This window comes from Azotobacter chroococcum (assembly GCF_002220155.1).
GTDB lineage: Bacteria > Pseudomonadota > Gammaproteobacteria > Pseudomonadales > Pseudomonadaceae > Azotobacter > Azotobacter chroococcum.
Window position 1 is genome coordinate 2556916 of record NZ_CP011835.1, and the last position, 57076, is coordinate 2613991.

General features: G+C 63.5%; 53 protein-coding genes and 2 pseudogenes (2 of these 55 running past the window's edge). 42 read left to right on the forward strand and 13 right to left on the reverse strand.

Features of this window, described 5'->3' with window-relative positions; genetic code table 11:
* On the forward strand, positions 1-381 hold the end of the coding sequence (locus tag ACG10_RS11650) for a uracil-xanthine permease family protein (protein ID WP_089168337.1). The gene continues 978 nt to the left of window position 1, outside the view; 381 of the gene's 1359 nt are visible here — the last part of the coding sequence; its start codon lies beyond the left edge, outside the window; the stop codon is at positions 379-381.
* A 12-nt stretch (positions 382-393) separates the two neighbouring features.
* On the opposite strand, the gene ACG10_RS11655 is transcribed toward ACG10_RS11650, so the two are convergent.
* The 11 genes from ACG10_RS11655 to sdhC all read right to left on the reverse strand — a co-directional run bounded on the left by ACG10_RS11655 (position 394) and on the right by sdhC (position 13535).
* On the reverse strand, positions 394-1326 hold the full coding sequence (locus tag ACG10_RS11655) for a DMT family transporter (RefSeq protein WP_089168338.1): 933 nt from the start codon (positions 1324-1326) through the stop codon (positions 394-396).
* Between the two features lie 25 nt (positions 1327-1351).
* Entirely contained in the window at positions 1352-2083 is a 732-nt protein-coding gene (locus ACG10_RS11660) for a DUF599 domain-containing protein (RefSeq protein ID WP_089168339.1), read from the reverse strand.
* 121 nt (positions 2084-2204) lie between these two features.
* Positions 2205-3092 (reverse strand): succinate--CoA ligase subunit alpha, encoded by an 888-nt coding sequence (gene sucD / locus ACG10_RS11665; RefSeq protein ID WP_089168340.1) that lies wholly within the window; start codon positions 3090-3092, stop codon positions 2205-2207.
* The gene (gene sucC, locus ACG10_RS11670) at positions 3089-4258 is read right to left on the reverse strand and encodes an ADP-forming succinate--CoA ligase subunit beta (protein WP_089168341.1); all 1170 of its coding nucleotides are present in this window, start codon (positions 4256-4258) and stop codon (positions 3089-3091) included. The genes sucD and sucC overlap by 4 nt, the downstream gene beginning before the upstream one ends.
* Positions 4259-4434: 176 nt before the next feature.
* A complete protein-coding gene (gene lpdA / locus ACG10_RS11675) occupies positions 4435-5868 on the reverse strand; it encodes a dihydrolipoyl dehydrogenase (RefSeq protein ID WP_039803709.1) in 1434 nt (477 codons plus the stop codon).
* Between the two features lie 83 nt (positions 5869-5951).
* Positions 5952-7166 carry a dihydrolipoyllysine-residue succinyltransferase gene (gene sucB, locus ACG10_RS11680; RefSeq protein WP_089168342.1) on the reverse strand — a complete coding sequence of 405 codons (1215 nt, stop codon included), beginning with the start codon at positions 7164-7166 and terminating at the stop codon, positions 5952-5954.
* Positions 7167-7208: 42 nt separating this feature from the next.
* Positions 7209-10040: a 2-oxoglutarate dehydrogenase E1 component gene (locus tag ACG10_RS11685; protein ID WP_089168343.1), complete on the reverse strand. Its 2832-nt coding sequence runs from the start codon at positions 10038-10040 to the stop codon at positions 7209-7211.
* A gap of 242 nt (positions 10041-10282) precedes the next feature.
* Entirely contained in the window at positions 10283-11002 is a 720-nt protein-coding gene (locus ACG10_RS11690; protein ID WP_039803703.1) for a succinate dehydrogenase iron-sulfur subunit, read from the reverse strand.
* Positions 11003-11013: 11 nt separating this feature from the next.
* Positions 11014-12786 (reverse strand): succinate dehydrogenase flavoprotein subunit, encoded by a 1773-nt coding sequence (gene sdhA / locus ACG10_RS11695; RefSeq protein ID WP_039803701.1) that lies wholly within the window; start codon positions 12784-12786, stop codon positions 11014-11016.
* A 3-nt stretch (positions 12787-12789) separates the two neighbouring features.
* Positions 12790-13158, reverse strand: coding sequence for a succinate dehydrogenase, hydrophobic membrane anchor protein (gene sdhD / locus ACG10_RS11700; protein ID WP_039803699.1), 369 nt, complete (start codon positions 13156-13158; stop codon positions 12790-12792).
* Positions 13152-13535 (reverse strand): succinate dehydrogenase, cytochrome b556 subunit, encoded by a 384-nt coding sequence (sdhC, locus tag ACG10_RS11705; RefSeq protein WP_169531105.1) that lies wholly within the window; start codon positions 13533-13535, stop codon positions 13152-13154. Before sdhC ends, sdhD begins: the two co-directional genes overlap by 7 nt.
* A gap of 373 nt (positions 13536-13908) precedes the next feature.
* Here sdhC and gltA point away from each other — a divergent pair, with 373 nt between their 5' ends.
* On the forward strand, positions 13909-15189 hold the full coding sequence (gltA, locus tag ACG10_RS11710) for a citrate synthase (protein WP_089168344.1): 1281 nt from the start codon (positions 13909-13911) through the stop codon (positions 15187-15189).
* A gap of 102 nt (positions 15190-15291) precedes the next feature.
* On the opposite strand, the gene ACG10_RS11715 is transcribed toward gltA, so the two are convergent.
* The gene (locus tag ACG10_RS11715; protein WP_089168345.1) at positions 15292-15543 is read right to left on the reverse strand and encodes a YkgJ family cysteine cluster protein; all 252 of its coding nucleotides are present in this window, start codon (positions 15541-15543) and stop codon (positions 15292-15294) included.
* Between the two features lie 146 nt (positions 15544-15689).
* On the opposite strand from ACG10_RS11715, the pseudogene ACG10_RS23700 reads away from it, so the two are divergent.
* From ACG10_RS23700 to ACG10_RS24435, 4 genes and pseudogenes are all read left to right on the forward strand, one after another.
* Positions 15690-15794 (forward strand): annotated as a pseudogene (locus ACG10_RS23700) (DMT family protein); the annotation flags it as partial.
* A 148-nt stretch (positions 15795-15942) separates the two neighbouring features.
* On the forward strand, positions 15943-16500 hold the full coding sequence (locus ACG10_RS11720; RefSeq protein ID WP_089168346.1) for an exonuclease domain-containing protein: 558 nt from the start codon (positions 15943-15945) through the stop codon (positions 16498-16500).
* A gap of 62 nt (positions 16501-16562) precedes the next feature.
* Positions 16563-16844 carry a pyrimidine/purine nucleoside phosphorylase gene (gene ppnP, locus ACG10_RS11725; protein WP_089168347.1) on the forward strand — a complete coding sequence of 94 codons (282 nt, stop codon included), beginning with the start codon at positions 16563-16565 and terminating at the stop codon, positions 16842-16844.
* Positions 16845-17046: 202 nt separating this feature from the next.
* The gene (locus ACG10_RS24435; RefSeq protein ID WP_089168348.1) at positions 17047-17250 is read left to right on the forward strand and encodes a PA1571 family protein; all 204 of its coding nucleotides are present in this window, start codon (positions 17047-17049) and stop codon (positions 17248-17250) included.
* Positions 17251-17253: 3 nt separating this feature from the next.
* Here the strand turns inward: ACG10_RS24435 and pdxB are convergent, their stop codons facing one another.
* Entirely contained in the window at positions 17254-18396 is a 1143-nt protein-coding gene (gene pdxB / locus ACG10_RS11735) for a 4-phosphoerythronate dehydrogenase PdxB (protein ID WP_089168349.1), read from the reverse strand.
* A 124-nt stretch (positions 18397-18520) separates the two neighbouring features.
* On the opposite strand from pdxB, the gene ACG10_RS11740 reads away from it, so the two are divergent.
* The 36 genes and pseudogenes from ACG10_RS11740 to ACG10_RS11910 all read left to right on the forward strand — a co-directional run.
* Entirely contained in the window at positions 18521-19900 is a 1380-nt protein-coding gene (locus tag ACG10_RS11740) for an MATE family efflux transporter (RefSeq protein WP_089168350.1), read from the forward strand.
* Positions 19901-20436: 536 nt separating this feature from the next.
* On the forward strand, positions 20437-20646 hold the full coding sequence (locus ACG10_RS23705) for a hypothetical protein (protein WP_157731438.1): 210 nt from the start codon (positions 20437-20439) through the stop codon (positions 20644-20646).
* Positions 20647-20738: 92 nt separating this feature from the next.
* Positions 20739-21185, forward strand: a complete 447-nt coding sequence (locus ACG10_RS11745) for a low molecular weight protein-tyrosine-phosphatase (protein WP_089168351.1) — start codon at positions 20739-20741, stop codon at positions 21183-21185.
* Between the two features lie 32 nt (positions 21186-21217).
* Positions 21218-23434 carry a polysaccharide biosynthesis tyrosine autokinase gene (locus ACG10_RS11750; RefSeq protein WP_089168352.1) on the forward strand — a complete coding sequence of 739 codons (2217 nt, stop codon included), beginning with the start codon at positions 21218-21220 and terminating at the stop codon, positions 23432-23434.
* A gap of 67 nt (positions 23435-23501) precedes the next feature.
* The gene (tviB, locus tag ACG10_RS11755; protein WP_089168353.1) at positions 23502-24779 is read left to right on the forward strand and encodes a Vi polysaccharide biosynthesis UDP-N-acetylglucosamine C-6 dehydrogenase TviB; all 1278 of its coding nucleotides are present in this window, start codon (positions 23502-23504) and stop codon (positions 24777-24779) included.
* A complete protein-coding gene (locus tag ACG10_RS11760) occupies positions 24776-25879 on the forward strand; it encodes an NAD-dependent epimerase/dehydratase family protein (protein WP_089168354.1) in 1104 nt (367 codons plus the stop codon). The genes tviB and ACG10_RS11760 overlap by 4 nt, the downstream gene beginning before the upstream one ends.
* Before the next feature lie 54 nt (positions 25880-25933).
* Positions 25934-27745: an ABC transporter ATP-binding protein gene (locus ACG10_RS11765; protein WP_089168355.1), complete on the forward strand. Its 1812-nt coding sequence runs from the start codon at positions 25934-25936 to the stop codon at positions 27743-27745.
* Between the two features lie 94 nt (positions 27746-27839).
* The gene (locus ACG10_RS11770; protein ID WP_232487093.1) at positions 27840-28745 is read left to right on the forward strand and encodes a phosphoribosyltransferase family protein; all 906 of its coding nucleotides are present in this window, start codon (positions 27840-27842) and stop codon (positions 28743-28745) included.
* A 471-nt stretch (positions 28746-29216) separates the two neighbouring features.
* Positions 29217-30155: an ATP-grasp fold amidoligase family protein gene (locus ACG10_RS11775; protein ID WP_089168357.1), complete on the forward strand. Its 939-nt coding sequence runs from the start codon at positions 29217-29219 to the stop codon at positions 30153-30155.
* Positions 30156-30252: 97 nt separating this feature from the next.
* Entirely contained in the window at positions 30253-31233 is a 981-nt protein-coding gene (locus ACG10_RS11780) for a glycosyltransferase (RefSeq protein ID WP_089168358.1), read from the forward strand.
* Between the two features lie 92 nt (positions 31234-31325).
* Positions 31326-32648 carry a UDP-glucose dehydrogenase family protein gene (locus ACG10_RS11785; RefSeq protein WP_089168359.1) on the forward strand — a complete coding sequence of 441 codons (1323 nt, stop codon included), beginning with the start codon at positions 31326-31328 and terminating at the stop codon, positions 32646-32648.
* A gap of 34 nt (positions 32649-32682) precedes the next feature.
* Positions 32683-33594, forward strand: coding sequence for a glycosyltransferase family 2 protein (locus ACG10_RS11790; RefSeq protein WP_089168360.1), 912 nt, complete (start codon positions 32683-32685; stop codon positions 33592-33594).
* A 34-nt stretch (positions 33595-33628) separates the two neighbouring features.
* Positions 33629-34459, forward strand: coding sequence for a glycosyltransferase domain-containing protein (locus ACG10_RS11795; RefSeq protein ID WP_089168361.1), 831 nt, complete (start codon positions 33629-33631; stop codon positions 34457-34459).
* Between the two features lie 39 nt (positions 34460-34498).
* Positions 34499-35464 (forward strand): glycosyltransferase family 2 protein, encoded by a 966-nt coding sequence (locus ACG10_RS11800; protein ID WP_089168362.1) that lies wholly within the window; start codon positions 34499-34501, stop codon positions 35462-35464.
* A complete protein-coding gene (locus tag ACG10_RS11805; protein ID WP_089168363.1) occupies positions 35461-36603 on the forward strand; it encodes a glycosyltransferase in 1143 nt (380 codons plus the stop codon). Before ACG10_RS11800 ends, ACG10_RS11805 begins: the two co-directional genes overlap by 4 nt.
* On the forward strand, positions 36572-37702 hold the full coding sequence (locus tag ACG10_RS11810) for a glycosyltransferase (RefSeq protein WP_232487094.1): 1131 nt from the start codon (positions 36572-36574) through the stop codon (positions 37700-37702). The genes ACG10_RS11805 and ACG10_RS11810 overlap by 32 nt, the downstream gene beginning before the upstream one ends.
* Positions 37699-38952 carry a glycosyltransferase family 4 protein gene (locus tag ACG10_RS11815; protein WP_089168364.1) on the forward strand — a complete coding sequence of 418 codons (1254 nt, stop codon included), beginning with the start codon at positions 37699-37701 and terminating at the stop codon, positions 38950-38952. Before ACG10_RS11810 ends, ACG10_RS11815 begins: the two co-directional genes overlap by 4 nt.
* Positions 38949-40034, forward strand: a complete 1086-nt coding sequence (locus ACG10_RS11820; RefSeq protein ID WP_089168365.1) for a glycosyltransferase family 4 protein — start codon at positions 38949-38951, stop codon at positions 40032-40034. The genes ACG10_RS11815 and ACG10_RS11820 overlap by 4 nt, the downstream gene beginning before the upstream one ends.
* An 11-nt stretch (positions 40035-40045) precedes the next feature.
* A complete protein-coding gene (locus ACG10_RS11825; protein WP_089168366.1) occupies positions 40046-41266 on the forward strand; it encodes a hypothetical protein in 1221 nt (406 codons plus the stop codon).
* Positions 41263-42387: a glycosyltransferase family 4 protein gene (locus tag ACG10_RS11830; RefSeq protein WP_089168367.1), complete on the forward strand. Its 1125-nt coding sequence runs from the start codon at positions 41263-41265 to the stop codon at positions 42385-42387. The genes ACG10_RS11825 and ACG10_RS11830 overlap by 4 nt, the downstream gene beginning before the upstream one ends.
* A complete protein-coding gene (locus tag ACG10_RS11835) occupies positions 42387-42980 on the forward strand; it encodes a sugar transferase (RefSeq protein WP_089168368.1) in 594 nt (197 codons plus the stop codon). Before ACG10_RS11830 ends, ACG10_RS11835 begins: the two co-directional genes overlap by 1 nt.
* Positions 42980-43597 (forward strand): acetyltransferase, encoded by a 618-nt coding sequence (locus ACG10_RS11840; RefSeq protein WP_089168369.1) that lies wholly within the window; start codon positions 42980-42982, stop codon positions 43595-43597. Before ACG10_RS11835 ends, ACG10_RS11840 begins: the two co-directional genes overlap by 1 nt.
* A gap of 18 nt (positions 43598-43615) precedes the next feature.
* The gene (locus ACG10_RS11845) at positions 43616-44791 is read left to right on the forward strand and encodes a DegT/DnrJ/EryC1/StrS family aminotransferase (protein WP_089168370.1); all 1176 of its coding nucleotides are present in this window, start codon (positions 43616-43618) and stop codon (positions 44789-44791) included.
* A 43-nt stretch (positions 44792-44834) separates the two neighbouring features.
* On the forward strand, positions 44835-45815 hold the full coding sequence (locus ACG10_RS11850) for a glycosyltransferase (RefSeq protein WP_089168371.1): 981 nt from the start codon (positions 44835-44837) through the stop codon (positions 45813-45815).
* A gap of 17 nt (positions 45816-45832) precedes the next feature.
* Positions 45833-46951 (forward strand): FAD-dependent oxidoreductase, encoded by a 1119-nt coding sequence (locus ACG10_RS11855; protein WP_089168372.1) that lies wholly within the window; start codon positions 45833-45835, stop codon positions 46949-46951.
* Positions 46952-46993: 42 nt separating this feature from the next.
* Positions 46994-47788: an NAD-dependent epimerase/dehydratase family protein gene (locus tag ACG10_RS11860; RefSeq protein ID WP_089168373.1), complete on the forward strand. Its 795-nt coding sequence runs from the start codon at positions 46994-46996 to the stop codon at positions 47786-47788.
* Positions 47785-48621 carry a sugar phosphate isomerase/epimerase family protein gene (locus tag ACG10_RS11865; RefSeq protein WP_089168374.1) on the forward strand — a complete coding sequence of 279 codons (837 nt, stop codon included), beginning with the start codon at positions 47785-47787 and terminating at the stop codon, positions 48619-48621. Before ACG10_RS11860 ends, ACG10_RS11865 begins: the two co-directional genes overlap by 4 nt.
* Positions 48618-48974, forward strand: a complete 357-nt coding sequence (locus ACG10_RS11870) for an EamA family transporter (protein WP_089168375.1) — start codon at positions 48618-48620, stop codon at positions 48972-48974. Before ACG10_RS11865 ends, ACG10_RS11870 begins: the two co-directional genes overlap by 4 nt.
* Before the next feature lie 83 nt (positions 48975-49057).
* The gene (locus ACG10_RS11875; RefSeq protein WP_089168376.1) at positions 49058-49426 is read left to right on the forward strand and encodes a hypothetical protein; all 369 of its coding nucleotides are present in this window, start codon (positions 49058-49060) and stop codon (positions 49424-49426) included.
* Positions 49427-49481: 55 nt separating this feature from the next.
* Positions 49482-50306: a glycosyltransferase family 2 protein gene (locus ACG10_RS11880; protein ID WP_089168377.1), complete on the forward strand. Its 825-nt coding sequence runs from the start codon at positions 49482-49484 to the stop codon at positions 50304-50306.
* 65 nt (positions 50307-50371) lie between these two features.
* On the forward strand, positions 50372-52453 hold the full coding sequence (locus tag ACG10_RS11885) for a polysaccharide biosynthesis protein (protein ID WP_198318933.1): 2082 nt from the start codon (positions 50372-50374) through the stop codon (positions 52451-52453).
* A 108-nt stretch (positions 52454-52561) separates the two neighbouring features.
* On the forward strand, positions 52562-53398 hold the full coding sequence (locus tag ACG10_RS11890; RefSeq protein ID WP_089168378.1) for a glycosyltransferase family A protein: 837 nt from the start codon (positions 52562-52564) through the stop codon (positions 53396-53398).
* An 88-nt stretch (positions 53399-53486) separates the two neighbouring features.
* Positions 53487-54491, forward strand: coding sequence for a glycosyltransferase family 2 protein (locus ACG10_RS11895; RefSeq protein WP_089168379.1), 1005 nt, complete (start codon positions 53487-53489; stop codon positions 54489-54491).
* Between the two features lie 67 nt (positions 54492-54558).
* Positions 54559-54951 (forward strand): annotated as a pseudogene (locus tag ACG10_RS11900) (transposase); the annotation flags it as partial.
* 9 nt (positions 54952-54960) lie between these two features.
* Positions 54961-56031: a glycosyltransferase family 2 protein gene (locus ACG10_RS11905; RefSeq protein WP_408608442.1), complete on the forward strand. Its 1071-nt coding sequence runs from the start codon at positions 54961-54963 to the stop codon at positions 56029-56031.
* A 71-nt stretch (positions 56032-56102) separates the two neighbouring features.
* A protein-coding gene (locus ACG10_RS11910) for a glycosyltransferase family 2 protein (RefSeq protein WP_089168380.1) crosses the window boundary here: on the forward strand, positions 56103-57076 show its 5' portion. The gene runs 13 nt beyond the window's last position; 974 of the gene's 987 nt are visible here — the first part of the coding sequence; the start codon lies at positions 56103-56105; its stop codon lies off the right edge, out of view.

Sequence of the window (57076 nt, forward strand, 5' to 3'; positions counted from 1 at the left end):
GGTGTGGCCAGCCGCCATGTCGGCCTGTACATCGGCGCCATCCTCTTCACCCTCGGCCTGTTCCCGGTGCTCGGTGCGCTGCTGCAGCAGATTCCCAAGCCGGTGCTGGGCGGCGCCACCCTGATCATGTTCGGCAGCGTCGCCGCCGCCGGCATCCGCATCCTCGCCCGCAGCGCCCTGGACCGCCGCGACATCCTGATCGTCGCCGCCTCCCTCGGCGTCGGCCTGGGCATCGCCGCACAACCGCAACTGCTACTGCAGATGCCCGAGATTGTACGCAACCTGTTCGATTCGGCGATCACCACCGGTGGCCTGACGGCGATCCTCCTCGACCTGCTGCTGCCGCGCGAAGCAGCAGGCGAGGAAATCGCCCGGCCCTGAGCCTGGAACCGCTCAGGGGCGGGATTCGCCGGCTGGCAGCGTCGCCCCCCTGGCCGCGGCCGGGCGGCGCATGGTCAGCGCGATCCCCGCAAAGACCAGGGCGATGCCGGCGAGATGGTAGAGCTGCGGCCGCTCGCCCAGCAGCAGCGCCGAGAGGATGGTGCCGAACACCGGCATCAGGTGGATGAACAGCGAGCCCCGCGCCGGCCCGATGGCAGCGACACCCGCGTTGTAGCAGAGAAAGCCGAGGAAGGCCGCCACCACGCCCGCGTAGAGGATGCCGCCGATGGACTGCGCATTGACCACGATCGAGCGTCCCGCCGCGATCTCCCAGGCGTAGACCGGCGCCTGGGCCAGCAGGCCGACGGCAATGCATGCGCCAAGCAGCAGCATCGGATGCACACCTTGCGGCCGCCACTGCAGGCCCACGGTATAGAGCCCCCAGGACAGCACCGCCGCGAGCATCCACAGATCACCAATGTTCAGGCTGAGGGCCAGCAGGGTGTCGAGACTGCCCTGGGCCACCAGGATCATCACCCCAGCCAGCGAGACGGCCACGCCCAGAGCCTCCTGACGACTGAGGCGCTTGCCGAAGAAGAGGAAAGCCAGGGCGATGGTCGCCACGGGAATGAAGGAGTTGAGCAGGATGGCGCTGGTCGCCGTGGTGTACTGCAGGGCGATATAGGAGAAGGTGTTGTAGCCGCCGACGCCCAGCACGCCGAGCAGGAGTACCGCCGGCCACCCGGCGCGCAGGGCCGGCCACTGGCTGCGCAGGTGCGGCAGGGCGAGCGGCAGGACCAGCAGGAAGGCGGTGGTCCAGCGCCAGAACGCCAGCCCCACCGGTGGCAGGTCGGCGCGCAGCCCGCGGCCCATCACCAGGTTTCCCGACCAGAACAGCGACGCCAGGGTGAGCAGCAGATAGGGGTTGGCCAGCAGCCGTTTCATCGGGAGACCTGCTTGCAGGGGGGAATCACTTCTCTTCCTTCAGGGGCACCAGCGGTGGGGTCGGTGTGTAGACCATCACCTCCAGCACCTCGGAGTGGAACTCCCGGCGGTACAGCACGATGACCACGCCCGCCGTGACCAGCATGAACACCCAGGGGTTGATGAACCAGGCCAGCATGGCCAGGCCGAAATAGTAGGCGCGCAGACCGAAGTTGAACTGGTTGGCCGCCAGCGAGATGACCCGTGCGACACGCTCGGCGAAGGCCTTGCGCTCCTGCTCGGTGACATGCCGCTCGCCCACCATGGGCGCGGCGCCGACCAGCACCGCCGCGAAGTTGTACTGCCGCATGCACCAGGTGAAGGTGAAGAAGGCATAGACGAACACCACGCTCAGGCAGAGCAGCTTGATTTCGGAGAGCTCACGACTGGCCACCTGGACGAAGGGCAGCTCGGCCAGCAGGGAAACCGCGCGCTCGGACGAACCCAGCACGGTGAGAATGCCGGCGAGGATGATCAGCGTGCTGGAGGCGAAGAAGGAAGCGCTGCGCTCCAGGCTGCCGATCACGCTGGCATCGGCGATGCGGCTGTCACGCAGCAGCAGACGGCGCATCCAGTCCTCGCGATAGAGGTGCATGATGCTGGCCAGACAGGGGGTATCGCGCCCCTTCCAGGTCGCATAGCGGGTATATCCCCCCCAGCAGAGCGCGAACCAGATGACCGCGAACAGATGGGGTAGATAACTATCGGCGCTGAACATCAATGCTCCTTTTTATTATCGGAATGCCGCGACGCGAGAAGCCCGTCACTTTACCCGGACAACGAAAAAATGCCAGTCGGCGGAACCGACTGGCATTTTCCTGCAAGAAACGCCGATGGTTTCAGGAGTGCTGCATTTCCCAGCCGGTCAGCTCGGCCAGGGCCTTGCCGATATCCGCCAGGGAGCGCACGGTCTTCACGCCGGCATCCTGCAGGGCGGCGAACTTTTCGTCCGCGGTGCCCTTGCCGCCGGAGATGATCGCGCCGGCGTGCCCCATGCGCTTGCCGGACGGCGCGGTGACGCCGGCAATGTAGGAAACCACCGGCTTGGTGACGTTCGCCTTGATGTAGGCCGCCGCCTCCTCCTCGGCGCTGCCGCCGATCTCGCCGATCATCACGATGGCTTCGGTCTGCGGATCGTCTTGGAACAGGCGGAGGATGTCGATGAAGCTGGAGCCCGGGATCGGATCGCCGCCGATGCCCACGCAGGTAGACTGGCCGAAACCGGCGTCGGTGGTCTGCTTCACCGCCTCGTAGGTCAGGGTCCCCGAGCGGGACACGATGCCGACCTTGCCCGGCAGGTGGATGTTGCCCGGCTGGATGCCGATCTTGCACTCGCCGGGGGTGATCACACCCGGGCAGTTGGGGCCGATCAACCGCACGCCCAGCTCATCGCACTTGAGCTTGACCTGCAGCATGTCGAGGGTCGGCACGCCTTCGGTGATGCAGACGATCAGCGGGATGCCGGCGAAGGCCGCCTCGAGGATTGAGTCCTTGCAGAACGGCGCCGGCACGTAGATCACCGAGGCGTCGGCGCCAGTGGCCGCCACGGCTTCCCGAACCGTGTTGAATACCGGCAGACCGAGATGGGTGGTGCCGCCCTTGCCCGGGGTCACGCCGCCGACCATGCGGGTGCCGTAGGCCATGGCCTGCTCGCTGTGGAAGGTCCCCTGGCTGCCGGTGAAACCCTGGCAGATGACCTTGGTGTCCTTGTTGACCAGGATGCTCATGGATTGCCCTCCGCTGCCTTGACTACCTGCACTGCCGCATCGGTCAGGCTGCTGGCCGCAATGATGTTCAGACCGCTGTGCGCCAGTGTCTCGGCGCCCAGCTCGGCGTTGTTGCCCTCCAGGCGGACGACCACCGGCACCTTGACGCCGACCTCGCGGACCGCGCCGATGATGCCCTCGGCGATCATATCGCAGCGCACGATGCCGCCGAAGATGTTGACCAGTACGGCCTTCACGTTGGCGTCGGAGAGAATGATCTTGAACGCCTCGGTCACCCGCTCCTTGGTCGCGCCGCCGCCGACGTCGAGAAAGTTGGCCGGTTTGCCGCCATGGAGGTTGACGATGTCCATGGTGCCCATGGCCAGGCCGGCGCCGTTGACCATGCAGCCGATATTGCCCTCGAGGGCCACGTAGTTCAGCTCCCACTTCGCCGCATGCACCTCGCGGGGATCGTCCTGGGACGGGTCGTGCATCGCACGCAGCCTGGGCTGGCGGAACAAGGCGTTGCTGTCGAGATTGATCTTGGCATCCAGACAGAGGAGATTGCCGTCCTTCTGGATCACCAGCGGGTTCACCTCCACCAGAGCCAGGTCGTGCTCCTGGAACAGCTTGGCGAGGCCAATGAAGATGTGGGTGAACTGCTTGAGCTGGTCACCCTCGAGGCCCAGCTGGAAAGCCAGCTCACGGGCCTGGAACGGCTGGGCGCCGAGCAGGGGGTCGATGGTGGCCTTGAGGATCTTCTCGGGCGTGTCGTGGGCGACCTTTTCGATGTTCACCCCACCCTCGGTCGAGGCCATGAAGACGATGCGGCGGCTGGAGCGGTCGATCACTGCCCCCAGGTAAAGCTCCCGCTCTATCTCGGTGCACGCCTCGACCAGGATCTTGCCGACCGGTTGTCCGGCGGCATCGGTCTGATAGGTCACCAGTCGCTTGCCCAGCCAGCTGACGGCGAAGTCCCTCGCCTCCTCCCGGCTCTTGACCAGCCGGACGCCGCCGGCCTTGCCACGACCACCGGCATGCACCTGGGCCTTCACCACCCAGCTGCTGCCACCGATTTTGTCGCAGGCTTCTGCCGCTTGCTCGGGGGTCTCGGCGGCAAAGCCTCGGGATACGGGTAAACCATATTCGGCAAAAAGCTGCTTGCCCTGATATTCATGGAGATTCATGTCTGTTTACCGTTCTGGTTTTTATGGGCTGTCCTTGCACAGCAGGGTTCCTGCCCCATGCTGCCACGGTAATCATGACCATACCATACCAGCGAAAACAGCGCGGCAGACGCTCCGCTGCAGCTCGCAAGAGCTGCAGCGGATTGTCTGCCGCGTGGTGTTGCCTTGTTACGTGATTACTTCTTGCGGTTGGCAATGTGAATTGCATGTCCGCTGACCGCCAGGGCGGCCTCATGCAGCGCCTCGGACAGGGCCGGGTGCGAGAAGACCATCATGCCGAGGTCTTCGGCACTGCTGCCGAACTCCATGGCGATGGCACCCTGCTGGACCAGTTCGGCGGCGCTCGGGCCAATCACGTGAACGCCCAGCACGCGGTCGGTCTTGGCATCGGCGATGACCTTGACGAAGCCGGCGGTGTCGTTGGCAGCCATGGCGCGGCCGCTGGCAGCGAACGGGAAGACACCGACGTTCACAGCCACGCCCTCGGCCTTCAGGGCCTGCTCGGTCTTGCCCACGGTGGCGATTTCCGGGTGGGTATAGATCACCGCCGGAATCAGGTCGTAGTTCATCTGGGCCTTGTGGCCGGCGATGCGCTCGGCGACCATCACGCCCTCTTCCGAAGCCTTGTGGGCCAGCATCGCACCGCGCACCACGTCACCGATGGCGTAGACGCCCGGCACGCTGGTCGCGCAGTAGTCGTCGACATAGATGAAGCCACGCTCGTCCATGGTCACGCCGCTGTCGGCGGCCAGCAGATCGGTGGTCACCGGACGACGGCCGACCGCGACGATCAGCTTGTCGAAGGTCAGCGACTTCTCGCCTTCGGCATCGGTGAACTTGACGGTGACCTGCTTGCCCTTGACCTCGGTGCCGATGACGCGGGCGCCCAGCAGGATCTTCAGGCCCTGCTTGGTGAGAATCTTCTGGGCTTCCTTGGCAACCTGCTCGTCGACGGCCGGGAGGAACTTGTCCATGGCTTCCAGCACGGTCACTTCGGTACCCAGGCGGGCCCAGACCGAGCTCAGCTCCAGACCGATCACGCCTGCACCGATCACGCCGAGCTTGCCCGGAACGCTCTGGAAGTCCAGGGCGCCGGTGGAGTCGACGATCACGTCCTGGTCGACCGGAGCCGGCGGGATTTCCACCGGCTTGGAGCCGGAGGCGAGAATGACGTTCTCGGCATCGAGCACCTGGGTGCTGCCGTCGGCCGCGGTGACCTCGACCTTCTTGCCGGCCAGCAGCTTGCCATGACCTTCGAACAGGGTGACGCCGTTGGCCTTGATCAGCGAGGCGACACCACCGGTGAGGTTCTTCACGATCTGGTCTTTACGGGCGACCATGGTCGGCACGTCCATGGCGACTTCGCCGGTGCTGATGCCGTGGAGCTTGAAGCTCTCGTGTGCCTCGTGGAACTTGTAGGAGCTGTCCAGCAGGGCCTTGGAGGGAATGCAGCCCACGTTCAGGCAGGTGCCGCCCAGCGCAAGCTTGCCTTCCTTGCCCTTGTACTTCTCGATCACGGCAGTCTTGAGGCCGAGCTGGGCAGCCTTGATGGCCGCCACATAGCCGCCGGGGCCTGCACCAATCACAATCACGTCGAACTTCTGGCTCATAGCGAATCCTCTTCTTTAAAGCGGCGTAAAGCCGCCAGCACGAGCCTCCTCGGAGGCACGTGCGGGCAGCTTGCGGTCTTGGATCAGATATCCAGCAGCAGGCGAGCCGGGTCTTCCAGGAGATCCTTCATGGTCACCAGGAAGGTAACGGCTTCCTTGCCATCGATCAGACGGTGATCGTAGGACAGGGCGAGGTACATCATCGGCAGGATGACCACCTGGCCGTTGACGGCCATCGGGCGCTCCTGGATCTTGTGCATGCCGAGGATGGCGGTCTGCGGCGGGTTGACGATCGGGGTCGACAGCAGGGAGCCGAACACACCACCGTTGGAGATGGTGAAGGTACCGCCGGTCATTTCCTCGATGGTCAGCTTGCCGGCCTTGGCCTTCTTGCCGAACTCGTTGATGCCGCCCTCGATTTCCGCCAGGCTCATGAACTCGGCGTTGCGCAGGACCGGCACCACCAGGCCACGATCGCTGGACACGGCCACGCCGATATCCTGGTAGCCGTGGTAGACGATGTCGTTACCGTCGATGGAGGCATTGACGCCCGGCTGGCGCTTCAGGGCCTCGACAGCGGCCTTGACGAAGAAGGACATGAAGCCCAGGCGCACGCCATTGTGGGTCTTCTCGAACAGGTCCTTGTACTTGGCGCGCAGTTCCATGACCGGCTTCATGTTGACTTCGTTGAAGGTAGTCAGCATGGCCATGGAGGACTGGGCCTCGACCAGACGCTCGGCGACCTTGGCACGCAGGCGGGTCATCGGCACGCGCTTCTCGACGCGATCGCCGGCGGCGAACAGCGGAGCAGCGGCGGCGGCAGCCGGCTGGCCGGCGGGAGCGGACTTCTTGGCCTCCACGGCAGCGACCGCGTCTTCCTTGGTGACGCGACCACCCTTGCCGGTGCCGGTGATGCTGTCGGCAGCGAGGGCGTTTTCCTCGGCGATCTTGCGGGCAGCCGGGGACAGGATCGGCGCTTCGGCGGCGGCCGGAGCAGCAGTGGCAGCCGGAGCGGCAGCGGCCGGAGCCGGGACGGCAGCCGGAGCGGCAGTGGCAGCGCCGCCTTCGGTCAGCTTGCCGAGCAGTTCGCCGCTGAGCACGGTGTCGCCTTCGTTCTTGACGATCTCGGCAATCACGCCGTCCGCTTCAGCAAGCACTTCCATCACGACCTTGTCGGTCTCGATGTCGACGATCAGCTCGTCACGCTTGACAGCTTCGCCGGGCTTCTTGTGCCAGGTGGCGACGGTGCCGTCCGCGATCGATTCCGGGAAAGTCGGGGCTTTGATATCGATAGCCATTATCTAAAGTTCCTATTGATTCGTTGCTTCTGCGAGAAGGCGTTAAACAGTGAAAGCATCCTGCAGCAGTTTTTCCTGCTGCTCGGCATGCATCGACGCGTAACCGCAAGCCGGGGCGGCCGAGGCTTCGCGACCGGCATACTGAAGGAGCAGGTCCTTCTGATGCGCGCTGGCGACACGACGCATGTGATGCTGGCTGCAATACCAGGCACCTTGGTTCATCGGCTCTTCCTGACACCAGACCACGTGCTTGAGGTTGGTGTAGGGCGCCATGACCTCGGCCAGCTCCTCTTCCGGGAACGGATAGAGCTGCTCGATGCGGACGATGGCGATGTCCTCGCGACCCTCGGCACGACGCTTGTCCAGCAGGTCGTAGTAGACCTTGCCGCTGCACATGACCAGACGCTCGACCTTCTTCGGATCGAGGCTGTCGACCTCCGGCAGAACCGGATGGAAGGAACCGTGAGCCAGGTCTTCCAAGGTGGAGATCGCCGACTTGTGGCGCAGCAGCGACTTCGGCGTCAGGACCACCAGCGGCTTGCGCAGAGGGCGGATCACCTGGCGACGCAGCATGTGGTAGACCTGCGCCGGGGTGGTCGGCACGCAGACCTGGATGTTCTGCTCGGCGCACAGCTGCAGGTAGCGTTCCAGACGGGCGGAGGAGTGCTCCGGACCCTGGCCTTCGTAGCCGTGCGGCAGCAGCATGGTCAGACCGCACAGACGGCCCCACTTGGTCTCGCCGCTGCTGATGAACTGGTCGATCACCACCTGGGCACCGTTGGCGAAGTCGCCGAACTGGGCTTCCCAGATCACCAGCGCGTTCGGCGTGGTAGTGGCGTAGCCGTATTCGAAGGCCAGCACGGCCTCTTCCGAGAGGAAGGAGTCGTACAGATCGAACGTCGGCTGCCCTTCGTAAAGATTCTGCAGCGCGATGTAGCGGCTGGCATCCTTCTGGCTGTGCAGCGCAGCATGACGGTGCGAGAAGGTGCCGCGACCGACGTCCTGGCCGGTGATACGCACCGGATGGCCTTCCTTCAGCAGGGTGGCGTAGGCCAGGGTCTCGGCGCAGCCCCAGTTGATCGGCATGGCGCCGACGCCCATACGGTCGCGATCCTCGAGGATCTTGGCGACCTGGCGCTGGACCACGAAACCTTCCGGGATCTGCAGCAGTTTGGCGTTCAGCTCCTGCAGGGTCTTCAGGTCGAAGCTGGTGTCGTGGCGGGCAGTCCAGGCGTGGCCCAGGTACGGGGTCCAGTCGACGAACAGCTCGGTGTTCGGCTCCTTGACCAGGCTCTTGAGCACGTGCTGACCGTTGTCCAGCGCGGTACGGTACTCGTCACCCTTGGCCTGGACTTCTTCCTGGCTCAGGCTGCCTTCCTTGACCAGGGCGTCGGCGTACAGCTCGCGGGTGGTACGCTGCTTGGCGATCTGCTTGTACATCAACGGCTGGGTGCCGCTCGGCTCGTCGGCCTCGTTGTGGCCGCGACGGCGGTAGCAGACCAGGTCGATAACCACGTCGCGCTTGAACTGCATGCGGTAGTCGACGGCCAGTTGGGTCACGAACAGCACGGCCTCCGGATCGTCACCGTTGACGTGCAGAACCGGCGCCTGAATCATCTTCGCCGGATCGGTGCAGTACTCGGTGGAGCGGGTGTCGGCCGGGTTGCTGGTGGTGAAGCCAACCTGGTTGTTGACCACGATGTGGATGGTACCGCCCGTCTTGTAGCCGCGGATCTGCGACATCTGGAAGGTTTCCATCACCACGCCCTGGCCAGCGAAGGCCGAGTCACCATGGATGGAGATCGGTACCACCTGGCCGCCGGCGGTGTCGCCGCGACGGTCCTGACGGGCGCGTACGGAGCCCTCGACCACTGGGGAGACGATTTCCAGGTGCGACGGGTTGAACGCCATGGCCAGGTGCACTTCGCCACCCGGAGTCATCACGTTGGAAGAGAAGCCCTGGTGGTACTTCACGTCACCGGAGCCCAGCTCGACCAGCTTCTTGCCTTCGAACTCGTCGAACAGGTCGCGCGGGTTCTTGCCCAGCGCATTGACCAGCAGATTCAGACGGCCGCGGTGGGCCATGCCGATGACGACTTCCTTGGTGCCGTAGGAGCCGGAGCGCTGGATGATCTCGTCGACAACCGGAACCAGGCTCTCGCCGCCTTCCAGACCGAAACGCTTGGTGCCCGGGTACTTGGTGCCCAGGTACTTCTCCAGGCCTTCGGCAGCGGTCAGACGCTCGAGCAGGTGGCTCTTCACCTCGCGGGAGAACACCGGACGACCGCGCACGCTTTCCAGGCGCTGGGCGAACCAGTTGCGCTGCTCAGAATCGACGATATGCGTGAACTCTGCGCCGATAGTGCGGCAATATGTCTCCTGCAACGCCTGCAGAATTTCGCGTAGGGTCGCCTCTTCCTTGCCGATGTAGAGTTCACCGGTACGGAAGATGGTATCCAGATCGGCGTTGGTCAGCCCGTAATGGGTGATCGACAGGTCGGAAGGCGCAGTGCGCTCCCACAGACCGAGCGGGTCCAGTTGCGAGGCCTGATGGCCGCGCGTGCGATAGGCCTGGATCAGACGCAGGACTTCGACCTGCTTCTTCTCGTGTTCGGTGCTTACGCTGGAGGTTGCGACCGGCTGTGCGCGACGCTGATTTTTCGCCAGCAAGACAAACTGGTCACGGACCGGAGCGTGCGGAACGTCAGTGGAGATACCGGCGTCGGCGGGCAGTTTCTCGAAGTAGGTGCGCCACTCTTCGGGCACAGCATTGGGGTCGTGGAGGTAGAGCTCGTAGAGCTCTTCCACATAAGCAGCATTTCCACCGGAAAGGTGGGCACTGTTCCACATGCGCTGCATAACGCTATCTTGCATGCTTGGTCACCCTTGTGAGGGGACACCACCGGCGCGAGCCGCACATGGTCGATCCAAAGTCATGGAGCAGCGACTTTGGTAAAGCCACTACGGATCCCACAGATAGTCCGGACATTTGCCCGGATGCCCCTGCTAGTCAAATTCTTCATAGGAGCGCGGCTTCATGAGCTGCGGATCCAGCTTTGCCTGCGACGCCAGGATTGCTCCCGACGCCACAGGTATACGGTGTTGCCAAGAGCCGATCAGGTACCGCTACGCAGCAGCATGTCGCGCACGTGACCGATGGCCTTGGTCGGGTTCAGGCCTTTCGGGCAGACATACACGCAGTTCATGATGCCGCGGCAACGGAATACGCTGAACGGGTCATCCATGGCAGCCAGACGCTCCTGGGTCTTGGTGTCACGGCTGTCGGCCAGGAAGCGATAGGCCTGCAGCAGTGCAGCGGGACCGAGGAACTTGTCCGGGTTCCACCAGAAGGACGGACAGGAGGTCGAGCAGCAAGCGCACAGGATGCACTCGTAGAGACCGTCCAGCTTCTCGCGCTCTTCCGGGCTCTGCAGACGCTCGATGGCCGGGGCGGGAGTATTGTTCTGCAGGTAGGGCTGCACCTTCTCGTACTGCTTGTAGAAGATGCTCATGTCCACGACCAGGTCGCGGATGATCGGCAGGCCGGGCAGCGGGCGAATCACCAGCTTGCCGTCGGTCACCGTGCTGGACAGCGGGGTGATGCAGGCCAGGCCGTTCTTGCCGTTCATGTTCATGCCGTCGGAACCGCAGACGCCTTCACGGCAGGAGCGACGGTAGGAGAAGCTGCTGTCACCCTCTTTGATCAGGGCCAGGACATCGAGAACCATCAGGTCCTTGCCATCGATGTCGACGTTCAGATTCTGCATGTAGGGAGCAGAGTCCTGCTCCGGATTGTAGCGATAAACGCTAACTTGCAATGTCTTGGGCAGCGACATATCGATAACCCTTAATAGGTACGCACTTTGGGTTCAAACGCCGGAACGGTCTTCGGCGCGAAGTTGACGGCACGCTTGGCCACGCGCTTCTCACCCGGGAAATACAGGGTGTGGCACAGCCATTCCTTGTCGTCACGCTCCTCGAAGTCCTCACGGGCGTGGGCACCACGGGACTCCTTGCGGGTTTCCGCAGCGATCGCGGTGGCCTCGGCCACTTCGAGCAGGTTCTGCAGCTCGAGCGCCTCGATGCGGTCGGTGTTGAACGCCTGGCTCTTGTCGTTGATCTTGACCTGAGCGACGCGCTCGCGCAGTTCGGCCAGTTGGGCGATACCCTTCTGCATGTATTCGCCGGTACGGAACACGCCGAAGTAGTTCTGCATGCAGTTCTGCAGCTCTTTGCGCAGGGGAGCGACTTCTTCGCCGCTGCTGCGCTCGTTCACGCCGGACAGGCGCTTGAGCGACTCGTCGAGGTCGGACTCGGAAGCACCGCGGTATTCGATGCCTTCCTTGAGCGCCTTCTCCAGGTGCAGACCGGCGGCGCGGCCGAACACAACCAGGTCGAGCAGCGAGTTGCCGCCCAGGCGGTTGGCGCCGTGCACGGATACGCATGCCACTTCGCCCACGGCGAACAGGCCTTCGATGATCTTGTCGTTGCCGTTGGCGTCCTGGGTGATGGCCTGACCATGGATGTTGGTGGCCACGCCACCCATCATGTAGTGGCAGGTCGGCACGACCGGAACCGGAGCGGTCACCGGGTCGACATGGGCGAAAGTCTTGGACAGTTCGCAGATGCCGGGCAGACGGCTGTGCAGTACTTCCTCGCCGAGGTGGTCGAGTTTCAGCAGCACGTGGTCGCCATCCGGGCCACAGCCGTTGCCGGCGATGATTTCCTTGACCATGGAGCGCGCCACCACGTCGCGGCCGGCCAGGTCCTTGGCGTTCGGAGCATAACGCTCCATGAAGCGCTCGCCGTGCTTGTTGATCAGGTAGCCACCCTCGCCACGGCAACCCTCGGTCACCAGCACGCCGGCACCGGCGATGCCGGTCGGGTGGAACTGCCACATCTCGATGTCCTGAACCGGCACGCCGGCACGCAGGGCCATGCCCACGCCGTCACCGGTGTTGATCAGGGCGTTGGTGGTCGAGGCGTAGATGCGACCGGCACCGCCGGTGGCCAGAACCACGGCCTTGCAGCGAATGTAGACGGTTTCGCCGGTTTCGATGCAGATGGCGATGATGCCGACCACGGCGCCGTCCTGGTTCTTCACCAGATCGACTGCGTACCACTCGTTGAGGAAAGTGGTGTTGTTCTTCAGATTGCCCTGATACAGGGTGTGCAGCAGCGCGTGACCGGTACGGTCGGCAGCAGCGCAGGTACGGGCAGCCTGGCCGCCGTTGCCATAGTCCTTGGACTGGCCACCGAACGGACGCTGATAGATGCGGCCGGTTTCGGTACGGGAGAACGGCAGACCCATGTGCTCGAGTTCGAATACGGCTTCGGGGCCGACCGAGCACATGTATTCGATGGCGTCCTGGTCCCCGATGTAGTCGGAGCCCTTGACGGTGTCGTACATGTGCCAGCGCCAATCGTCGTTCGGGTCGGCCGAGGCGATTGCGCAGGTGATGCCGCCCTGGGCAGACACGGTGTGCGAACGGGTCGGAAATACCTTGGTGACTACTGCAGTCTTGTGACCGCCCTGAGCCAGTTGCAGGGCAGCACGCATGCCAGCACCACCACCGCCGACGATGATTGCGTCGAAGGAAAGCGTACGAATGTTAGCCATGAATCAGATACCCCAAAGAATCTGCACACCCCAGACGAAAAACGCGAACATGGCGATGCCACACGCGGCCTGGAAGAGGAAACGCACAACGGTCGCCAGCTTGCCCAGCGCCATCGGAGTCAGGTAGTCGGTCGAGATGGTCCACATGCCAACCCAGGCATGCACGCTCAACGCGACGAGGGCCAGCAGACTGAAGACCCGCATGCCGGTAGAGGAGTACAGGCCATGCCAGTCGGCGTAGGTCAGATCCGAACTGAAGAACAGGTAACCCAGCAGGAAGAGGGTGTATACCGCGAGAATGACCGCGGAGACACGCTGAGCCATCCAGTCGTAAAGACCCGAGCGCGAGAAATTCGTGACATTGGTTACCATATCCAAACTCCCGACAGCAGGATCAGCGCCACCGAAACGCCGATAACGATTTTCGAGCCCTTGGTGCCGCCTTCCAGCGTTTCACCGATGCCCATGTCCATGATCAGATGGCGCACGCCGGCCACCAGGTGGTACAGCAATGCAGACACCAGGCCCCATGCCACCAGCTTGACCAGCGGACTGGCCAGATACCCTTTCACCTGCTCGAAGCCTTCCTCCGACGACAGAGACTTGTCGAGCCAGGACAGCAGCACGACAATCCCCAGGAAGAGGACGACACCAGAGATACGGTGAAGAATGGACGTGTAAGCAGTGACAGGAAGTTTGATTGTCCTAAGGTCTAGGTTTACAGGTCGTTGGCTTTTCACGGCTTTCATTCACTGTGAGAGCCCTGGCGAGCAGGGCGAAGTTGTTGGGATGTGCACTGGTCAGGTACCCACCACCCAGAGAGCGGCAACCGCCAGAATACGCGGCTTCAAAGCCTCTGGCGGTCGGTTGCCGAGTATAGACAGTTAGGGTACTAATGACAACGCAAGCGCCCTCAACAAAGTAGTGATTGCGCGATCGCCACTAATCACGTAAATAGTTTCTTTTTGCGTGCAATCCGTTCTGAAACGAGCGCTCCACTACTACTTTGGTGCAGATTGCTTTCAGACTCGTCACCTCTATAGTGACGCTCTATAGATAGAGGCGGCTCCGCCTGGGACCCGCCGAAGATACCTAGCAGAAAGCTCAAAAAGGAGGCCACCCATGGCTGACAACAAAGCGCAGTTGCACATCGGGGACAAAACCGTTGAACTGCCCGTCCTAACCGGCACTGTCGGTCCCGATGTGATTGATGTACGGGGACTGACCTCAACGGGCCGTTTCACCTTCGATCCTGGCTTTATGTCTACCGCCTCCTGCGAATCGAAGATTACCTATATCGACGGTGACAATGGCATCCTGCTGCACCGCGGTTATCCGATCGAGCAACTCGCAGAAAAATCCGATTATCTGGAAACTTGTTATCTGCTGCTGAACGGCGAACTGCCGAACGCCGATCAGAAAGCGAAGTTCGTCAGCAATATCAAGAACCACACCATGGTTCATGAACAACTGAAGAACTTCTTCAACGGCTTCCGTCGTGATGCTCACCCGATGGCCGTCATGTGCGGTGTCGTCGGCGCCCTCTCCGCCTTCTATCACGACTCGCTCGACATCAACGATCCGCAGCATCGTGAAATCTCCGCCATTCGCCTGGTCGCCAAGATGCCGACCCTGGCTGCCATGGTCTACAAGTATTCCCTCGGCCAGCCGATGATGTATCCGCGTAACGATCTGGACTACGCGGAAAACTTCCTGCACATGATGTTCAACACTCCGTGTGAAGTGAAGCCGATCAGCCCGGTAGTCGCCAAGGCCATGGATCGCATCTTCGTCCTCCATGCGGACCACGAGCAGAACGCCTCCACCTCCACCGTGCGTCTGGCCGGCTCCTCGGGTGCCAACCCGTTCGCCTGTATCGCTGCCGGCATCGCGGCCCTGTGGGGTCCGGCACACGGCGGCGCCAACGAAGCCGTGCTGACCATGCTCGACGAGATCGGCGATGTTTCCAACATCGAGAAGTTCGTGGCCAAGGCCAAGGACAAGAACGATCCCTTCAAGCTGATGGGCTTCGGCCATCGCGTCTACAAGAACTTCGACCCGCGCGCCAAGGTCATGAAGCAGACCTGCGACGAAGTGCTGTCCGAACTGGGCATCAACGATCCCCAGCTGGAACTGGCCATGAAGCTGGAAGAAATTGCGCGCAACGATCCTTATTTCAAGGAGCGCAATCTCTACCCGAACGTCGACTTCTACTCCGGTATCATCCTCAAGGCCATCGGCATTCCGACCAGCATGTTCACCGTGATCTTTGCCCTGGCACGTACCGTCGGCTGGATCTCCCACTGGAAGGAAATGCTCTCCGGCCCGTACAAGATTGGCCGTCCGCGCCAGCTGTACACCGGCTACGAGAAGCGCGATTTCGTCCCGGTGGAAAAGCGCTAAGCGCTTTCCCCTGGCGGAAAAAAGGCTGCGTTTACGCAGCCTTTTTTATTTGTTGCCGAACTGTTGACCAGGCATCGAGCGCCAGCATCGCCCAGATCTGCATCAGCCCGTCTCCCCTTCCAGCCACTCGATCAACTGTAATGCCTCCTCACGGCTGCTGCCGCAGACAGCCGCATCCGCCCCGAAGGCAGAACACACCGCCGGCCGCTCGGGCTTGTCGAACAAGGCGCACAGATTGTCCACGGAAAGATGCAGGCAACGCTCGCCCGCCGGCTTGCCAAGCGGCATGCCCGGGAGCGGCGAACTGATGGAGGGGGCAATACAGCAGGCACCACAGCCCGCGCGACATTTCATGATCGAACCTCGCAATGCGATCAACGTCCTGGGAAGGTCGAGTATCCTACCGCCGGACCTGACGAATCGCTAAGCCCATCCCAGCAGATATCCTCTCCCGCTTCTTGACCATTCGCCCGCTCGCTCCTGTTCCGGAGTTCCGTCTCATGCCAGTCTGGCTGCAAACTGCGCTGCTGCTCAGTCTTTCGAACATCTTCATGACTTTTGCCTGGTACGGCCATCTGCGTACCCTGAACAGCAAGCCCTGGGTCAACCTTCGCAGCTGACCGACTCTGCAACCATGCGGCTCGTGGCCGGCGCCCCATCCGTTGGCCCGGTACGGGTTCGGGGAGAGGTTACACTGAACCACTACAGCCGCCAGCAAGGCAGGCGCCCCCGCACGGAGCTCAGGAGTTGCCCATGGACAAGTGGTTGGTGATCGATCTGGAAGCCACGACAGACGAGGGAGGCTGGCCGGTGAAAGACATGGAAATCGTCGAAATCGGTGCCAGTCTGGTGGACAGAGAGGGCCATGAACTGGATCACTTCAAGCGCTTCGTGCGCCCGTTGCGCCGCCCCTGCCTGACCGCCTTCTGCCGCGAACTCACGCACATCGCCCAGTCCGACATCGACACCGCCGCCCCGTTGTCCCTGGTCTGGGAGCAGTTCGAGCATTGGCTCGCCCCCCACCGCCCACGCCTGGCAGGCTGGACCAGCTGGGGCGACTACGACCGCCGGCAACTGGAGCAGGAATGGCGCCGCCATGGCCTGGCCAGCAGCCTGGCGACAGCGCCTCATATCAATCTGAAACAGCGTTTCGCCGATACTCGCCAGCTGAAGCGTGCGGTCGGCCTGAAGGCCGCCCTGCAGCTCGCCGGCATGAGCTTTCAGGGTCAGCAGCACCGGGCTCTGGAAGATGCCCGCAACACTGCCCGCCTGCTGCCACTGGCAGCCCTGCCCCACGCGCAAAGCGGATGACGCGGCAAAACGCCTTATGCATACTTGCGGGCCTTTTCTCACCCTTTCCTGAGGATTCAAGCATGTTCAAGGTCAACGAGTACTTCGACGGCACCGTCAAATCCATCGCTTTCAGCATGAGCCAAGGCCCGGCCACCATCGGCGTGATGGCAGCAGGCGAATACGAATTCGGCACCAGCCAGCTGGAGATCATGCACGTGATCGCCGGCGCCCTGACCGTCAAGCTGCCGGGCAGCGAGCAATGGGAAACCTTCCCGGCCGGCAGCCAGTTCACCGTCCCGGCCAACAGCAAGTTCCAGCTGAAGGTCGCCACGGATACGGCCTATCTCTGCGAATACCGCTGACCGAAACGGCCCCTGGAGCACCGGCCGGAACTCCAGGGGACGAACGAGCCGCAGCAGCAACTCACCCTGCCCCGGCACAGCCTCATGATCCTTTCCCCCGCGCCAGCCACTACGCGCAGCAGGCAGGCTCGCCGCCCCTCGCACCATGCCAGCCGGCTAAACTGCAGAGTGCAGCTCATCAACGGAGGGGAGACCGATCACCATGAGCCCGCACCAGCACAACCCCCAGCGTCACTCCACCCGACCGCGCCCCCGCCAGCCCAGCGGCGGCGCGCTCATCGACGAGCAGGGTCGGGAAATCCCCATCACCGAAGGCATGATCCAGAAGGCCTGCCGCCTTCTGGACAGGAACTGGGTAGCGGCTCCGCGCCAACCTCCGACAGCCTCCCGCGAGCCGGATGACTGACGCCTAGACCTGCAAGGCCCCCAGCGCCCGCACCAGTTGCCGCAACAGCGGGGCCTCACCGCTCAGCCGCACGCGCAACCCATCGATTTCCCGGCGCGGCGGATAGTGCTTGCGCAGGGCATCGAAGGCGCTGCTTCGGGCCAGTTCGTCGCCCCCCAGGCTGCGCCGGAAATCGGCGTCGTCGCGGCGTGGGTCGTACACGGCCCGGCAAAGCATCGCCAGCGCCCACGCCGGATCGGCGCCGCTATCCAGCCCCAGCTCGTAGAGCCAGGGCGGCGGCAGCAGCTCGTCCAGCTGCACACTCGGCGGCACGCCCAGATGTTCGCAGAAGGCCCGGTAGACCTGTGCCGTGCCGCGCAGCTTGCCGTCCAGGCTGTAACCGGCGATGTGCGGCGTGGCGATGTGGCAAAGCCCGGCCAGAGCGACATCCACCTGTGGCTCGCCTTCCCAGACATCCAGCACCGCCTGCAGATCGCTGCGGGCTGCGAGCACCTCGCGCAGCGCCCGGTTGTCGACCACCGCGCCGCGGCTGGCGTTGATCAGCCAGCTGCCCGGCCGCAGCTGCGCCAGCTGCTCGCGGCCAAGCAGGTGCCAGGTCGGATGCGCCCCCTCGCGGGTCAGCGGCGTGTGCAGGCTCAGCACATCGCACTCGCGCAGGACGGTGGGCAGATCGACGAAGTCGCCCTCCTCGACCGCCTGGCGCAGCGGGTCGCACACCAGCACGCGCCAGCCCAGCCCACGCAGCACCTCGACCAGCCGTCCGCCGACCTGGCCGGCACCGATCACCCCATAGCAGCGGGAGGCCAGATCGACGCCCTGCCGCTCGGCCAGACTGAACAGACTGCCCAGCACGTAATCGACCACGCCGCGGGCATTGCAACCCGGCGCACTGGCCCAGGCAATCCCGCGCTGGCGTAGATAATCGAGATCCAGATGGTCCGTGCCGATGGTGCAGGTGCCGACGAAACGCACCCCTCTGCCCTCCAGCAGGCCAGCATCGACCCGGGTGACCGAGCGCACCAGCAGCACCTCGGCATCCGCCAGCGCCGCGCGCTCGATGGCGCGCCCGGGCAACTGGCGGATCTCGCCGAAGGCGGAAAAGAAGGCATCAATCAGGGGAATGTTTTCGTCGGCGAGGATTCGCATGGCAGGCTCCTTTCAAGGAGGCTCATTCTAGGGCAAAGGGCGACTGGCCGCGGGGCATCGCGCATTTCCCGCAATCCCTTCAGCGCGTAGACTAGCCGCCCTCCCGCACCAGCGAATACCGGACATGCCACGCGAACCGCGCCTGCAGCGGCTGCGCCGCGAACTGCGCACCCTCGCCAGCCTCGCCCTGCCGATCATCGTCGCGCAGCTGGCGCACATCGCCATGGGCCTCGTCGACACCCTGATGGCCGGCCGGGTCGGGCCTGCCGACCTCGCCGCGGTCGCCCTCGGCAACTCGCTCTGGGTACCCACCTACCTGCTGACCACCGGCATCCTGTTGGCCACCACGCCCAAGGTCGCCCACCTTCACGGTGCCGGCCGGCAGCCGGAAACCGGCCCGCTGGTCCGCCAGGCGCTGTGGCTGGCCCTGGCCGTCGGCAGCGCTGCCGCCCTCCTGCTCTGGAACGCCGACCCCGTATTGCACCTGATGCAGGTCGAACCCACCCTGATCGGGCCGACCATGGGCTACCTGCGTGCAGTCGCCTGCGGTATCCCGGCCGTGGCGCTGTATCACGTGCTGCGCTGCTTCAGCGACGGCCTGGGCCATACCCGGCCGAGCATGCTGATCGGCATCGCCGGCCTGCTGCTGAACATCCCCGCCAACTACATCTTCATCCACGGCAAGTTCGGCCTGCCGGCCATGGGCGGGGTCGGCTGCGGCTGGGCAACTGCCCTGGTGATGATCTTCATGCTGCTGGCCATGCTCTTCTGGACCCGGCGGGCGCCGTGCTACCAGCCGAGCCGGCTGTTCGGCCGCTTCGACCGACCGCACTGGCCGGTCATCCGCCGCCTGCTGGGGATCGGGCTGCCGATCGGCGTGGCGGTGTTTGCCGAGGCGAGCATCTTCTCGGTGATCGCCCTGCTGATCGGCGGCCTGGGCGCCAAGGTGGTCGCCGGGCACCAGATCGCCCTGAACTTCTCCGGTCTGGTGTTCATGATCCCCTACTCCCTGGGCATGGCGGTCAGCGTCCGCGTCGGCCATGCCCTGGGCCGTGGCAGCCCCCGCGACGCCCGCTTCAGCGCCGGCGCCGGAATGGCCAGCGCGCTGGGCTTCGCCGCCCTGGCGGCCGGCGCCATGCTGCTGCTGCGCGAGCAGATCCCGCACATCTATAGCCGCGACCCGGCGGTGATCACCATCGCCGGCGGCCTGCTCCTCTATTCCGCGCTCTTCCAGTTCTCCGACGCCATCCAGGTGACCGCCGCCGGCGCCCTGCGCGGCTACCAGGACACCCGCGCGATCATGCTGATCACCCTGCTCGCCTACTGGGGCATCGGCCTGCCGATCGGCTATTGCCTCGGCCTGACCGACTGGCTCGGCGAACCCAGCGGCCCGCGCGGACTCTGGCAGGGCATGGTGATCGGCCTGAGTTGCGCCGCCCTCCTGCTCGGCGCCCGCCTGGCCCGCAGCGCACGACGGCACATCCATGCGTCCGGTGCGCCTTGAGCCTTTTCCGAAGAACTGCCTTCCCGTCCGGAAATTTCCCGTGAACCAGCCCCTCGCACCATCAGGCGCAGCTTCCGCCCATCCAATGAGCGGTCATCGATGTCGCTCGAACGGCGCCTCGCTTTCCGAGGAGTTCCCGGTAGCCGAACCTGGAACACAAGCGAAGCACTTATTGTTGTCGGTCAGACGAGAGTGAAGCCATTCCCACCGATGTAACCGTAGCCAACTTGATAGTTGCAGAAAAAGTTCATTCGAACTGACCAAACGACATCAAAATAATGCTGGAATTTCTGCCTTTCCCACCGACATCGACCACTTATCGGCCAGCAGCCAGCCAAGAAAGCCCTCCAAAAAACCTGAACTACACTTTGCAACTTCTGACTGGATATGCTGCTGTGGTTTAGCAAGACACTATTAAGCTGACACTAAACAACAAACAGGAATAACCATAGTAAAATTATAAATATAAAAGTAATCCACGAAGTACCCTGCTGTTGTTCGCACGGTGGATTAAGTGCCGAGCAAGAGTTCCGGCGATGACCATGATCGAAGTACCGAACGCAGGCCTGAACGAGGCGGTGCACCGCTGTCCGCACGTCCCGAAATGGCCATGTACTCGTCTTCAGGAGGCCGACGCCAAATCCTGGGGCGGTAGCGTACCCGAAGAGGACGAATCGATCGCAGCCATGCAAGAGCTTGCAACTCTTCTGCGCACCTGCTTCAGGAAGTTCCGAACGCCTCTTTGATGACAAGTCTGCTCCGAATATTCAGGGCAGCGGCATAACCTGTCCACGCTTAAATTTCATGCCCCAGCGCCACAACTTTGGAAGCCTATAAAGTGCTCGAACGGATACTGATCGTCTGCATCGGCAATATATGCCGAAGTCCCTGTGCCCAGGCATTGATGAGCGAGGCGCTTTCCCGCGACAAGCGGAACATGAAGATCGGCTCTGCCGGTCTGGCGGCGCAGGTCGGCCTGCCGATGGAGCCCACCACCCGCGCGGTACTCCTCGAACACCGGCATCGTCCTCCGCTACACAGGGCCTGCCAGCTGGAGCGCAGCATGCTGCACCAGGCCGATCTGGTGCTGGCCATGGAGCACCGCCATATCGACGGCATCTACCGGATCGCCCCCGAAGCGCGCGGCAAGACCTTCCTGCTCGGCAAGTGGCAGGGCGAGCTGGAAATCCAGGACCCGTTCCGCCGGGACCGCACAGCCTTCGAACAGGCCTACCGACAGATCCGCACGGCCGTCGAGGCATGGACCGTGCGCCTGGGTCACTGACAGCCGGAGCGCCTCCTCCAGGGAAACCCATCATGTACCCCACTTCCGCCCCCCATCAGCAGGAGCACGAGGATGCCGGCATCGACCTGCGCAAACTGCTCGGCGCCCTGCTCGACCACAAATGGCCGATCATCGGCGTGACCGCCCTGTTCTGCCTGGGCGGCGCTCTCTACGGCATGTCCGCCACGCCCATCTACCGCACCACGGCCCTGGTCCAGATCGAGAAGAAGAGCGGTACCGTCCCCGGACTGGAGATGGGCGGCGACGTCAACGCCCAGACCTCCAGCGCCAGAACGGAAATCGAACTGCTGCGCTCGCGCAGCGTGATCGGCCAGGCGGTCGACAACCTGCATCTCGATGTACGGGCCACTCCCCAGCGCTTTCCGCTGATCGGCGACTATCTCGCCCGCCGCCATCGTGGCCCGGGCCTGGCGGAGCCATTCCTCGGCCTGGAGGAATACGCCTGGGGTGGCGAGAAGATCGAAGTCCTCCGCTTCGACGTCGACCCGCAGTGGGCGGGCAAGCGCCTGGTACTGACGGCAGCAGACAACGGCGCCTTCAACCTGCAGGACGGCGAGGGCAGACCACTGCTCCAGGGCCGGGTCGGCGAAGCCATCGACCAGCAGGGCATCCGCCTGCAGATCCATGAACTGCAGGCGCGGCCGGGCACCCGCTTCACCCTGAGCAAGGGGAGCCGGCTGAGCACCATCCGCACCTACCGGGGGGCGCTGCAGCTCACCGAAGTGGGTGGCGACACCGGTCTGATCACCGTGGCCATGAACCATCCCGACCCCCGGCATGCCAGCCGGGTAGTGGATGAAATCAGCCGCCTTTTCGTCCGCCAGAACATCGAGCGCATGTCCGCCGAGGTCGATGGCAGCCTGGAGTTTCTGCGCACCCAGCTGCCGGAGGTGCGCCGCGATCTGGAAAAGGCCGAAGACGCGCTGAACGACTACCGCAAGCGCCACGGCTCCGTCGACATCGGCATGGAAACTGGCAGCGTGCTCAACCAGGCCGTGAGCCTGGAAACCCGCATCTCCGAGCTGAGGATGCAGCAGGCCGAACTCGACCGCCGGTTCACCCCCGAGCATCCGGCCTACAAGACCCTGTTGATGCAGATCCAAGGCCTGACCCAGCGCAAGAACGAGATCGCCAGGCGGATGCAGGGCCTGCCGGAAACCCAGCAGGCACTCCTACGCCTGTCGCGGGATGTCCAGGTCGGTACCGCGATCTACACCCAGCTGCTGAACAGGGCCCAGGAAATCGACCTGGTCCGCGCCGCCACCGTCGGCAACGTGCGCATCGTCGACCAGGCGGTCACCGACGGCGGACCGGTCGCTCCCGACAAGACCTTCATCCTGGTGGTCGCCACGCTGGTCGGGGCGCTGCTGGCGATCGGCGTCGTGCTGCTGCGCAAGCTGCTCAACCCGGGTCTGGAGACCCCGGAGGCCATCGAGCAGCTGGGCCTGCCGGTATACGCGGCGGTGCCCTTCAGCGAACACCAGGCGCACTTCAAGTCCCGGCGCCGCCGGGCAGCCGGCAGTCCCGCCCAGGTCTCCCCGCTGCTCGCCCTCGGCCAGCCGCACGATCCGGCGGTGGAAGCCCTGCGCAGCCTGCGGACCAGCCTGCACTTCATCATGCTCGGCGCGCAGGACAACCGCCTGGCCATCTCCGGCCCAGGCCCGCAGGCGGGCAAGAGCTTCGTCTGCGCCAACCTGGCCGCCGTCGTCGCCCAGACCGGCAAGCGCGTGCTGCTGGTCGACGTGGACATGCGCAAGGGCCAGCTGCACAGACTGCTGGGCATGGAAGAGGCCGGCACGGGACTGTCCGACCTGCTGGACGGACGCTGCGACCTGGCCGACGCGATCCGCCCGACCCCGGTCGAAGGCCTGTTCCTGCTGTCGCGGGGACAGATTCCGCCGAATCCGTCCGAACTGCTGATGCATCCCAACTTCAGCGCCGTCCTCCAGCAGGCCAGCGCGAGCCACGATCTGGTCATCCTCGACACCCCGCCGCTGCTGGCCGTCACCGATGCCGCCATCGTCGGCCGGCAGGCGGCCACCACCCTGATCGTGGCCCGCTTCGGCGTGAGTTCCGCCCGCGAGATCGAGCTGACCGTCGGGCGCTTCGCGCAGAACGGCATCGAGATCAAGGGCGCCATCTTCAACGGAATGGAAAAGCGTGCCGCCACCTACGGCTACGGCCACGCCGCCTACTACCACTACGAGTACAAGCCGGACAACGCCTGAGCACAGCCCTCCGCTCGAGCCGCTTCCGGATCGAGCCCCCTCCCAGCCGACCGCCACGGGCACCGCCATGCACAACCTGGAAGACCTGAAACTCGCCATCATCGGCCTCGGCTACGTGGGCCTGCCGCTCGCGGTCGAATTCGGCAAGCGCCGGCCGGTCGTCGGCTTCGACATCGACAGCACGCGCATCGCCGCCCTCGAGGCCGGCCACGACCGCACACTGGAGGTCGACGACCACGAACTGCCGGAGGCTCGCCAGCTCCGCTACAGCGCCGACATCGCCAGCCTGGCCGAATGCAACTTCTACATCGTCACCGTGCCGACACCGATCGATGCGCACAAGAAGCCCGACCTGACGCCCCTGATCCGCGCCTCGGAAACCATCGGCCAGGTGCTGAAGCCGGGCGACATCGTCGTCTACGAGTCCACCGTCTACCCCGGCGCCACCGAGGAAGGCTGCGTGCCCGTGCTGGAGCGAGTCTCCGGCCTGGTGTTCAACCGCGACTTCTACGCCGGCTACAGCCCGGAACGGATCAACCCCGGCGACAAGGAACACCGCATCACCGGCATCCGCAAGATCACCTCCGGCTCCACCCCCGAGGTGGCCGAACTGGTCGACGCGCTGTACCGGGAGATCATCACCGCCGGCACCTACCGGGCCGGCAGCATCCGCATCGCCGAGGCGGCCAAGGTCATCGAGAACACCCAGCGCGATCTCAACATCGCCCTGATCAACGAACTGGCGGTGATCTTCAACCGCATGGGCATCGACACCGAGGCGGTGCTCCAGGCGGCCGGCACCAAATGGAACTTCCTGCCGTTCCGTCCCGGCCTGGTCGGCGGCCACTGCATCGGCGTCGACCCCTACTACCTGACCCACAAGGCCGAAGCCATCGGCTACCACCCGGAGATCATCCTCGCCGGCCGGCGCCTGAACGACGGCATGGGCAGCTACGTGGTGTCCCAGCTGATCAAGGCCATGCTCAAGCGGCGCATCCAGATCGACGGCGCACGCGCCCTGGTCATGGGCCTGACCTTCAAGGAAAACTGCCCCGACCTGCGCAACACCCGCGTCGTCGACATCATCCAGGAGCTGCGCCAGTACAACATCTCGGTCGACGTCTACGATCCCTGGGTCGATGCCGACGAGGCCCAGAAAGCCTACGACATCAGGCCGCTGAGCGCTCCGCCGGCCAATGCCTACGACGGCATCATCCTCGCCGTCGCCCACCACCAGTTCCGCAGCATGGGCGCGCCGAGCATCCGCCGCTTCGGCAAGCCCGACCACGTTCTCTACGACCTCAAGTACCTGCTCAAGCCCGACGAAGCGGACCTGCGCCTATGACACGCTACCAACGCCTGTTCCTCGAGCTGCCGCACGCCCCCAGTACCTGGCTGATCACCGGGGTGGCCGGCTTCATCGGCTCCAACCTGCTGGAAACCCTGCTCGGACTCGACCAGTGCGTGGTGGGCCTGGACAACTTCGCCACCGGCCACCCGCGCAACCTGGAAGAGGTCCGCCAGCGGATCGCCCCCGAGCGCTGGGCCAGGTTCCAGCTCATCCGCGGCGATATCCGCAACCTGCACGACTGCCGCCAGGCGCTGATCTTCGTGCCAGCCGCAACGGGAAGCCCGCCCCGCCCGGTCGAGCACGTCCTCCACCAGGCGGCCCTCGGCTCGGTGCCGCGTTCGCTGGAAGACCCCATCGCCACCAACGCCAGCAATGTCGACGGCTTCCTCAACATGCTGGTGGCCGCCCGCGACGCCGGGGTCAAGAGCTTCACCTACGCCGCCAGCAGCGCCACCTACGGCGACCACCCCGGCCTGCCCAAGGTCGAGGAGCAGATCGGCAGACCGCTCTCCCCCTACGCCGTGACCAAGTATGTCAACGAGCTGTATGCCGACACCTTCGCCCGCAACTACGGGTTGCCCTGCATCGGCCTGCGCTACTTCAACGTCTTCGGCAGGCACCAGGACCCGGAGGGTGCCTATGCCGCAGTGATTCCGAAATGGATTGCGGCGATGCTGCGCGACGAGGAGGTGTTCATCAACGGCGACGGCAGCACCAGCCGTGACTTCTGCTACGTCGACAACGCCGTGCAGGCCAACCTGCTCGCCGCCTGCGCCGGAGCCGAAGCGCACAACCAGGTCTACAACATCGCCGTCGGCGAACGCACCGACCTCGAACAGTTGTTCCGGAAGCTGAAGCAGAGCCTGGCGAAAAACGGCGTGCGCTACGCCAAGGCGCCGCGCTACCGCGACTTCCGCCCCGGCGACGTGCATCACTCCCTGGCGGACATCGGCAAGGCGCAGCGCCTGCTGGGCTACGCCCCGCAATACGACCTGCAGGCCGGCATCGCCCAGGCCATGCCCTGGTACATCGCCCAGAACCTCGCGCCGGCGCCCAGCTCGTCCTGGCCGCACACGCAACTGGCCGCACGATGACAGTGAATGCCCTCCACCAGTCAACCTCCTGACCATCGGAGCAAGCCCTTGCCCATGCACGATACCGCCCCTTCGCTGCGCCATATCCTCGAACGCCTCTACGCCCATCTGTCCAGGCGCCGACGCCTCCAGCTGCTCGGCCTGATCCTGCTCATGCTGGTCGGCATCCTGGCCGAACTGGCGACCTTCAGCGCCGTGCTGCCCTTCCTCGCGCTGCTGGCCGATCCGGAGAAGGCGCAGGACTATCCGTTGCTGCAGCAGCTGTTCAGCCTGGTCGGCTGGCGACACGAGAACATCCTGCTCCCCGCCAGCCTGCTGTTCGGCTCGATGGCGGTACTCGCCGCGCTGATCCGCATCACCCTGACCTGGGCCAGCAGCAAGACCACCCACGGCATCGGTTACGACCTGGGCGTCGAGGTCTACCGGCGCACCCTGCTGCAGCCCTACCGCTACCATGTGGCGCGCAATACCAGCCAGATCATCGCCGGCATGGGCAAGGTCCAGAGCGTGGTCGGCGGCCTGCTCATGCCGCTGATCAACGCCCTGATCGCCAGCCTCATGACGCTGGCGATCTTTACCGCCCTGATCCTGATCGACCCGGCAGTCGCCCTCGCCGCCGGCCTGCTGTTCGGCCTGCAGTACCTGCTGGTCAGCCTGGGTACCCGGCGCAAGCTGCGGAAAAACAGCCGGATCATCGCCCAGGCGCACAATGTTCGCCTGCAGGCCATACAGGAAGGTCTCGGCGGCATCCGCGACATCCTCATCGACGGCTCCCAGGCGCCCTATGTCAAGCGTTTTCGCAAGGTCGACGCCGACCTGCGCAAGGCGCAGGTGACCAATGCCTTTCTCGGTGGAGCGCCCCGCTACCTGATCGAAGCCATCGGCATGCTCTCCCTCGCCGTGCTGGCCTACGGGCTCAGCCAGCGCGAGGGCGGCCTGGCCGCCGCCCTGCCGGTACTGGGCGCCCTGGCGATCGGCGCGCAGCGCCTGCTGCCGCAGATGCAGCAGCTCTATCACTGCTGGGCGACCATCATGGGCAGCCGGGGCAATATCGAGGATGTAATGGATCTGCTCGCACAACCCATTCCCGCCGAGTACCTGAAACGGGAACCGCCACGGCCAATACCCTTCGAGCGGAGCATCGAGCTGCGGGACATCTGCTTCCGCTATTCCCCCGAAGGTCCCGAAGTGCTCCGGTACCTGAACCTGGAAATCGCCAAGGGCAGCCGCGTCGGCTTCGTCGGCAAGACCGGCAGCGGCAAGAGCACCACCCTGGACCTGCTCATGGGCCTGCTGGAACCCACCGGCGGCCAGATCCTCATCGACGGCGTCGCCCTGACCCCGGCCAACCGGCGCGACTGGCAGGCCCACATCGCCCATGTGCCGCAGAGTATCTACCTGTCCGACACCACGATCGCCGAGAACATCGCCTTCGGCGTCGAACGGCGCGACCTGGACTGGAACCGCCTGCGCGAGGCGGCCGGCAAGGCGCATATCGCCGACTTCATCGAAGGCCTGGCGGACCAATACGACACCCGGATCGGCGAACGCGGCGTGCGCCTGTCCGGCGGCCAGCGCCAGCGTATCGGCATCGCCCGCGCGCTCTACAAGAAGGCCGACGTGCTGATCTTCGACGAGGCCACCAGCGCCCTGGACAACCTCACCGAAAGCCATGTGATGGATGCAATCAACAATCTTGGAAGCGATCTGACCGTACTGATCATCGCTCACCGTACCTCGACGCTGAGCGGTTGCGACTTCATCTACGAACTTGCAAATGGCCGCCTGCTGCACACGGGAAACCATGACCAGACTGACTCTTTGCCGCCGGCCGATCGGCAGTTCCTGACATCACAAGGCTTTTGAGAGTTCCCCTGAATTCCCAAGAACCCCGTGCAAGGCCAGCATCCGTATGAACTTCATCTCTTACGCCGACCTCAGCGAAGACATCAGAAAGAACATGCACAAGCTGCACGACAGGGAAATCGACCTAGTAGTCGGTATTCCCAGAAGCGGCATGATCCCCGCCTACATGATTGCCCTGTACTTGAATGTGAACTGCCTTGACCTTGCCTCGCTCTGCAGGAATGAAAAACCTGTCAATGGCCGAACGAGAAAAACCAGCAATAACTTGGCTCATGCCTGGGATGCGAAGAAAATCCTGCTGGTGGACGACAGCATCATGTCAGGCATATCCATGCGATCAGCCGTCAAGCAATTGCCAGACGAACTCATGGAAAAACTTATTAAAATGGCCGTCTATTCCGCCTCGACAACTCCCAGAGAGGTGGACATTTATTTCGAGCACGTAGCCTGTCCGCGGGTTTTCGAGTGGAACATTTATCATCACGATGTATTAGCTGGCTCATGCAGTGATATCGATGGCACACTGTGCGTAAACCCAACAAAAAGCCAAAGTGAAGATGATGAAAAATACATGCACTTTCTGACAAATGCCAAGCCGCTAAACTTGCCATCGAGAAAAATTCATTCCCTCATCAGTAGCCGGCTGGAAAAGTATAGAAAGGAAACCGAGACCTGGCTAAAAGAGCATAACATCAAATACGAACACTTGATCATGCTGGACCTGCCAAGCAATAGACATCGTGAATCACATAAAATATACGCCAACCACAAAGCCGAACACTACAACAAATCAAAACTGGATTTTTTCTTTGAGAGCGAACCAGACCAGGCGCTCGCCATAGCAAAAGCAACAAGCAAGCCGGTATATTGCTCCGGTAACAATAGAGTTTATCAATCCAGCGCATTGGAATCCATTTACACAGTTCCTTCCTTCTGGGTCCTTCGAAACATATGCAAAAAACTGAAGCAATCACTGCCGGACCCCGCAAGAAGGCATTGAGCATTCTCTTGAGTTGCCGAATCGCTGAAATAAACTGCACAGATCCGCCCCAAGATAATACGCCCGACCGAAAGCCAGACATCAGGGCACAGAGACTCTTGGACAGAACGCTTTCCGAGCCACTTTCCATCAGCGCCTATACTTCTGGCTGCATGGAAGATACTGCAACTCCAGAAAGCCACACTATTTCTCCAAAAAATATTCCACAGGATGCATTATCCCGCTCCAATATTTCCAAGCGGCCAACATCACCTCAAGCTACTTACCCGGAATCCATGTCAGACCCACGACAAAAATCTCTCAGGCGTGACATACGCCAAAATGGCAATGCACCATTAATCACAACTACTACTTTAATTCAGTTCCCCTCGGAACTCTCACTGCTCTAGCCCCCCTGGAGGCGAATTGGCCAATCAACTGCCTGGCTAATCCCCGCTCAAGATCAACATACATAATACGCACGCTAGAAAAATGGCAAGCCTCAAAGCATCGATCAGGGAAGTGCTTCCTCTCAAGGTTCTCTTCTTTCACAGGAAAGCCCAGAAATACCTGGATCTGGTCCTCCCCGAGCCGATCTTCTATCAGCGACGCTATTTCATACTCCATGGAAAGTTTTGCAGTTTCAAAGAGCCCAGGCGCTTTTCCGAGAAAATCTTCCATAGGATGCGCTACCCCTGCCCTATATTTTCCAGTTTGGCCGACAAGGTTAGCGTCCGCGACTACATAGAAAAAACCGTGGGCAGCCAATATCTGGTCCCCAGCTATCTCGTCTGTGAACAGGTTACGGTAAAAACCCTCGAAACGCTGCCCGAGAGTTTCGTGATGAAAGCCAACCACAGCTCCGGGCAAATCAAGATTGTCACCGAAAAGCACAAGGAGGATCTGGAGGCACTGGCCCAGATGGCCAACGCCTGGCTGAAAAAGGACTTTTCCAGAGTGGCCCGAGAAAAACATTATTCCGGCATCCAACCGAAAATCATCTTTGAAAAGGCCTTGCTCTCCAATGGCAGGCCGCCAGACGATTACAAGTTTAACGTATTCAACAGCAAGCCCGGCAAACCACCATTTGTATTCATTCAAGTCATGAGAGGCCGATTTGAGAAAATAACGCAGAATCTGTTTCTCGAAGACTGGTCCGTTGCCCCTTTCAATCGCATTGAAAAGAAACCCAGCACAGACCCGCATCTCTTGGATCCGCCCAAAGAGCTACCGGAAATGCTCGACATCGCCAAAAGGCTGGCGGCCCCCTTCGGCTATCTGCGCGTGGATTTCTACCTATACGATGGAAAAATATACATCGGCGAACTGACCATCACCCCGGGTGGAGGCGGCTATAGACTCAGTCCACCCGAATGGGACCTGATATTGGGCGACCGATTCGGCTGGCCCGAGAAACCGCCTCCGGCCTGAGCGGCCGAGCGCCCTGCAAAGCCGCAGTCACCCGTCGAAAACCCGAAAAATCAAAGGCACGCGCACCTGATCCAGCAAAAACACAGAGCGACTCTTCGTGAAAATCTCAATTGCCATCGCTACCTACAATGGTGCCCGACACCTGCCGGGACAACTGGATAGCTTTATCCGACAGAAAAAACCACCTCACGAAGTTGTGATATGTGACGATGGATCCAGCGACTCGACCATGGCGATTCTTCACAAATTCCAAAAGAACGCCCCATTCGAGGTAAGAATCGAACAAAACCCGAACCGACTCGGCTACAGGAAAAACTTTGAGAAAGCCATTTCGCTTTGCACCGGCGACTTCATTTTCCTGAGCGACCAGGACGACTACTGGTTCGATACGAAAATCCTGGAGATGACCAATCTGTTTTCAGCTCGACCGGACATTTACGTCATTTACACCGACATGATCATCACTGACGAAAATCTCACTCCCTCTCGGCAGACACAGTTGGGCAATATCCTCGCCCTTGGCTGCAGAGCCGAAACCTATGTCTCTGGGTGTGCCACGGCCCTGCGCCGAGACTGGCTTTCCATCGTGCTTCCCATGCCTACGGAAGTCGCGGCCCATGACACCTGGATCCACAACCTGGCCTCGGCCCTTGACGTTCGGGCTCTTTGCCTGCCGCCGCAACAGTATTATCGCCGCCACGACAAGAATGTATCCCAGTGGCGTGCCAGCAAACCTGAACAAATGAATTCACTCGACTCCATCAGGATCTATGGGCTTGCCGACAAGACTGCGGCCTGGCGCCGGGAACTCAAAAGAACATGCTGGACCCGAAAGCGGCTGCAGGAAAGCACGGAAAACCTGAAAGCGCTGGGACTATTGTCACGACAAGCGGCAGCCATACAGAAGCTGGACCGAAGAATAAGCGCACTGGAATCCAGAATCCAGAACAACACCCAAAATCGGCTGAAACGCTTCCCCAGGATAATGAAGCTCTGGCTAAGCGGCGATTACAACAACTTCTCCGGATGGAAGAGCGTACTGAAAGACATTATCCGCCAACAATCGAATTACTCGTAATCAGCCCAACTCCGAAACACCCCGGGCAATGAACATGAACCGTAAGGAAGCACGGCACCGGTCTATTCAACGCATATAAGAGAAGGATAACCATGAAAGTCACCGTATTCGGAATCGGCTACGTCGGACTGGTGCAAAGCGCCGTTCTGGCGGAAGTGGGTCACGACGTGCTGTGCGTCGATATCGACGAGGAAAAGATCGAGCGCCTGAGCCAGGGCCATGTGCCCCTGTACGAGCCGGGTCTGGAAACGCTGGTCCGGGAAAACCATGCCGCCGGCCGCCTCAACTTCACCACCGATGCCGCCGAGGGTGTCAGGCGCGGAGAGGTACAGTTCATCGCCGTGGGCACGCCTGCCGACGAAGACGGCTCCGCCGACCTGCGCTACGTGCTGGCCGTGGCGGAAACCATCGCCGAACACATGGAGCGCCACCAGGTCATCGTCGACAAGTCCACCGTTCCGGTGGGCACCGCCGACCGGGTCGCCGCCCGCGTCGCCGAGATCCTCGCCCGCCGGGGGCGCGAGGAACTGACCTTCGAGGTGGTGTCCAACCCCGAATTCCTCAAAGAGGGCTCGGCCGTCGCCGACTGCATGCGGCCCGACCGCATCGTCATCGGCACCACCAGCCGCGATGCCGAGGAGGTGATGCGCGAGTTGTACGCACCCTTCAACCGCAACCATGAAAAGATCATCGTCATGGACCCGCACAGCGCCGAACTGACCAAGTACGCCGCCAACTGCATGCTGGCGACCAAGATCAGCTTCATGAACGAAATGGCCAGCCTGGCGGAGATGCTCGGTGCGGACATCGAACTGGTCCGCCGCGGCATCGGCTCCGACCCGCGCATCGGCTACGACTTCATCTACGCCGGCGCCGGCTATGGCGGCTCCTGCTTTCCCAAGGACGTGCAGGCGCTGATCCGCACCGCGGAGAACATCGACTTCGACGCCAAGTTGCTGAGGGCGGTGGCGCAGCGCAACAAGGAACAGAAGACCAGCCTGTACAAGAAGATCAGCCACCACTTCGAGGGCGACCTGCAGGGCCGGACCTTCGCCATCTGGGGGCTGAGCTTCAAACCCAGGACCGACGACATGCGCGAAGCCCCCAGCCGCACCCTGATGGAGGCGCTCTGGAACGCTGGCGCCCGGGTGCAGGCCTACGATCCGGAAGCCATGGAGGAGGCCCAGCGCCTGTATGGCAACCGCACCGAGCTGACCCTGTGCGGCACCAAGGAAGCCGCCCTGAAGGATGCCGACGCCCTGGTCATCGTCACCGACTGGCAGGCCTTCAAGGCCCCTGACTTCGAGTTCATCAGGCAGCAACTCAGACAGCCGCTGATCTTCGACGGGCGCAACCTGTTCGAACCGGGACGCCTGCAGAGAAAAGGCATCACCTACTACTCGATCGGCCGCTGAGTGGCGAAGACGTAATTCGTCAAGGTTACAAGGCATGCGCTCGAATCCCTTGGTCAGCATTTACATTCCGACTCACAACAGGGCCGAAAAACTCGAGCGCGCCTTGCGGTCGGTACTTAACCAGACCTATGAAAATTACGAAATATTGATATGCGATGATGGCTCCACGGATAAAACTTGCGGATGGATTTCGAAACTGGCCGAAGACGATCCCAAAATCCGTTATTTCAGAAATCCAGACCCCCGTGGTGCCTGCAGTGCACGCAACCTGGGAATATTCGCCGCCCGCGGTGAATTCATTACCGGACTGGATGACGACGATGAATTCCTCCCCGAGCGGCTTGAACGCCTGCTCCAGGTCTGGGACGACCAATACGCTTTTGTCTGCAGCAATTTCCTGAGCAAAAGGTCCGACCAGGAAGCCAAGCCGTACTACGCCTCGGAAGAGTGCCGACTCACGCTCCAGCAACTGCTCTTCAAGAACCTAGCCTCCAATCAGGTACTGACCAGGACGGTTCGGCTGCAAAACATCGGCGGCTTCAGGGAGGGCGTCAGACGCTTGCAGGACTGGGACACCTGGCTGCGGCTTTGCAGCAGATACGGGGGAAAATTCTATCGGGAGCGAACGCCTCTTTACATCATGCATCACGATCATGAAGTCGATGCACTGCGAGTATCCCGAAACATCACGCTGGATATAGCTCTCGAAGAGCTGTGCGAAAGAAACAAGGATATTTATGACGAGACATCCAGTTATCTCCTGACTTCCTATGCAAGGCTGATCAGAAAGGAGTTCTCCCTGAAAGACATGTGGAAGAACACACTGTACAAGAAAAACACCACGCCCATACGCGCCTACGTGCGACAGCACATGAGCAAGTGCCGAAACAGAGTGAGCCCCCTTCTGCACCAGACACTGAAAAGCCTGGGATTCAAGCCGGACTGAGAAAAACCTTATACCACTTCAAGAACCAATCGACATGGACCAGACCAGCACAGCCATACGCAAGAAAATAGCCATATATACGGCCATAACGGCAGGCTACGACCATCTCGAAGAGCCGACCTACAAGTCCACAGCAGAAAACATCGACTACCTGGCTTTCACCGACTGCGATATCCGCTCCCGATTCTGGAAGATAATTCCTCTCGATGACAAGTACTCGCACCTGGACAGCGTCAGGAAAGCAAGAAAGCTCAAGATAATCGGACATCCGGCCCTCGACGGTTACGACTACACCATATGGATAGATGGGAATATCGACATAATAGGCAACATCAATGAGCTGCTCAATCTGCTGGACGAGCATGACCTGGTTACCTTCAAGCACCCGACCAGGAACTGCATCTACGATGAGGCCATGGCCTGCCTGAGGCGCAAAAAGGACTCCATCGATGCCGTGAAGGAGCAAGTCGAATTCCTGAAAAGACAAGGCTACCCGGAAAACAATGGACTGATTGAAAGCAACGTCCTGCTCAGAAAAAAGACCGCAGCACTGGAACAGGCCATGAACGCCTGGTGGGAAATGGTGCTCAATCGAAGCCGGCGTGACCAGCTTTCCTTCAACTATATAGCACTCAAGCACAACCTCAACTTCACCGTCATGGGCGACGACAACGCACGCGGCAATAGCAAATACTTTTCCTTCCGGGAAAAACACCTCCGCCGCCCTCCGGCCGAACGCTATTCCTGCCACTACCGTTACTCGACGTATCGGGCGACATTCTACATGCGCAAAGCCTGCAGAAAGATAATCAGGCACCTGACCGGCCTGATCTACATCGGCCCCAATGGCGCACAATCGAAATAAGCGGATATCACAACCAATCACAGGACTTTCAAGCAAGCCATGAAAATTTCCATTGCCATGGCCACCTACAATGGATCGCGCTATCTGCCGGAACAGTTGGACAGTTTCCTCCGCCAGACCCGACAGCCCGATGAGCTGGTGGTATGCGACGACTGCTCCCAGGACGGGACCCTCGCCATCCTGACGGACTTCCAGAAGCGGGCTCCGTTTCCCGTGTTCATTTCTCGGAACGAAAAGAACCTGGGCTTCATAAAGAACTTCGAGCGGGCGCTCTCGCTGTGCATGGGAGAAATCATCTTCCTGAGCGATCAGGATGATGTCTGGCTGGAAAACAAGCTGGAAACCATAGAAAAGACCTTTCTTGCCCACCCCGAAAAAATGATCGTCACCAACGATCAGAGAATTGCCAGTCAAGACCTGCAATCCTCCACCGGCACCACCCTGGAAAACATCCGCGCCCTTGGCCTTGAAAAGTCCTACATGAAAGCCGGCTGCTGCACGGCGCTCAGAAAATCCTGGCTCGAAGTCGTGCTGCCCATTCCGGTCGAGATCGGAACGCACGATGCCTGGATCAATCGCATCGGTGACTTCTGCAAACTCCGGCTGATCGTGGAGCAGCCGCTGCAGATTTACCGAAGACATGAAGAAAACACCTCGCACAGCCTCACCAGCAGCGCCGGAAAGCTCTCCCGGCTGAGCAAGCTCACCCACTACGGCGTCCGGGATGCCAGCGGCGGCTGGAAGCACCAGATAATCGCCACGAACCTGTACATAGGCAGACTCGAAAAGAGGGCCCGCCAATTGAAGGCCCTGGGCGCCGGCGAGCTCGTCGAGCAAACGATTGCCGCCCTGCAAGGCAAGCTCCCGGCACTCGAAAAACGCCTCGAGATCGCCTCGCGCCCGCGCTGGCGCCGCCCTCCGGAACTGCTGCGCTTCTGGCTGTCGGGCGGCTACCGGAATTTCGCCGGCTGGAAAAGCGCCCTCAAGGACATGGTCCGGCCATGACGCTCGCCACCCAGCGCCCATCGGTCCTCCACCTGCTCACCTCGCTGAATTTCGGTGGCGTCGAAAAACGCATGGAGCTTCTGGCCGAACAGCCCACGGGGGACATGCAGCACCTGTTCTGCGCCATCGGCGGCGGCGGCGCTGCGGAGCGGCGCCTGAAAGCCCTGGGAGCCCCGGTCCAGTGCCTGCAGCAGCCGGTGAGGATTCCCAGCCCGGCCGCCATCCTCGCCCTGTTCCGGCTGTTCCGGCAGCTGCGCCCGACGGTGGTGCACAGCCATGGCGCCGAGGCCAATTTCCACGGTCTGATCGCCGCCCGGCTGGCCGGCGTGCCGGTGCGGGTCGGCGAGGAAATCGGCATCCCGGTGCACAGCGGGCGGGCTCGCCGGGTGTTCCGCCAGCTCTACCGCTGCGCTCACTGCGTCATCGGCATCTCCGATGCGGTGACCGGCTGGCTGGTCGAGAGCGGTGAGGTGCCGCCGGCCAAGGCGGTGCGGGTCTACAACCCGGTCAAGCTGCCGGTCGAACGCAGCGGGCAGGCCGCGACGCCGGGAGCGCTGCGCGTCGGCTTCGTCGGCCGCCTGGAAGCCGTCAAGAACCCCCTGGCGCTGGTCGAGGCCGCCGATCTGCTGCTGGCCCGCGGCATTCCCGTGGAGCTCTGGCTGATCGGCGAAGGGCGCGAGCGCGCACGCCTCGAAGCCGCCATTCGCGCGCAGGAACTGGACGAGTGCGTACACCTGCCGGGCTACCAGCCGCATCCCGACGAGTACGTGCGCCAGTGCCATGTCTACGTCCAGCCCTCGCGCTCCGAAGGCTTCGGCCTGGCGCTGGTCGAGGCCATGGGTTGCGGCGTTCCGGTCATCGCCACCGCGGTAGGTGGCGCGCCGGAGATCGTCGAGCCCGGCGTCACCGGCTGGCTGCTGCCGGAAGCGACACCAGGCGCCCTCGCCAGCGTCCTCGAAGAAGCCTGGCGGCTCGGCCCGGAGCAGCTGAGGGCCATGGGCCTGCGGGCCCGGAGCTCGGTCGCGGGGCGCTTCGAGCCCGCCGAGTACAAGAGCCGGCTGGAAGCCCTGTACCGGCAATTCGCTCCTCGAAAGAGCCGAGGCGAACATGGACAAGATACGGATTCTGCACTGTCTTGAGACGGTCGGCTCCGGCGGCGTCGAACAGCGTCGCCTGACCCTGGCCCGCCAGCTGGACAGCGCGCGCTACGAGCAGTCGCTGGTCTGCACCAAGGCCGTGGGCGCCCTGCCGGCGCGCTTCGCCGAGGCGGGCTGCCCGCTGCATGCCGTCGGGGTGTTCCGCGGCGTGCTGGACCGCGAGCCCTACCGGCAGGCCCTGCGCGTGGTGCGCGAGTTCCGCCCGCACATCATCCACGGCGCGGTGTTCGAGGGCGTCTCCCTGGCCACCATCCTCGGCCGGCTCGCCCGGGTGCCGGTGATCATCGGCGAGGAGACCTCCGACCCGGTCAACCGCCGCTGGCGCGGTCACCTGCTGCTGCGCCTGCTCGGCGCCCTGAGCCACCAGATGGTGGCGGTGTCCCCCGCCGTCGAGCAGTACCTGCTCGGGCGCCTGCGCCTGCCGCGCAGCAAGGTCACTCTGATCAACAACGGCGTGGCCGAGATGGCGCCGCCCGACGAGAACCAGGTCCGCGCGCTGCGCGAGCAGTTCGAGCTGGCACCGGAGCACTTCGTGATCGGCACTGTCGGCCGGCTGCTCGATCGCCACAAGCGCGTCAGCGACCTGATCCGCGCGCTGGCCGCGCTGCTGCCGGCCTGTCCCGAGGCGCGCCTGCTGGTGGTCGGCAAGGGTCCGGACGAAGGCATGCTGCGCGAACTGGCCGGCCAGCTCGGAGTCGCCGCCCAGGTGCGCTTCGCCGGCTACCAGGCCGATCCGCAGCCCTGCTACGCGCTGATGGACGTCTTCGCCCTGGCCTCGGCCATGGAGGCCTTCGGCCTGGTGCTGGTCGAGGCGATGCAGGCCGGACTGCCGGTGGTGGCGACCCGGGTGGGCGGCATCCCCGGCGTGGTCGACGAGGGCGCCAGCGGCCTGCTGGTACCTCCCGGCCAGCCGCCGGCGCTCGCCGAGGCCCTCCTGGCACTGCGGCGCGACCCCGCCCGGCGCCAGAGCATGGGACGGGCCGGCCAGGCCTTGGCCACAACCAATTTCGGCGCGGAACGCTACGTCCGCGACGTCGACCACCTCTACCAGCGGCTCGCCGCGCAGCGCATCGGCCCATGAACATCCTCTTCGTCACCTGGGACGGCCCGCAGGTCACCTACCTGGAAAGCCTGTTCCTGCCGATCTTCCAGCGCCTGGCCGGCATGGGGCTGCACGTCCATATCCTGCAGTTCACCTGGGGCGACGAGCCGCTCATCGAGCAGCGCCGCCAGGCCTGCCGACAGGCCGGGCTGGCCTACCGGGCGCAGCGGATCTGGCGCCGCCCCCGCGCCCTCGGCAGCCTGCTGACCGCGCTCGAGGGCGCCCGGCTGATCCGCCGGGCGCTCGGCGAGCAGCGCATCGACGCGGTGATGCCGCGCAGCACGCTGCCGGCCCTGGCCACCCTGCTGGCGCTGCGCGGCCGCGCCGTGCCGATGGTCTTCGATGCCGACGGCCTGCCCCTGGACGAACGCGTCGAGTTCGCCGGCCAGTCGCCGTCCGGCCTGATCCAGCGCCTGCTGCGCGACGTCGAGGCCCAGGCGGTGCGCCAGGCCGACCGCGTGCTGACCCGCTCGCAGCAGGCGGTGGAGATCCTCCTGGCGCGGGCCGGCGCCGGCATCTCGCCCGGCAAGTTCCAGGTGGTCGGCAACGGCCGCGACACCGAACGCTTCAGCCCGGGGGACACAGCCTCGCGCCGGCGGATGCGCGAACAGCTGGGGCTGGTCGCCGAGGCGCCGCTGCTGGTCTACGCCGGCTCGCTCGGCCCGCAGTACTGCCTGGAGGAAATGTTCCGCCTGTTCGAGCAGGTCCGGCAGATCCGCACCGATGCCCGCCTGCTCGTCCTGAGCGGTTCGCCGGAAGCCCTGCAACCCCTGCTGGAGCGCTTCGCCGCGCTGGCGCCGGCGGTGTCCTGCCTGAGCCTGCCGGGGCATGCGGTGCCGGCCTACCTGGCCTGCGCCGACCTGGGCCTGGCGCTGCGCCGCAGCAGCTTCTCGATGCGCGCCGTGGCGCCGATCAAGCTCGGCGAGTACCTGCTCTGCGGCCTGCCGGTGCTGGCCAGCCCCGGCATCGGCGACACCGACGCCATCGCCGCCAGCGCCGGACGGCTGCTGGCCGGGCTGGACGACGCCGAGCTGGCGCGGGCGGCCCGCTGGTTCTGCGACGAGGTCCTGCCGCAGCGGGAGGGCTTGCGCGAGCACTGCCGGAACACGGGCCTGCGCCACTTTTCCCTGGAAGCCTGCGCCGATGCCTATGCGGCGGCCCTGATGCCCTTGCGGACGCCCGTGCAGGCGCCGCTGCCCGACGGCCGTCCCTGCGGAGAACCGAGATGAAGATCCTCCTGCTCACCCGCTACCCGCGCAGCGGCGCCAGCAGCCGGCTGCGCACCCTGCAGTACCTGCCCCACCTGCAGGCCGCCGGCCACGAGGTCAGGGTGCAGAGCCTGTTCGACGAGGCCTACCTGGAAAGCCTCTACCAGAGCGGCCGGCGTTCGCCGCTGCGGACCGCGGCGCTCTACCTGCGCCGCCTGGCGGCGCTCGCCAGGGCTGGCGAGCACGACCTGCTGTGGATCGAGAAGGAGCTCTTCCCCTACCTGCCCGCCTGGGTCGAATCCAGGCTCGGCACCCCCTGGGTGGTCGACTACGACGATGCGCTGTTCCACAACTACGACCTGGCGAAGAACCCCCTGGTGCGCCGGCTGCTGGGCGGCAAGATCGATACGGTCATGCGCAGCGCCAGCGGCGTGATCGTCGGCAACCGCTATCTGGCCGAGCGCGCCCGCGCTGCCGGCGCGGCCCGGGTGGCGATCATTCCCACCGTGGTGGACCACAACCGCTACCGGCCACGGATCGTGGCGCCGACCGCTCACCCGGTGATCGGCTGGATCGGCTCGCCGTCCACCCAGAAATACCTGCTGGACATCCTCGAGCCCCTGCAGCAGGCCTGCCGCCGGCATGGCGCGCGCCTGCTGCTGGTCGGCGCCACAGCGGAGATCCGGAGCTGCCTGCCCGGCATCGAGGTGCAGCTCGAACCCTGGAGCGAGGAGCGCGAGGCGGCGCTGATCCGGCACATGGACATCGGCATCATGCCGCTGCCCGACGGCCCCTGGGAGCGCGGCAAGTGCGGCTACAAGCTGATCCAGTACATGGCCTGCGGCGTGCCGCTGGTGGCCTCGCCGACCGGCGCCAACCGAGAGATCGTCGAATACAGCGGAGCCGGCCTGCTCGCCGGCTCCAGCGAAAGCTGGAGCGACGCCCTGTCCCGGCTGCTGACCTCGGCTTCCGAGCGGGAACGGCTGGGCCGGGCCGGGCGCCAGGCCGTGGAGAACCGCTACTGCCTCCAGCGCCAGCTGCCGGTGCTGCTGGAAACCCTGGCCGCGGCCCTCCCCGCCGCCGGCAAGGCCCTGGCCCATTAGAGAGACTACCCATGACACTGGTTTCCACCGCCTGGCACGTGATCAGCGCCCTTCTGGTGTTTCTCGCCGGCGCGCTCCTCATCACCTGGGCCGGCCGCCAGTTCGGCACCGGCTCGCGCCGCAGCCTGGCCCTGTACGCCTGGCACACGCTGTTCTGCCTGGTCTATTGCTGGTATGTCCTGAAATACGGCGGCGATGCCATCGGCTACTACCGCACGGCCCGCGGTGGCGCACGCGCTTTCGATGTCGGCACCTACGGCGTCGTCTACCTGACCCGTCTGCTGATCGAGGGTCTGGGGGTTTCCCTGCTCGGCACCTTCCTGGTCTACAACCTCTTCGGCAGCCTCGGCCTGCTGGCCTTCGACGCCAGCCTGCGCGTCGTCACCCGCGACAAGTCGCGCACGCTGCGCCGGCTGGCCACCCTGATCGTGTTCCTGCCCTCGGTGAGCTTCTGGTCGTCGGGGATCGGCAAGGACGCCCTGTCCTTCCTCGCCACCGGCCTCGCCCTGTGGGCGGCGCTGGATCTGCAGCGGCGCATCCCGCTGATCGCCGTCGCCGTCGCCATCATGCTGCTGGTCCGCCCGCACATGGCCGGCATGCTGGTCATGGGGGTGAGCCTGGCCCTGCTGCTGCACCCCGGGACCTCACTGGCCAGGCGGGTGCTGCTCGGCAGCGTCGCGCTCGCCGTGGCGGCGGCCCTGGTGCCCTTCGGGCTGGAGTACGCCGGGGTGAAAAGCCCGGACGCCGAATCGCTGATGAGCTATGTGGAGGGCCGCCAGGGGCAGAACATGCAGGGCGGCGGCGCGGTGGACATTTCCTCGATGAGCCTGCCCATGAAGCTGTTCACCTATCTGTTCCGCCCGCTGCCGTTCGAGGCGCACAGCCTCTTCGCCCTGGCCGCCGCCGTCGACAACATGATCCTGCTCTACCTGTTCGTCATGGGCGGACGCGCCATGCTGCGCCACCCCGGCCGGCGCTACCAGGAAAACCGCCTCTTTCTCTGGAGCTATGCGCTGATCGCCTGGCTGATGCTGGCCATGACCACGGCCAACCTGGGCATCTCCCTGCGCCAGAAGTGGATGTTCACGCCCATGCTGATCCTTCTGCTCCTCTCCGCGCTCGGCACGCCGCGCCCGCAGCTGCTGCGCCCGGCCGGCCCGCCGCTGACGCCGGTCATGCAGATCTACCAGCGCTACGGCATCCGTCCCGGACAACAGAGGCGCGAGCCATGATCTTCCTGCTCGTCGCCGGCTTCGCCGACTCGCTGCTGGCCTTCCGCGGCCCGCTGCTGGAAGCCCTGCTCGCCCGCGGCCTGGAAGTGCACGTGGCGGCGCCGCAGCTGGCGCCCGGCTGCCCCCTGCGCCTTCGCCTGGAGGCGCGCGGCCTGCGCGTGCACGACCTGCCGCTGCGGCGCACCGGCATGAACCCGCTGCAGGACTGCGCCACCCTGCTGCACCTCTGGCGGCTGAAACGGCGCATCCGCCCGACCCACGTCCTCGGCTACACCGCCAAGCCGGTGATCTACGGCTCGCTGGCCGCCGCGCTGGCCGGGGTGCCGCAGCGCTTCGCACTGATCACCGGGCTGGGCTACGCCTTCACCGGCGAGGATGGGGAGCGCGGTTCCCGCGGCCTGCTGCACGCCCTGCTGCCGCGCCTCTACACCCTGGCGCTGCGGCGGACCCACAAGGTGTTCTTCCAGAACCCCGACGACCAGGCGCTGTTCCGCGTCCAGGGCATCCTCGGTCCGGCGACGCCCTCCTGCGTGGTCAACGGCTCCGGCGTCGACCTGCTCGAATACCCCGTCGCGCCCGTGCCGGCGCGGCCGCACTTCCTGCTGATCGCCCGGCTGCTGGGCGACAAGGGCGTGCGCGAATACGCCGCGGCGGCGCGCCAGGTGAAGAACCGCTGCCCCTCGGCGGTCTTCGCGCTGGTCGGCTGGATCGACGACAACCCCGACGCCATCGATCAGGCGGAACTGGATGGCTGGATCGCAGACGGCACGCTGCGCTACCTCGGCCGCCTGGACGACGTGCGCCCGGCGATCGCCGCCTGTAGCGTGTACGTCCTGCCCTCCTATCGCGAGGGCACCCCGCGCACCGTGCTGGAGGCCATGGCCATGGGCCGCGCGGTGATCACCACCGACGCGCCCGGCTGCCGCGAGACGGTGGTCGACGGCGACAACGGTTTTCGCGTGCCGGTGAAGGCAGTGGACGAACTGGCCCGCGCCATGCAGCGCTTCATCGAGGAGCCGGCGCTGGCCGCGCGCATGGGCGCCCGCTCGCGGCAGCTGGCCGAGGAGAAATACGACGTGCAGCGGATCAACGCCCGGCTGCTGCAGGAGATGGGGCTGTGATGCTCAAGCGTCTGTTCGACCTCCTCGTCGCCACTACCGCCCTGCTGCTGCTCGCCCCGCTCTTGCTGGTGCTGGCCTGGCTGGTGCGCCGGCGGATCGGCGCGCCGGTGCTGTTCCGCCAGCTGCGTCCCGGCCTGCACGGCCGGCCGTTCGCGCTGCTCAAGTTCCGCAGCATGCGCGAGGCGCTGGACGAGCGCGGCCGGCCGCTGCCCGACGCCGAGCGCCTGACGCCGTTCGGCCGCTTCCTGCGCGCCAGCAGCCTGGACGAACTGCCGGAGCTGTGGAACGTGCTGCGCGGCGACATGAGCCTGGTCGGCCCGCGCCCGCTCTTGATGGAGTACCTGCCGCTCTATACCCCGGAACAGGCTCGCCGCCACGCGGTCCGACCCGGCATCACCGGCTGGGCGCAGGTCAACGGCCGCAACGCCCTGAGCTGGGAGGAGAAGTTCCGTCTGGATGTCTGGTACGTGGACCACCGTTCGTTTCGCCTCGACCTGCGCATTCTCCTGCTGACCCTGAAGCGGGTGCTGGCGCGCGAGGGCATCAACGCCGAAGGCGAGGCGACCATGGCACGGTTCACAGGGAGCAAATGATGAAAAGACTGGCCATTCTCGGCGCCAGCGGCCACGGCAAGGTGGTGGCGGATACCGCCGAACGCTGCGGCTGGCGCTCTGTGGTGTTCTTCGACGACGCCTGGCCGAAGCGCCAGCACAACGGCCCCTGGGTGGTGATCGGCAACGGCGCGGTGCTGTTCGACGCCCTGGCCGGTTTCGACGGGGTGCTGGTGGCGATCGGCGACAACCGCATCCGCCAGGACCGGCTGCGCCGCCTGCGCGACGCCGGGGCGCCGCTGGTCACGCTGATCCACCCGGCGGCGACGGTCAGCCCCCACGCGCGGCTCGGCGAAGGCTCGGTGGTGTTCGCCGGCGCGGTGCTGAACGTCGATGCCCAGGTGGGGTCGGGCGCCATTCTCAACACCGCCTGCAGCGTCGACCACGACTGCCGCCTGGGCGAGGCGGTGCACGTCAGCCCCGGCGCGCACCTGGCCGGCGGCGTGCAGGTCGGCGACCTGAGCTGGATCGGCATCGGCGCCAGCGTGCGCCAGTCGCTGCGCCTCGGCCGGCGGGTGATGGTCGGCGCCGGCGCGGCGGTGGTGACCGACGTGGCGGACGGCACCACGGTGATCGGTATCCCGGCGCGACCGGTCTGAACGCGAGGGTTTGCGAAGATGCAGGACAGTCCCTTCTCCCCCTGGCCCAGCTTCACCGAGGAAGAGGCGGACGCCGTGCGCGCGGTGCTGCTCTCCAACCGGGTCAACTACTGGACCGGCGAGCAATGCCACGAATTCGAACGGGAATTCGCCGCCTGGAGCGGCTGCGCCCACGCCATCGCCCTGGCCAACGGCACCGTGGCCCTGGACGTGGCGCTCAGGGCCCTGGGCATCGGCCCGGGCGACGAGGTGGTGGTGACGCCGCGCAGCTTCTTCGCCTCGGCCGCCTGCATCGTCAACGCCGGCGCCGCGCCGGTGTTCGCCGAGGTCGACCGCGACTCGCAGAACATCACCGCCGAGAGCATCCGCGCGGTACTGACACCGCGCACCCGGGCGCTGCTCTGCGTGCACCTGGCCGGCTGGCCCTGCGACATGGCGCCGATCATGGCGCTGGCCGAAGAACGCGGCCTCAAGGTGATCGAGGACTGCGCCCAGGCCCACGGCGCGCGCTACCGGGGCCGCCCGGTGGGCAGCCTCGGGCATGTCGGCGCCTGGTCGTTCTGCCAGGACAAGATCATCAGCACCGGCGGCGAGGGCGGCATGCTCACCACCGACGACCGGGCGCTGTGGTCGCGGATCTGGTCGCTCAAGGACCACGGCAAGAGCTGGGAAGCGGTCCACGCCCGCCGGCATCCGCCGGGCTTTCGCTGGCTGCATGAGAGCTTCGGCGGCAACGGGCGGCTGACCGAGATGCAGGCGGCGCTCGGGCGCATCCAGCTGCGCCGGCTGCCCGACTGGCATGCAAGACGGCTGGCCAACGCCGAGCGCATCTGGCGCTGCGCGCGGGGCCTGCCGGGGCTGCGCGTGCCGGAGCTGCCGGCAGACATCGAGCACGCCGCCTACAAGTGCTACCTGTTCGTCGAACCGGAACACCTGAAGGACGGCTGGGACCGCGAGCGCATCCTCGCCGAAATCGTCGCGCGCGGCGTGCCCTGCTTTTCCGGCAGCTGTCCCGAGCTGTACCTGGAGAAGGCTTTCGAGGGCACCCCCTGGCGCCCGGCCGAGCGCCTGCCGGTAGCCCGCGAACTGGGCGAGACCAGCCTGATGTTCCTCGTCCATCCCACGCTGAGCGACGCGGAGATCGAACGGACCTGCACGGTACTGGCTGCCGTGATGGACGAGGCGGCCCGCTGAGCCTGCCGGCAGCCTGTCATCCCCCTTCTGGAGGGTTTCAGCGATGGTGTTTCCTGTCTTCCTGACGGTGATCTTCGTCATGCGCAACCAGGCGTCCTGTCTGGAAGGACTGCTGACCGAGGCGGCCGCCGAGATCGCGGCGCTCGTCAGCGACTACGAGCTGGTCATCATCGACAACGCCTCCCATGACGACAGCCTCGCGGTCCTCCAGCGGCTCACCGGCGAAAACGGGCTGGCCAACCTGCAGGTCTACGCCCTGAACAAGGAGGTGGACATGGATACCGCCTCCTGGGTCGGCCTGGAGAATGCCCTGGGCGACTACATCGCGGTCATCGACCCCTTGTGCGACGACATCGGCTTTCTGCCGGCCATGCTCGAACGCGCGGTGAACGGTGCCGAGGTGATCTTCGCCAGCAATCGGCAGAAGCCTGCACAGGGCCTGGCCTACCGGCTGGCCTGCGCCTTCTTCAATGTTCTCTACCGTTGCTTCAACGGCATTCACCTGGCCAGGGAAGCGCCGCAGTACCGCATCCTCAGCAGGCGCGTGGTCAACTTCATCCTGCAGCATCCCCAGCCGGCCATCACCTACCGCCACCTTCCCGCCAGCGGGGGCTTCGTCCGCGCCCATCTCAGCTACAGCGCGCGCCCCAGAGGCCGGGCCAGCAAGCATCTGTTCGACAGCATCGACCGCGGCATGCGCCTGCTGGTGTCGACGACGCACGCGCCCATGCGTCTGGTGACCTCGCTGTCGCTGTTCGGCGCGGTCGCCAATCTCCTGTACTCCGTGTACGTGATCGCGGTGGCCCTGTTCAAGACCGACATCGCCCCCGGCTGGATCAGCGTCTCGCTGCAGCAGTCCGGCATGTTCTTCCTGATTTCCCTGGTCCTGCTGGTGCTGGGCGAATACATCCTGAGCATGGCCAGCCTGTCGAGCGAAGGCCCGCGCCTCTACGTCAGCCAGGAGTTCACCAGCACGCGCATGACGCGACGCGAAAAGCTGAACGTCGAGGAAGCGCTGTCCTAATCACCAGCGAGTGTCCGATGCCCACGTCTCCAGCAGACCAGGATGCCATCGTGATCGGTGGCGGTTTCTATGGCTCCGTCATCGCCGTTTACCTGGCGCGGCAGCGCGGACTCAGGCATATCGCCCTGATCGAGCGCGAACCGGCCCTGCTCAGGCGCGCCTCCTACAACAACCAGGCGCGGGTGCACAACGGCTACCACTATCCGCGCAGCTTCACCACGGCCTATCGCAGCCGGGTCAACCTGCCCCGCTTCGTGCGCCAGTGGCCGGAAGCCGTGAAGCAGGACTTCACCAAGCTGTATGCGATCGCCCGGCAGAACTCGAAGGTCACCGCCCGCCAGTTCGAGCGCTTCTGCCGGGAGATCGGCGCCAGGCTTCAGCCGGCAACCCCGACGCTGCGCGCGCTGTTCGAGCCGCACCTGATCGAGGACGTGTTCATGGTCGAGGAATACGCCTTCGACGCCACCCGGCTGGCCGGCTGGGCCGAGCGCGAGCTGCAGGCCTGCGGCGTCCGGATTCGTTACGAGACGCAGGCCACCGCGATCTACCGTGGCGCAAACGGCACGCTGCAGGTGACGACGGAAACGAGCCGGGGAGTACGGGAAAGCCTTTCCTGCCGCTACCTGTTCAACTGCACCTACAGCGGGCTCAACCAGTTCCAGGGGGACTTTTCCGGGACCCGGACCGGGCTCAAGCAGGAAATCGCGGAAATCGCCCTGGTACGGATGCCCTCCACCCTGCAGGGACTGGGCATCACGGTCATGGACGGGCCCTTCTTCTCGCTGATGCCCTTTCCCTCGCACAGCCTCAGCCATGTCCGCTACACCCCGCATCTGCACTGGGACGATGCGCCCGGCATCGACCCTTACCGGAAATTGGAGGGATACGCGCAGGAAAGCCGGGTCGACCGCATGCTCCGGGACGTGGCCCGCTACATGCCCGGCATGCTCGAGGCGACCCCTGTCGATTCCCTGTTCGAGGTCAAGACCGTGCTGATCAAGAACGAGGGCGACGACGGAAGACCCATCCTCTTCGAGCAGCACCACGAACTGCCGGGCTGTTACTCGGTGCTGGGCGGCAAGATCGACAACATCTACGACGTGCTCGACAGGCTCGACGAGCAGGAGATCGCGTGAGAGGCGCCTTCACCCTTCATCCGCCAGTGGAAATCCAAGGCCATGACTGACGCACTGATCGGCTTTACCGGATTCGTCGGCGCCACCCTGCTGGCCCAGGCCCGTTTCGATGCCCGCTATCGCTCGACGAACATCGGGGAAATCGCGGGTCGGACCTTCGACAGCGTCGTTTGCGCCGGCGCCCCCGCGCAGAAATGGATCGCCAACCGCGACCCGGAAACGGACTGGCGGAACATCGAGGCGCTGATCGCCCATCTGGAGACGGTGCGCTGCCGCCGGTTCGTGCTGATCAGCACCGTGGACGTCTTCAGGAACCCGTCGGGCGTGGACGAGGACAGCCCCGTCGACGAGTCGGGCCTGCAGCCCTACGGCCTGCACCGCCGCCGGCTCGAGCAGTTCGTCGAACGGCATTTCCCCGGGTACCTGATCGTTCGCCTGCCGGGACTGGTGGGCCCTGGCCTGCGCAAGAACGTCGTCTTCGACCTCCTGAACGACAACGACCTCGCGGCGATCGACAGCCGCGGCGTTTTCCAGTTCTACCCGATGGTCAACCTCTGGTACGACCTCGAAACCGCGCTCGCCGCCGGCCTGACGCTGCTGCACCTGACCGCGGAGCCGCTCGGCGTGGCCGAGGTCGCACGCCAGGGTTTCGGCAGGCCCTTCGACAACCGCCTGGCCGCCCCGCCGGCGCGCTACGACCTGCAGACCCGCCATGCACGGCTTTTCGGCGCTGCCGGCCGCTACCAGTACAGCGCCCGGGAGAGCCTGCAGGCGATCAGGGCCTATGCGCAGTCCGAGCCGGTCGCCCGCACGTCCGCCGCAGAGGAGAAGGCATGAGACTGGCCATTTCCAACATCGCCTGGGACCGCGACGAGGACCCGGCGATCGCCGGGCTGCTGCAGGCGCGTGGAGTCGATGCGATCGATGTCGCTCCAGGCAAGTACTTCCCGGAGCCCGGCCAGACGAGCGCGCAGGACATCGTCCACGTCAGGCGCTGGTGGTCCGATCACGGCATCGAGATCACCGGCATGCAGGCGCTGCTGTTCGGCACCCGGGGCCTGAACCTGTTCGGCCCGGCACAAGTGCGCGAGGCGATGCTGAAGCATCTCGCCGCCGTGTGCCGCATCGGTGCGCTCCTGGGAGCCCGGCGGCTGGTGTTCGGCTCGCCGAAGAACCGCGACCGCAGCGGCCTGGACGACCGAACGGCGCTGGAGCAGGCAATCCCCTTCTTCCGGCAGCTGGGCGACATTGCCCAGGCCGAGGGCGTAACCCTCTGCCTTGAGCCCAATCCGCCCCGCTACGGCGCGAATTTCCTGACCGGCAGTGTCGAGACCGCGCAGCTGGTGCGGCTGCTCGCCCACCCGGCGATACGGATGCAGCTGGATACCGGGGCCCTGATCCTCAACGGTGAAGACCCGCGGGCCGTGCTGGAGGACTGCTCGGCATTGATCGGGCATGTCCACCTCAGCGAGCCCGACCTGCTGCCGCTGGGCGACGGCGATACTGATCATCCGGGGCTAGCCGCTGCCCTGGCGCGGTTCCTGCCCGGGCATGTGGCGACCATCGAGATGCTGGCGACCGAAGCCGAGCCGCACGCCGCCTCGATCGGGCGTGCCCTCGACGTGGCCATCCACCATTACCGCGACCAGGGGAGTGCAGCCAGGCCATGAAGTGGCTCATTCTGCTACTGGGCATCGTCGCCAATGCCTCCGCCAGCGTGCTGGTCAAGCTGGCGATGATGCCGCCGCGCCAGTTCCCCTCCCTCGACAAGCCGCTGGCGGCCCTGCAGAACTGGCCGTTCTGGCTGGGCCTGGGCCTCTACGGGGCGGCGTTCCTGCTCTACGCCGCCGCGCTGGTTCGTCTCCCGCTCAACGTGGCGCATCCGATCCTGACCGCCGGCGCGGTGGCGACCGTAGCCCTGTTCTCGCTGCTGATCTTCCGCGAGACCTTCCACTGGACGACAGGGGCCGGGATCGTGCTGGTCATCGCGGGGGTGGCGCTGATCACGGCACGGATGGCCTGAAAAGCCAGCAGCCCCGCCTCGAGGAATTGCCCGAACCCTGCAACCTTTCAGCAACTCATCTTCATTCCCGGAAGAATCGAGACATGTTCAGACAGCTCACGCTCAGCGCGGCCACAAGCTACTGCCTGTTTGCCCTGGTGCTCTTTGCCGGCCTGGCATTCCTGCAGCGGGACGGCAATGCCCTGCCTTTTTTCTACAAGGACTATCCGACCTATCCGGTCAACGGGGAGAAGCATTTCGATCGCAACAGCGAGAACCTGGTGTTGAACCGGATCGATTTCGCCGCCCGGGATATTCCCTATCCTTACCACTTCCATCTGTGGCGGAGCGGCCCGAAGACGGGGCCTGCTGGCTATCAGATACCGGCCCGTTCCCGGGTCGGCCTTCTCACCAGGCTGTTCGAGGTCCGCTATCGCCTCAAGAAGGCTGCACGCGCGCTTGCCACGTCCTGATGCCGGCTCGCGCCGCTCAGGCTTTGCCAGAGCCTTTCTTTATGGAAGAACGAAGATGACGTCCGATACCACGGCTGCCGCCCGCAGCCACTGGCAGGTTCCCACCTTCGAAACGCCCTTCTGGCTCGGCCGCCGCCATCCCTGGTGCGTGGTGATCCCGGTCATCAACGAAGGCGTCCGCATCCGCAGCCTGCTGTCCCGTATGGCGACCCTCGACGTCGCTGCCGTCGCCGATCTGCTGATCGTGGATGGCGGCAGTACCGACGGCTCGCTGGAATCGCAAACCTTGCAGCGGCAAGGCGTACGCGGGCTGCTGGTCAAGACCGGCCCGGGCCGGCTGAGTGCCCAGCTGCGCTGTGCCTACGCCTTCGCCCTCGACCAGGGCTACGAGGGCATCGTCACCATCGACGGCAACGACAAGGACGACCCGGAGGCGATACCCCGCTTCATAGGGGCCCTCCAACAAGGGGTGGACTTCGTCCAGGCCTCCCGCTTCATCCCGGGAGGTGGCGCGGAGAACACGCCACGGCTGCGGTATTTCGCCATCCGGCTGCTGCATGCGCCGCTGCTCAGCTGGTTTTCCGGGTTCCGCTGGACCGATACCACCCAAGGCTTCCGCGCCTACAGTCGGAAGATGCTGCTCGATCCCCGGATCGCGCCGTTCCGGGACATCTTCAGAAGCTACGAGCTGCTCGCCTATCTGTCCTGCCGCGCGCCCCGGCTGGGCTATCGCTGCGTCGAGCTGCCAACCGTCAGGCGTTATCCCCGAGACGAGGTGCCGACCAAGATCGGTGCCGTCACGGGCCATCTTTCGCTGCTGCTGGTGCTGCTGCGGGCCTGCATCGGAACGTACGACGCCCCTTCGGGCGGCTCCGGCTAGACGCCGGAAGCCGCCACTCCAGCCCTTATCGGCGCACACCAAGTCGCACGGGGGATCATCGCCCGATGAAATCGCCGCTCGAGGAGTCTTCTCAACCCTTTCGACAGCGCCTGCTGGACCTGTCGCACGGCCACAAGCGGCTCATCCAGGTCAGCGTGGATGTCCTGCTCGTCTGGCTGGCGCTCTGGCTGGCGTTCTACGTCCGCCTGGAGGACATGAGCGCCATCGAGCCCCTGGGCGGCCACGCCTGGCTATTCCTCTCCGCACCGGCCATCGCCCTGCCGATCTTCGTGCGCCTGGGCATGTACCGCGCGGTCATGCGCTATCTGGGCAACGAGGCGCTGCTGACCATCGCCAAGGCGGTCAGCCTGTCGGCGCTGCTGCTGGGAGTGGTGGTCATCCTCCATACCCATACGACGCTGCTGATTCCCCGCTCGATGATCTTCAACTACTGGGGCCTGAGCCTGCTGCTGATCGGCGGCCTGCGCCTCGCCATGCGCCAGTACTTCACCGGCGACTGGTTCAACCTGCGCGAGCTGTCCTTCAGGCGCCCGAACGACTGCCTGCCCCGGGTGGCCATCTACGGTGCGGGCTCGGCCGGCAACCAGCTCGCCCATGCGCTGCTCATCGGTCATGCACTGCGCCCGGTGGCCTTCATCGACGACGATGCGCACCTCGCCGGACGGACGATCGCCGGCCTGCCGGTCTACGCCCCCGAGCAGCTGCCGCGCATGCTCAGGGATACCGGCGCCGCGGAGATCGTCCTGGCGATCCCCTCGGCCAGCCGCAGCCGGCGCCGCGAGATCCTCGAAATGCTGCAGGCCCATCCGCTGCCGGTGCGCTCGATGCCCAGCATCGCCAAGCTGGCCTGCGGCCGTCTCACGGTGAACGACCTGCAGGAAGTGGACATCGCCGACCTGCTCGGCCGCGATGCGGTGCCCCTGCAGCCCGAACTGCAGGAGCGCTGCATCCGCGACCAAGTGGTGATGGTGACCGGCGCCGGCGGCTCGATCGGCGCGGAACTGTGCCGGCAGATCCTCGCCAACGGCCCGGCCACGCTGATCCTCTTCGAACACTCGGAATACAACCTCTACAGCATCCACGGCGAACTCGAGCAGCGGGTCCGCCAGGACGGCCTGACGCTGCGCCTGGTGCCCGTCCTCGGCTCGGTCCGCCACGGCGCCCGCCTGCTCGACACGCTGCGACACTGGGGCGTCGACACGCTCTACCACGCCGCCGCCTACAAGCATGTGCCGCTGGTCGAGCTCAACATCAGCGAGGGCGTGTTCAACAACACCTTCGGCACCCTGCGCGCCGCCCAGGCGGCAGTGCGCGCCGGGGTGCGCAACTTCGTGCTGATCTCCACCGACAAGGCGGTGCGCCCCACCAACGTGATGGGCGGCAGCAAGCGCCTGGCCGAGATGGTGCTGCAGGCCTTCTCCCGGGAGCGCGAGCTGGAGCTGTTCGACGAGCCTGGCCTGGCGCCGCAGCCCAACCGCACCCGCTTCACCATGGTCCGCTTCGGCAACGTGCTGGGCTCGTCCGGCTCGGTGATCCCGCTGTTCCGCGAGCAGATCCGCAGCGGCGGGCCGATCACCGTCACCCATCCGGAGATCACCCGCTACTTCATGACCATCCCCGAGGCCGCGCAACTGGTGATCCAGGCCGGCGCCATGGGTGAAGGCGGCGACGTCTTCGTGCTGGACATGGGCGAGCCGGTGAAGATCCTCGACCTGGCGGAGAAGATGGTGCGCCTGTCCGGCCTCTCGCTGCGCACGAAAGGCAACCCGGACGGCGACATCGAGATCCGCTTCATCGGCCTGCGCCCGGGCGAGAAGCTCTACGAGGAACTGCTGATCGGCGACGGCGCGACACCGACCAGCCACAGCCGGATCCTGCGCGCCCACGAGGAGCACCTGCCGTGGCAGGAACTGAAGCTGCGCCTGGAGGCCCTGGCCGGAGCGCTCGAGGCCGACGACTTCCCGCGCATCCGCGAGCTGCTGCAAGGCACCGTCAGCGGCTACCGGCCGAGCCCGGAAATCCTCGAACGGCACCTGCAGGAACAGCCGGGCGGCGGCCACACAGCACCCGCCTGGATGCACCTCGTCGTGCCGCAGGAGGCACGGCCGAACAGCGAGAACCCGTGATCGATACTGGCTGGCTGTGAAACAGTTTCTGCCGAGGCCGGGCAAGATCGGACACGCATGCGTGCACTCCAAAGACCTTCCCTTGATTGACCGAGCACAGCGAGACAGATGAACAAAATCACCGTAAACATCACCACTACCTACAACAGATTGAACTTGTGCTCCCAGACTCTATGGTCACTTCTGAACCAGTCGGCCCTTCCCGAAAAAATAGTGGTCTGGGTTTCGAAAGAGGCCTACCTGATAGATCAGGGAATAGACAGAGAACCCGACTGGGTCCGGGACCTGAACAAGATAAAAAACATCATAGAGTTCCGATGGACAGCCAATACCGGCCCTTATAGAAAGCTATTCCCCGCCCTTGCCGCGGCAAGCGAGGATCAGATCATCGTCTACGCCGACGACGACACGATCTACAAGGAAAACTGGCTCCACCTGCTGGCCAGCAAATTCCAGGAGCACAACGAAGAAAAAATCGTGGCCTCACGCATCCGGCTCAGCAAGCGAAACCTGTTCGGCCGCCACAAGACCTATATGCTCTGGCCTGTATCGCAAAAAGAAATCGAGCTTGACAGCGACTATCTGATTACAGGCGTAGGCGGAGTGATTCTTAAAAAGAAGCACATCCGGGAGGCCTTCCTGAACAACCAGGACTATTTGAAGGTCTGCCCGAAAAGCGATGACTTCTGGATAAGTGAAATAATTGCCCAATCCAGAACCCCCGTCCTGGCCTACCCGGAGGCCATGCATGAAATTCTCTTCATCAAACACGAATATGGCCTGGAAAGACAAAACACCCTCGTTTCGCATAGTCTCACCGGCAAGGCCCTGGACAGGGTGAAGATAAACACTCTTGGCCGATTGGGAGTTTCGATCTGCAACAATGACATAGCCTTCAAAAGGATCAAGAAGTATTTCAGGGAGACGAGCAAGGCCTCATTGTAGGCTGCAGAATTCACCCCTCGCATATCGAGCAGGTATTTCTTCGACCTTCCCTGCCAACACTCCTACTTCAACTTCCACTTGGAACATCATGACTCCCGAAAAAGTCAGCATTATCATACCTGTCTACAATGTAGAGCTTTATCTTGCAGAATGCCTGAGATCGGTCATCTCCCAAGATTATGACAACATAGAAATCATCGCCATTGACGACGGATCCACCGACGCGAGTCCATCGATACTCGAGGAATTTCACGCCAACCACAAGAACATGACAATCCGGAGCATAAAAAACCAGGGACCATCGATCGCTAGAAACACCGGGCTTGAAATTGCAAGCGGCGAATACATCCTGTTCCTGGACAGCGACGACTTCATAGAAAAGCACACCATATCCACCTGCATGAAAAGCTTCAGGCAATATCAGGCAGACATAGTCTTTTTCTCAGCCAAAATATTTTACGATGGGGTCGAGGAAAGCCTCGGAAAAAGATTCAGGGGCGACAGAGCCTTGCCCCTGCAAAACAAGTCCTTTTCCGCCCAGACTTTTTTCAACCAATCGATAAAACTTGGAAGTTACCTGGTATCGCCATGCCTATATGTCTACAAACGACACTCGCTCGGCAACATAAAATTTTATCCGGGCATTCTGCATGAAGACAATCTATTCACAACCCGGCTTCTTCTTGAGAACCGGTATGCAAAGATGGCCTGCATTTCAGATCAGCTATACAACAGGCGCGTCCGACCCGACTCGACCATGACGCAAAAAAAGCAGGAAAAGCACATAAATGGACTCCTCATCGTTGCAGAGGAACTGCTGAAGCTTGACCAGGCCAAGGAGAACAGCGAAGCAGGAGCAGCCTTGAATCAATTCATCCAGACCACTCTGATCATTGCACTAGACGCATGCAGGCAGGCTTATGGAAACAGCTTTCCTTATCACACAAGAAAGAAGCTAACAATTCTACTTACACAAACCAGATTCAAACGAAAAAAAGTAAGAACCATTGCCCTCAGTGCCATTCCGGAGCTATGCATAATAACTCAGTCCATGAAGAAGGTTCTCCAATCTCTAAAAGCCATAAATACATAAAGGGAAATCCTGAAAAAGACTTTCCGATTCAGCTGAAATACGTCCGTCCCCTTGCCCGAGTTTCCCGATGAAGCAGCTGTCCTTCGCCGACGCCGAGTATGCTGGCAAGCGCAAGCAGACCCGCCGCGAGCGCTTCCTGCTCGAAATGGACCAGGTGGTGCCGTGGTCCGGACTGATCGCCCTGATCGAGTCCCACTATCCCAAGGGCGAAGGCGGTCGGCCCGCCTACCCGCTAGCCGCCATGCTGCGCGTGCACCTGATGCAGAACGGGTTCGGCTACAGCGATCCGGCGATGGAGGAAGCGCTGTACGAAACCACTCTGTTGCGCCAGTTCGCCGACCTGGGTCTGGAGCGCATCCCGGACGAGACGACCATCCTCAACTTCCGCCGCCTGCTGGAGGCGCTGGCGCTCGGCCTGCCGGCCAGCGCTTATCGTACCGTCACCTGGCGGCAAGGCAGCAACACGGCACTGTCCGGTCGCTTGCCGTGGTTCGGGTGCGGGCGGCACATCGTGACCCCACTTCATTCTCGGCACAAGGAAACCACCATGGCTCCGGAAAAGGTCAGCATCATCATTCCCGTCTACAACGTGGCACCTTACCTTGCACAATGCCTGGACTCAGCCGTCAACCAGGACTACGACAACCTAGAGATCATCGCCATCGATGACGGCTCCACGGACGCCAGCCTGGAAATACTCGAAACATTCCGTGCCCGACACGGCAACCTGACAGTCAGGAGCACGAAAAACCAGGGCGTATCGATCGCCAGAAACACAGGCCTCGAATTGGCGACCGGCGAATACATCCTGTTCGTGGACAGCGATGACTTTCTGGAAAGACAGGCCGTATCCACCTGCGTGGAAATTCTCAGGCGTCAGCCTGTGGACATGGTCTTCTTTGCATCGAATGTTCTCTTCGATGGAGTGGACGAGAGCCTGAGAGAACACTTCAGAGGTGAAAGAGCTCCGGGCCTGCACGGCGCCTGCATTCCGGCACGCACCTTTTTCAGTCAGTCGGTCCAGCTCGGGAGCTATCTGGTGATGCCCTATCTCTACATGTACCGGAGCAAGGAATTCGAAGGCCTGAGATTCTATCCGAAGATAGTGCACGAGGACGAACTGTTCACAACCAGGCTTCTCCTCGAAAAGGAACATGCCAAGGTTACCTGTATTCCGGACAAACTTTACAACCGGCGTGTCCGTCCCGGGTCGATCATGACGCAGAAGACACAGCAGAAGCATATAAACGGATGCTTGATCGTCGCGAAGGAACTCCTGAAGCTCAAGCTATCCCCGGGAGACAGCGAAGCAGCAGCGGCCTTGAACAAGTTCATCCAGCTCACCCTTCTTCGTGCCCTGGAAAAATGCAAGCGGACCTACGCGGGCAGACTCCCCCTGCACGTGAGGGGCAGGCTGGTGATGCTGTTCGCAAGGACGAAAATCGGACGCAGGAAAGTCAAGCACATCCTGGCCTCCGTCTTTCCCGAACTGCTCGTACTGAGAAACTCCCTCAGGAAAAATTTCCGTTCAGATACTTAGCGGGTGCCGTTCCTCAGCTCCCTGAATCAGCCAGGCAGGCGCGCCCTGATATCCCACATGAGGAAACCACCATGGCTCCGGAAAAGGTCAGCATCATCATTCCCGTCTACAACGTGGAACCTTACCTTGCACAATGCCTGGACTCGGCCGTCAATCAGGACTACGACAACCTGGAGATCATCGCCATCAATGACGGCTCCACGGACGCCAGCCTGGAAATACTCGAGACATTCCGTGCCCGGCACGGCAATCTGATAGTCAGGAGCATAAAAAACCAGGGCTTGTCGATCGCCAGAAACACAGGCCTCGAATTGGCGACCGGCGAATACATTCTGTTCGTGGACAGCGATGACTTTCTGGAAAGACAGGCCGTATCCACCTGCGTGGAAATATTCAGGCGTCAGCTGGTGGACATGGTCTCTTTTGAATTGAATGTTTTCTTCGATGGAATGGATGAGAACCTGAGAGATAACTTCAGAGGCGAAAGAGCTCCGGGCCTGCACGGCGCCTGCATTCCGGCACGCACCTTCTTCAGTCAGTCGATCCAGCTCAGCAGCTATCTGATGATGGCCTGTCTCTACATGTACCGGAGAAAGGAATTCGAAGGCCTGAGGTTCTACCCGAAGATAGTGCATGAGGACAATCTGTTCACAACCAGGCTTCTCCTCGAAAAGGAACATGCCAGGATCACCTGCATTCCGGACAAGCTTTACAACCGGCGTGTCCGTCCGGGCTCGATCACGACGCAGAAGAAGCAGAAAAAGCATATAAACGGACACTTGATCGTCGCGAGGGAACTCCTGAAGCTCAAGCTGCCCCCGGGAGACAGCGGAGCAGCAGCGGCCTTGAACAAGTTCATCCAGCTCATCCTTCTCCGTGCCCTGGAAACCTGCAAGCTGACCTACGCAGGCAGCCTCCCCCTGCATGTGAGGGGCAGGCTGATGATGCTGTTCGCAAGGACGAAAATCAAACGCAGGAAAGTCAGGCGCATCCTGCTCTTCGCCTTTCCCGAACTGCTCGCACTGAGAAACTCCCTCAGGAACAG

Bases quoted from the DNA above. Each gene is read 5' to 3' on its own strand.
- ACG10_RS11840 (WP_089168369.1), top strand. From the start codon at position 42,980: ATGAAAAGACTGGCCATTCTCGGCGCCAGCGGCCACGGCAAGGTGGTG.
- ACG10_RS11790 (WP_089168360.1), top strand. From the start codon at position 32,683: ATGCGCTCGAATCCCTTGGTCAGCATTTACATTCCGACTCACAACAGG.
- ACG10_RS11855 (WP_089168372.1), top strand. From the start codon at position 45,833: ATGCCCACGTCTCCAGCAGACCAGGATGCCATCGTGATCGGTGGCGGT.
- ACG10_RS11655 (WP_089168338.1), bottom strand. From the start codon at position 1,326: ATGAAACGGCTGCTGGCCAACCCCTATCTGCTGCTCACCCTGGCGTCG.
- ACG10_RS11850 (WP_089168371.1), top strand. From the start codon at position 44,835: ATGGTGTTTCCTGTCTTCCTGACGGTGATCTTCGTCATGCGCAACCAG.
- sucC (WP_089168341.1), bottom strand. From the start codon at position 4,258: ATGAATCTCCATGAATATCAGGGCAAGCAGCTTTTTGCCGAATATGGT.
- ACG10_RS11720 (WP_089168346.1), top strand. From the start codon at position 15,943: ATGGACAAGTGGTTGGTGATCGATCTGGAAGCCACGACAGACGAGGGA.
- ACG10_RS11805 (WP_089168363.1), top strand. From the start codon at position 35,461: ATGACGCTCGCCACCCAGCGCCCATCGGTCCTCCACCTGCTCACCTCG.
- ACG10_RS11870 (WP_089168375.1), top strand. From the start codon at position 48,618: ATGAAGTGGCTCATTCTGCTACTGGGCATCGTCGCCAATGCCTCCGCC.
- sdhD (WP_039803699.1), bottom strand. From the start codon at position 13,158: ATGGTAACCAATGTCACGAATTTCTCGCGCTCGGGTCTTTACGACTGG.
- ACG10_RS11860 (WP_089168373.1), top strand. From the start codon at position 46,994: ATGACTGACGCACTGATCGGCTTTACCGGATTCGTCGGCGCCACCCTG.
- ACG10_RS11845 (WP_089168370.1), top strand. From the start codon at position 43,616: ATGCAGGACAGTCCCTTCTCCCCCTGGCCCAGCTTCACCGAGGAAGAG.
- ACG10_RS11685 (WP_089168343.1), bottom strand. From the start codon at position 10,040: ATGCAAGATAGCGTTATGCAGCGCATGTGGAACAGTGCCCACCTTTCC.
- sucB (WP_089168342.1), bottom strand. From the start codon at position 7,166: ATGGCTATCGATATCAAAGCCCCGACTTTCCCGGAATCGATCGCGGAC.
- gltA (WP_089168344.1), top strand. From the start codon at position 13,909: ATGGCTGACAACAAAGCGCAGTTGCACATCGGGGACAAAACCGTTGAA.
- sdhC (WP_169531105.1), bottom strand. From the start codon at position 13,535: ATGAAAGCCGTGAAAAGCCAACGACCTGTAAACCTAGACCTTAGGACA.
- ACG10_RS11810 (WP_232487094.1), top strand. From the start codon at position 36,572: ATGGACAAGATACGGATTCTGCACTGTCTTGAGACGGTCGGCTCCGGC.
- ACG10_RS11785 (WP_089168359.1), top strand. From the start codon at position 31,326: ATGAAAGTCACCGTATTCGGAATCGGCTACGTCGGACTGGTGCAAAGC.
- ACG10_RS11895 (WP_089168379.1), top strand. From the start codon at position 53,487: ATGACTCCCGAAAAAGTCAGCATTATCATACCTGTCTACAATGTAGAG.
- ppnP (WP_089168347.1), top strand. From the start codon at position 16,563: ATGTTCAAGGTCAACGAGTACTTCGACGGCACCGTCAAATCCATCGCT.
- ACG10_RS11890 (WP_089168378.1), top strand. From the start codon at position 52,562: ATGAACAAAATCACCGTAAACATCACCACTACCTACAACAGATTGAAC.
- ACG10_RS11690 (WP_039803703.1), bottom strand. From the start codon at position 11,002: ATGTCGCTGCCCAAGACATTGCAAGTTAGCGTTTATCGCTACAATCCG.
- sdhA (WP_039803701.1), bottom strand. From the start codon at position 12,786: ATGGCTAACATTCGTACGCTTTCCTTCGACGCAATCATCGTCGGCGGT.
- ACG10_RS11770 (WP_232487093.1), top strand. From the start codon at position 27,840: ATGCACAAGCTGCACGACAGGGAAATCGACCTAGTAGTCGGTATTCCC.
- ACG10_RS11660 (WP_089168339.1), bottom strand. From the start codon at position 2,083: ATGTTCAGCGCCGATAGTTATCTACCCCATCTGTTCGCGGTCATCTGG.
- ACG10_RS11825 (WP_089168366.1), top strand. From the start codon at position 40,046: ATGACACTGGTTTCCACCGCCTGGCACGTGATCAGCGCCCTTCTGGTG.
- tviB (WP_089168353.1), top strand. From the start codon at position 23,502: ATGCACAACCTGGAAGACCTGAAACTCGCCATCATCGGCCTCGGCTAC.
- ACG10_RS11820 (WP_089168365.1), top strand. From the start codon at position 38,949: ATGAAGATCCTCCTGCTCACCCGCTACCCGCGCAGCGGCGCCAGCAGC.
- ACG10_RS11765 (WP_089168355.1), top strand. From the start codon at position 25,934: ATGCACGATACCGCCCCTTCGCTGCGCCATATCCTCGAACGCCTCTAC.
- ACG10_RS11815 (WP_089168364.1), top strand. From the start codon at position 37,699: ATGAACATCCTCTTCGTCACCTGGGACGGCCCGCAGGTCACCTACCTG.
- ACG10_RS11865 (WP_089168374.1), top strand. From the start codon at position 47,785: ATGAGACTGGCCATTTCCAACATCGCCTGGGACCGCGACGAGGACCCG.
- sucD (WP_089168340.1), bottom strand. From the start codon at position 3,092: ATGAGCATCCTGGTCAACAAGGACACCAAGGTCATCTGCCAGGGTTTC.
- ACG10_RS11875 (WP_089168376.1), top strand. From the start codon at position 49,058: ATGTTCAGACAGCTCACGCTCAGCGCGGCCACAAGCTACTGCCTGTTT.
- ACG10_RS11880 (WP_089168377.1), top strand. From the start codon at position 49,482: ATGACGTCCGATACCACGGCTGCCGCCCGCAGCCACTGGCAGGTTCCC.
- ACG10_RS24435 (WP_089168348.1), top strand. From the start codon at position 17,047: ATGAGCCCGCACCAGCACAACCCCCAGCGTCACTCCACCCGACCGCGC.
- ACG10_RS11795 (WP_089168361.1), top strand. From the start codon at position 33,629: ATGGACCAGACCAGCACAGCCATACGCAAGAAAATAGCCATATATACG.
- lpdA (WP_039803709.1), bottom strand. From the start codon at position 5,868: ATGAGCCAGAAGTTCGACGTGATTGTGATTGGTGCAGGCCCCGGCGGC.
- pdxB (WP_089168349.1), bottom strand. From the start codon at position 18,396: ATGCGAATCCTCGCCGACGAAAACATTCCCCTGATTGATGCCTTCTTT.
- ACG10_RS11835 (WP_089168368.1), top strand. From the start codon at position 42,387: ATGCTCAAGCGTCTGTTCGACCTCCTCGTCGCCACTACCGCCCTGCTG.
- ACG10_RS11775 (WP_089168357.1), top strand. From the start codon at position 29,217: ATGGCAAGCCTCAAAGCATCGATCAGGGAAGTGCTTCCTCTCAAGGTT.
- ACG10_RS11830 (WP_089168367.1), top strand. From the start codon at position 41,263: ATGATCTTCCTGCTCGTCGCCGGCTTCGCCGACTCGCTGCTGGCCTTC.
- ACG10_RS11885 (WP_198318933.1), top strand. From the start codon at position 50,372: ATGAAATCGCCGCTCGAGGAGTCTTCTCAACCCTTTCGACAGCGCCTG.
- ACG10_RS11740 (WP_089168350.1), top strand. From the start codon at position 18,521: ATGCCACGCGAACCGCGCCTGCAGCGGCTGCGCCGCGAACTGCGCACC.
- ACG10_RS11715 (WP_089168345.1), bottom strand. From the start codon at position 15,543: ATGAAATGTCGCGCGGGCTGTGGTGCCTGCTGTATTGCCCCCTCCATC.
- ACG10_RS23705 (WP_157731438.1), top strand. From the start codon at position 20,437: ATGACCATGATCGAAGTACCGAACGCAGGCCTGAACGAGGCGGTGCAC.
- ACG10_RS11800 (WP_089168362.1), top strand. From the start codon at position 34,499: ATGAAAATTTCCATTGCCATGGCCACCTACAATGGATCGCGCTATCTG.
- ACG10_RS11750 (WP_089168352.1), top strand. From the start codon at position 21,218: ATGTACCCCACTTCCGCCCCCCATCAGCAGGAGCACGAGGATGCCGGC.
- ACG10_RS11760 (WP_089168354.1), top strand. From the start codon at position 24,776: ATGACACGCTACCAACGCCTGTTCCTCGAGCTGCCGCACGCCCCCAGT.